This is a genomic window from Arthrobacter sp. MDT2-34-1 (genome assembly GCF_059091365.1).
In genome coordinates this window covers 283,002-338,852 of the sequence record NZ_JBNHGO010000001.1, presented here as the reverse complement: position 1 = coordinate 338,852, position 55,851 = coordinate 283,002, and the positions used below count along the sequence as shown (strand labels likewise).

The 55,851-nt window shown below is 67.7% G+C and carries 53 protein-coding genes, 1 pseudogene and 1 riboswitch (2 of these 55 running past the window's edge); of the genes and pseudogenes, 28 read left to right on the top strand and 26 right to left on the bottom strand.

Annotation, left to right across the window (positions count from 1 at the left end):
• From AC5RVV_RS01575 to AC5RVV_RS01550, 6 genes are all read left to right on the top strand, one after another.
• Positions 1–74, top strand: partial view of a TetR/AcrR family transcriptional regulator gene (locus AC5RVV_RS01575; protein WP_493999693.1) — the 3' end only. It extends 724 nt beyond the left edge of the window; the window shows 74 of its 798 coding nt (coding positions 725–798); its start codon lies off the left edge, out of view; its stop codon occupies positions 72–74.
• A gap of 78 nt (positions 75–152) precedes the next feature.
• Complete coding sequence (locus AC5RVV_RS01570) at positions 153–2,261, top strand: acyl-CoA dehydrogenase family protein (RefSeq protein ID WP_493999692.1); 2,109 nt, start codon at positions 153–155, stop codon at positions 2,259–2,261.
• A gap of 184 nt (positions 2,262–2,445) precedes the next feature.
• Positions 2,446–3,906, top strand: coding sequence for a DUF3375 domain-containing protein (locus AC5RVV_RS01565; RefSeq protein ID WP_493999691.1), 1,461 nt, complete (start codon positions 2,446–2,448; stop codon positions 3,904–3,906).
• Positions 3,906–4,751, top strand: coding sequence for a DUF4194 domain-containing protein (locus AC5RVV_RS01560; protein ID WP_493999690.1), 846 nt, complete (start codon positions 3,906–3,908; stop codon positions 4,749–4,751). Before AC5RVV_RS01565 ends, AC5RVV_RS01560 begins: the two co-directional genes overlap by 1 nt.
• 1 nt (position 4,752) lies before the next feature.
• Positions 4,753–8,079, top strand: coding sequence for an ATP-binding protein (locus tag AC5RVV_RS01555; protein ID WP_493999689.1), 3,327 nt, complete (start codon positions 4,753–4,755; stop codon positions 8,077–8,079).
• Between the two features lie 171 nt (positions 8,080–8,250).
• Positions 8,251–9,273 carry a DUF808 domain-containing protein gene (locus AC5RVV_RS01550; RefSeq protein ID WP_493999688.1) on the top strand — a complete coding sequence of 341 codons (1,023 nt, stop codon included), beginning with the start codon at positions 8,251–8,253 and terminating at the stop codon, positions 9,271–9,273.
• Between the two features lie 230 nt (positions 9,274–9,503).
• On the opposite strand, the gene AC5RVV_RS01545 is transcribed toward AC5RVV_RS01550, so the two are convergent.
• Positions 9,504–9,974: a hypothetical protein gene (locus AC5RVV_RS01545; RefSeq protein ID WP_493999687.1), complete on the bottom strand. Its 471-nt coding sequence runs from the start codon at positions 9,972–9,974 to the stop codon at positions 9,504–9,506.
• A gap of 457 nt (positions 9,975–10,431) precedes the next feature.
• Between AC5RVV_RS01545 and AC5RVV_RS01540 the strand changes: the two are divergent.
• A pseudogene (locus AC5RVV_RS01540) lies at positions 10,432–10,551 on the top strand (aldehyde dehydrogenase family protein); the annotation flags it as partial.
• A 160-nt stretch (positions 10,552–10,711) separates the two neighbouring features.
• A complete protein-coding gene (locus AC5RVV_RS01535; protein WP_493999686.1) occupies positions 10,712–11,149 on the top strand; it encodes a protein-tyrosine phosphatase family protein in 438 nt (145 codons plus the stop codon).
• Positions 11,150–11,169: 20 nt separating this feature from the next.
• Here the strand turns inward: AC5RVV_RS01535 and glgA are convergent, their stop codons facing one another.
• Positions 11,170–12,366, bottom strand: coding sequence for a glycogen synthase (gene glgA, locus AC5RVV_RS01530; protein ID WP_493999685.1), 1,197 nt, complete (start codon positions 12,364–12,366; stop codon positions 11,170–11,172).
• An 89-nt stretch (positions 12,367–12,455) separates the two neighbouring features.
• Here glgA and glgC point away from each other — a divergent pair, with 89 nt between their 5' ends.
• From glgC to AC5RVV_RS01510, 4 genes are all read left to right on the top strand, one after another.
• Positions 12,456–13,748 (top strand): glucose-1-phosphate adenylyltransferase, encoded by a 1,293-nt coding sequence (gene glgC, locus AC5RVV_RS01525; RefSeq protein WP_493999684.1) that lies wholly within the window; start codon positions 12,456–12,458, stop codon positions 13,746–13,748.
• A 104-nt stretch (positions 13,749–13,852) separates the two neighbouring features.
• Positions 13,853–14,956, top strand: a complete 1,104-nt coding sequence (locus AC5RVV_RS01520; RefSeq protein WP_493999683.1) for a YeiH family protein — start codon at positions 13,853–13,855, stop codon at positions 14,954–14,956.
• Positions 14,957–14,996: 40 nt separating this feature from the next.
• Complete coding sequence (gene pepN, locus AC5RVV_RS01515) at positions 14,997–17,612, top strand: aminopeptidase N (RefSeq protein ID WP_493999682.1); 2,616 nt, start codon at positions 14,997–14,999, stop codon at positions 17,610–17,612.
• Positions 17,613–17,791: 179 nt separating this feature from the next.
• Positions 17,792–18,445 carry a dihydrofolate reductase family protein gene (locus AC5RVV_RS01510; RefSeq protein WP_493999681.1) on the top strand — a complete coding sequence of 218 codons (654 nt, stop codon included), beginning with the start codon at positions 17,792–17,794 and terminating at the stop codon, positions 18,443–18,445.
• A 29-nt stretch (positions 18,446–18,474) separates the two neighbouring features.
• Here the strand turns inward: AC5RVV_RS01510 and lplAB are convergent, their stop codons facing one another.
• The 4 genes from lplAB to AC5RVV_RS01490 all read right to left on the bottom strand — a co-directional run bounded on the left by lplAB (position 18,475) and on the right by AC5RVV_RS01490 (position 20,940).
• A complete protein-coding gene (gene lplAB / locus AC5RVV_RS01505) occupies positions 18,475–19,536 on the bottom strand; it encodes a lipoate-protein ligase LplAB (protein WP_493999680.1) in 1,062 nt (353 codons plus the stop codon).
• Between the two features lie 284 nt (positions 19,537–19,820).
• Entirely contained in the window at positions 19,821–20,156 is a 336-nt protein-coding gene (locus tag AC5RVV_RS01500) for a DMT family transporter (RefSeq protein ID WP_493999679.1), read from the bottom strand.
• 10 nt (positions 20,157–20,166) lie between these two features.
• The gene (locus tag AC5RVV_RS01495; protein WP_493999678.1) at positions 20,167–20,481 is read right to left on the bottom strand and encodes a DMT family transporter; all 315 of its coding nucleotides are present in this window, start codon (positions 20,479–20,481) and stop codon (positions 20,167–20,169) included.
• 10 nt (positions 20,482–20,491) lie between these two features.
• A riboswitch (guanidine-III (ykkC-III) riboswitch) is annotated at positions 20,492–20,557 on the bottom strand.
• Between the two features lie 89 nt (positions 20,558–20,646).
• Positions 20,647–20,940 carry a hypothetical protein gene (locus AC5RVV_RS01490; RefSeq protein ID WP_493999677.1) on the bottom strand — a complete coding sequence of 98 codons (294 nt, stop codon included), beginning with the start codon at positions 20,938–20,940 and terminating at the stop codon, positions 20,647–20,649.
• Positions 20,941–21,062: 122 nt separating this feature from the next.
• Here AC5RVV_RS01490 and AC5RVV_RS01485 point away from each other — a divergent pair, with 122 nt between their 5' ends.
• Complete coding sequence (locus tag AC5RVV_RS01485) at positions 21,063–21,443, top strand: hypothetical protein (RefSeq protein ID WP_493999676.1); 381 nt, start codon at positions 21,063–21,065, stop codon at positions 21,441–21,443.
• Between the two features lie 292 nt (positions 21,444–21,735).
• Complete coding sequence (locus AC5RVV_RS01480) at positions 21,736–22,581, top strand: HNH endonuclease family protein (protein ID WP_493999675.1); 846 nt, start codon at positions 21,736–21,738, stop codon at positions 22,579–22,581.
• 7 nt (positions 22,582–22,588) lie between these two features.
• Here AC5RVV_RS01480 and AC5RVV_RS01475 read toward each other — a convergent pair whose 3' ends face one another.
• From AC5RVV_RS01475 to AC5RVV_RS01465, 3 genes are all read right to left on the bottom strand, one after another.
• Positions 22,589–23,158, bottom strand: coding sequence for a DapH/DapD/GlmU-related protein (locus tag AC5RVV_RS01475; RefSeq protein WP_493999674.1), 570 nt, complete (start codon positions 23,156–23,158; stop codon positions 22,589–22,591).
• 536 nt (positions 23,159–23,694) lie between these two features.
• A complete protein-coding gene (locus tag AC5RVV_RS01470; RefSeq protein ID WP_493999673.1) occupies positions 23,695–23,832 on the bottom strand; it encodes a hypothetical protein in 138 nt (45 codons plus the stop codon).
• A 519-nt stretch (positions 23,833–24,351) separates the two neighbouring features.
• Positions 24,352–24,837: a hypothetical protein gene (locus tag AC5RVV_RS01465; RefSeq protein ID WP_493999672.1), complete on the bottom strand. Its 486-nt coding sequence runs from the start codon at positions 24,835–24,837 to the stop codon at positions 24,352–24,354.
• Positions 24,838–25,394: 557 nt separating this feature from the next.
• Here AC5RVV_RS01465 and AC5RVV_RS01460 point away from each other — a divergent pair.
• Positions 25,395–26,189 (top strand): hypothetical protein, encoded by a 795-nt coding sequence (locus tag AC5RVV_RS01460; protein WP_493999671.1) that lies wholly within the window; start codon positions 25,395–25,397, stop codon positions 26,187–26,189.
• A gap of 66 nt (positions 26,190–26,255) precedes the next feature.
• Here AC5RVV_RS01460 and AC5RVV_RS01455 read toward each other — a convergent pair whose 3' ends face one another.
• The 5 genes from AC5RVV_RS01455 to AC5RVV_RS01435 form a co-directional block, all read right to left on the bottom strand.
• A complete protein-coding gene (locus AC5RVV_RS01455) occupies positions 26,256–26,750 on the bottom strand; it encodes a hypothetical protein (protein ID WP_493999670.1) in 495 nt (164 codons plus the stop codon).
• A 149-nt stretch (positions 26,751–26,899) separates the two neighbouring features.
• Complete coding sequence (locus AC5RVV_RS01450; protein ID WP_493978504.1) at positions 26,900–27,157, bottom strand: type B 50S ribosomal protein L31; 258 nt, start codon at positions 27,155–27,157, stop codon at positions 26,900–26,902.
• A 105-nt stretch (positions 27,158–27,262) separates the two neighbouring features.
• Positions 27,263–28,075 (bottom strand): TrmH family RNA methyltransferase, encoded by an 813-nt coding sequence (locus AC5RVV_RS01445; RefSeq protein ID WP_493999669.1) that lies wholly within the window; start codon positions 28,073–28,075, stop codon positions 27,263–27,265.
• Positions 28,072–28,848 (bottom strand): sulfite exporter TauE/SafE family protein, encoded by a 777-nt coding sequence (locus AC5RVV_RS01440; protein WP_493999668.1) that lies wholly within the window; start codon positions 28,846–28,848, stop codon positions 28,072–28,074. Before AC5RVV_RS01440 ends, AC5RVV_RS01445 begins: the two co-directional genes overlap by 4 nt.
• Positions 28,849–28,862: 14 nt before the next feature.
• Positions 28,863–29,651 carry an ABC transporter ATP-binding protein gene (locus AC5RVV_RS01435; RefSeq protein ID WP_493999667.1) on the bottom strand — a complete coding sequence of 263 codons (789 nt, stop codon included), beginning with the start codon at positions 29,649–29,651 and terminating at the stop codon, positions 28,863–28,865.
• Positions 29,652–29,757: 106 nt separating this feature from the next.
• On the opposite strand from AC5RVV_RS01435, the gene serB reads away from it, so the two are divergent.
• The gene (gene serB, locus AC5RVV_RS01430) at positions 29,758–30,651 is read left to right on the top strand and encodes a phosphoserine phosphatase SerB (protein WP_493999666.1); all 894 of its coding nucleotides are present in this window, start codon (positions 29,758–29,760) and stop codon (positions 30,649–30,651) included.
• Positions 30,652–30,844: 193 nt separating this feature from the next.
• Complete coding sequence (locus tag AC5RVV_RS01425) at positions 30,845–32,734, top strand: transketolase (RefSeq protein ID WP_493999665.1); 1,890 nt, start codon at positions 30,845–30,847, stop codon at positions 32,732–32,734.
• An 18-nt stretch (positions 32,735–32,752) separates the two neighbouring features.
• On the opposite strand, the gene AC5RVV_RS01420 is transcribed toward AC5RVV_RS01425, so the two are convergent.
• Positions 32,753–33,505 carry an SDR family oxidoreductase gene (locus tag AC5RVV_RS01420; protein WP_493999664.1) on the bottom strand — a complete coding sequence of 251 codons (753 nt, stop codon included), beginning with the start codon at positions 33,503–33,505 and terminating at the stop codon, positions 32,753–32,755.
• Between the two features lie 153 nt (positions 33,506–33,658).
• The gene (locus AC5RVV_RS01415; protein WP_494001253.1) at positions 33,659–34,393 is read right to left on the bottom strand and encodes a beta-ketoacyl-ACP reductase; all 735 of its coding nucleotides are present in this window, start codon (positions 34,391–34,393) and stop codon (positions 33,659–33,661) included.
• 117 nt (positions 34,394–34,510) lie between these two features.
• Here AC5RVV_RS01415 and AC5RVV_RS01410 point away from each other — a divergent pair, with 117 nt between their 5' ends.
• The 3 genes from AC5RVV_RS01410 to AC5RVV_RS01400 are packed head-to-tail and all read left to right on the top strand — an operon-like array spanning position 34,511 to position 36,222.
• A complete protein-coding gene (locus AC5RVV_RS01410; protein ID WP_493999663.1) occupies positions 34,511–35,095 on the top strand; it encodes a DUF3099 domain-containing protein in 585 nt (194 codons plus the stop codon).
• Positions 35,092–35,322, top strand: a complete 231-nt coding sequence (locus AC5RVV_RS01405; RefSeq protein ID WP_493999662.1) for a hypothetical protein — start codon at positions 35,092–35,094, stop codon at positions 35,320–35,322. The genes AC5RVV_RS01410 and AC5RVV_RS01405 overlap by 4 nt, the downstream gene beginning before the upstream one ends.
• The gene (locus AC5RVV_RS01400) at positions 35,323–36,222 is read left to right on the top strand and encodes an SURF1 family cytochrome oxidase biogenesis protein (protein ID WP_493999661.1); all 900 of its coding nucleotides are present in this window, start codon (positions 35,323–35,325) and stop codon (positions 36,220–36,222) included.
• Positions 36,223–36,333: 111 nt separating this feature from the next.
• Here the strand turns inward: AC5RVV_RS01400 and abc-f are convergent, their stop codons facing one another.
• Complete coding sequence (gene abc-f / locus AC5RVV_RS01395) at positions 36,334–37,932, bottom strand: ribosomal protection-like ABC-F family protein (RefSeq protein ID WP_493999660.1); 1,599 nt, start codon at positions 37,930–37,932, stop codon at positions 36,334–36,336.
• 145 nt (positions 37,933–38,077) lie between these two features.
• Here abc-f and ypfJ point away from each other — a divergent pair, with 145 nt between their 5' ends.
• On the top strand, positions 38,078–38,977 hold the full coding sequence (gene ypfJ, locus AC5RVV_RS01390) for a KPN_02809 family neutral zinc metallopeptidase (RefSeq protein ID WP_493999659.1): 900 nt from the start codon (positions 38,078–38,080) through the stop codon (positions 38,975–38,977).
• Between the two features lie 43 nt (positions 38,978–39,020).
• Here the strand turns inward: ypfJ and AC5RVV_RS01385 are convergent, their stop codons facing one another.
• The 7 genes from AC5RVV_RS01385 to AC5RVV_RS01355 all read right to left on the bottom strand — a co-directional run bounded on the left by AC5RVV_RS01385 (position 39,021) and on the right by AC5RVV_RS01355 (position 44,980).
• Complete coding sequence (locus tag AC5RVV_RS01385; RefSeq protein WP_493999658.1) at positions 39,021–39,845, bottom strand: Pr6Pr family membrane protein; 825 nt, start codon at positions 39,843–39,845, stop codon at positions 39,021–39,023.
• Positions 39,846–39,930: 85 nt separating this feature from the next.
• Complete coding sequence (locus AC5RVV_RS01380) at positions 39,931–40,260, bottom strand: metal-sulfur cluster assembly factor (protein ID WP_493999657.1); 330 nt, start codon at positions 40,258–40,260, stop codon at positions 39,931–39,933.
• A 2-nt stretch (positions 40,261–40,262) separates the two neighbouring features.
• Positions 40,263–41,024, bottom strand: a complete 762-nt coding sequence (sufC, locus tag AC5RVV_RS01375; RefSeq protein ID WP_493999656.1) for a Fe-S cluster assembly ATPase SufC — start codon at positions 41,022–41,024, stop codon at positions 40,263–40,265.
• Between the two features lie 59 nt (positions 41,025–41,083).
• Positions 41,084–41,443, bottom strand: coding sequence for a non-heme iron oxygenase ferredoxin subunit (locus tag AC5RVV_RS01370; RefSeq protein WP_493999655.1), 360 nt, complete (start codon positions 41,441–41,443; stop codon positions 41,084–41,086).
• The gene (gene sufD / locus AC5RVV_RS01365) at positions 41,443–42,726 is read right to left on the bottom strand and encodes a Fe-S cluster assembly protein SufD (protein WP_493999654.1); all 1,284 of its coding nucleotides are present in this window, start codon (positions 42,724–42,726) and stop codon (positions 41,443–41,445) included. Before sufD ends, AC5RVV_RS01370 begins: the two co-directional genes overlap by 1 nt.
• On the bottom strand, positions 42,726–44,210 hold the full coding sequence (sufB, locus tag AC5RVV_RS01360; RefSeq protein ID WP_493999653.1) for a Fe-S cluster assembly protein SufB: 1,485 nt from the start codon (positions 44,208–44,210) through the stop codon (positions 42,726–42,728). Before sufB ends, sufD begins: the two co-directional genes overlap by 1 nt.
• On the bottom strand, positions 44,210–44,980 hold the full coding sequence (locus tag AC5RVV_RS01355; protein WP_493999652.1) for a helix-turn-helix transcriptional regulator: 771 nt from the start codon (positions 44,978–44,980) through the stop codon (positions 44,210–44,212). The genes sufB and AC5RVV_RS01355 overlap by 1 nt, the downstream gene beginning before the upstream one ends.
• Positions 44,981–45,087: 107 nt before the next feature.
• On the opposite strand from AC5RVV_RS01355, the gene AC5RVV_RS01350 reads away from it, so the two are divergent.
• The 3 genes from AC5RVV_RS01350 to AC5RVV_RS01340 are packed head-to-tail and all read left to right on the top strand — an operon-like array spanning position 45,088 to position 47,721.
• Complete coding sequence (locus AC5RVV_RS01350) at positions 45,088–46,038, top strand: ABC transporter ATP-binding protein (protein WP_493999651.1); 951 nt, start codon at positions 45,088–45,090, stop codon at positions 46,036–46,038.
• Positions 46,035–46,781 (top strand): ABC transporter permease, encoded by a 747-nt coding sequence (locus AC5RVV_RS01345; protein WP_493999650.1) that lies wholly within the window; start codon positions 46,035–46,037, stop codon positions 46,779–46,781. The genes AC5RVV_RS01350 and AC5RVV_RS01345 overlap by 4 nt, the downstream gene beginning before the upstream one ends.
• A gap of 4 nt (positions 46,782–46,785) precedes the next feature.
• Positions 46,786–47,721 (top strand): COX15/CtaA family protein, encoded by a 936-nt coding sequence (locus tag AC5RVV_RS01340; RefSeq protein ID WP_493999649.1) that lies wholly within the window; start codon positions 46,786–46,788, stop codon positions 47,719–47,721.
• 59 nt (positions 47,722–47,780) lie between these two features.
• Here AC5RVV_RS01340 and AC5RVV_RS01335 read toward each other — a convergent pair whose 3' ends face one another.
• Positions 47,781–48,719, bottom strand: a complete 939-nt coding sequence (locus AC5RVV_RS01335; protein ID WP_493999648.1) for a dihydrodipicolinate synthase family protein — start codon at positions 48,717–48,719, stop codon at positions 47,781–47,783.
• A 139-nt stretch (positions 48,720–48,858) separates the two neighbouring features.
• Positions 48,859–49,818, bottom strand: a complete 960-nt coding sequence (locus tag AC5RVV_RS01330) for a heme o synthase (protein WP_493999647.1) — start codon at positions 49,816–49,818, stop codon at positions 48,859–48,861.
• 406 nt (positions 49,819–50,224) lie between these two features.
• On the opposite strand from AC5RVV_RS01330, the gene tkt reads away from it, so the two are divergent.
• The 4 genes in view from tkt to zwf are tightly spaced (at most 10 nt apart) and all read left to right on the top strand, a layout consistent with a single transcriptional unit that may run on beyond the window.
• Positions 50,225–52,330: a transketolase gene (gene tkt, locus AC5RVV_RS01325; protein ID WP_493999646.1), complete on the top strand. Its 2,106-nt coding sequence runs from the start codon at positions 50,225–50,227 to the stop codon at positions 52,328–52,330.
• 10 nt (positions 52,331–52,340) lie between these two features.
• The gene (gene tal, locus AC5RVV_RS01320; protein WP_493999645.1) at positions 52,341–53,465 is read left to right on the top strand and encodes a transaldolase; all 1,125 of its coding nucleotides are present in this window, start codon (positions 52,341–52,343) and stop codon (positions 53,463–53,465) included.
• Positions 53,462–55,075, top strand: coding sequence for a phosphoglucose isomerase-related protein (locus AC5RVV_RS01315; protein WP_493999644.1), 1,614 nt, complete (start codon positions 53,462–53,464; stop codon positions 55,073–55,075). The genes tal and AC5RVV_RS01315 overlap by 4 nt, the downstream gene beginning before the upstream one ends.
• Positions 55,075–55,851, top strand: partial view of a glucose-6-phosphate dehydrogenase gene (zwf, locus tag AC5RVV_RS01310; RefSeq protein WP_493999643.1) — the 5' end (the start) only. Its footprint extends 783 nt past the window's final position; the window shows 777 of its 1,560 coding nt (coding positions 1–777); the start codon lies at positions 55,075–55,077; the stop codon falls past the right edge of the window. Before AC5RVV_RS01315 ends, zwf begins: the two co-directional genes overlap by 1 nt.

The following is a 55,851-nucleotide window of genomic DNA, read 5'->3' as shown; positions in this document are numbered from 1 at the left end:
CACCGGACAACGGAGCTCCCGCAGCGGGCTCCGGGCCACCCGGCCGTTCCCACAACACTCCGGGCATGGACTGACCGCCCGCACCCGGCCGCCCCGCCCCGCCGCCTTCCCCGGCCCCACCGACACACACCTGACGACCGAAGGAACATCCGATGACGTATACGCCCGCCCTGGAAACCCCGGAACCGGTTGAAGACAACGGAGCCACCGTGGATGTGGCCGAACTCGGCCGGCTCCTGCTGGGCCGCTGGGCCGACATCCGCCAGGCGGCACGCGACCTGGCCGGCCGCCCGGAACTCCACCGCATCGACGGGCTGACGATGGAGGAGCACCGGCAGCGAGTCTTCGGGCAGCTGAAGTACCTGGTGGACACCGGCGCCGTGCACCGTGCCTTCCCCGCACGGCTCGGCGGCGAAGACAATCACGGCGGCAACGTGGCCGGTTTCGAGGAACTCGTCACCGCCGACCCCTCGCTGCAGATCAAGGCCGGTGTGCAGTGGGGCCTGTTCGGCGCGGCGGTGCTGCACCTGGGCACCCGGGAACACCATGACCAGTGGCTGCCGGACATCATGAGCCTCAAGACGCCGGGCGCCTTCGCCATGACCGAAACCGGTCACGGATCCGACGTGGCCAGCATCGCCACCACCGCCACCTACGAACCGGCCACGCGGGAATTCGTCATCCACACACCCTTCCGGGCCGCGTGGAAGGACTACCTGGGAAACGCCGCCAACGACGGCCTGGCCGCGGTGGTGTTCGCGCATCTCATCACCCGGGGCGTCGACCACGGCGTCCACGCCTTCTATGTGCCCATCCGGGACGAACAGCACAACTTCGTGCCCGGCATCGGCGGCGAAGACGACGGTTACAAGGGCGGGCTCAACGGCATCGACAACGGCCGCCTGCACTTCGACCATGTCCGCATCCCGCGGACCAACCTGTTGAACAGGTACGGCGACGTGGCCGAGGACGGCACCTACACCTCCCCCATCGCCAGCCCGGGCCGCCGCTTCTTCACCATGCTGGGAACCCTGGTGCAGGGCCGCGTTTCGCTCGACGGCGCCGCGGTGGCCGCCAGCAAGGTAGCCCTGGCCATCGCGGTGCGCTACGGCACCGAGCGCCGGCAGTTCAATGCGTCCTCGGACACCTCCGAAGAGGTCCTGCTGGACTACCAGCGCCACCAGCGGCGCCTGCTGCCGCGGCTGGCCACCACCTACGCGGCGTCCTTCGCGCACGAACAACTGCTGGAGAAGTTCGACGACGTGTTCTCCGGCGCCCACGACACCGACGAGGACCGGCAGGACCTGGAAACCCTGGCCGCCGCCCTGAAGTCGCTCAGCACGTGGCACGCGCTGGACACCCTGCAGGAGTGCCGGGAGGCCACCGGCGGGGCAGGTTTCCTGGCCGAAAACCGCTTCGCCGCGCTGCGCGCCGACCTGGACATCTACGCGACCTTCGAGGGCGACAACACGGTGCTGCTGCAGCTGGTCGCCAAGCGGCTGCTCGCGGACTACGCCAAGGAGTTCCGCCACGCAGACTTCGGCGTGATGGCCCGGTGGGTTGCCCACCAGGCGGCCGACGCCACCTTCCACCGCACCGGCCTGCGCCAGGTGGCCCAGACGTTCGCGGACAGCGGTTCGGAGCGCAAGAGCGCCAACTACCTGAAGGATCCGGAGTCGCAGCGCCAGCTGCTCACCGACCGGGTCTCCACCATGATCGCCGGCATCGGCGGCGCGCTCCGCAATGCCACGAGGCTGCCGCAAGCGGAGGCCGCGGCGCTGTTCAACGAACACCAGCACGAGCTGATTGAGGCCGCCCGCGCACACGCGGAACTGCTGCAGTGGGAGGCCTTTACCGCCGCACTCGGGCAGATCGACGACGACGGTACCCGCCAAGTGCTGACGTGGTTGCGGGACCTGTTCGGCCTGTCGCTGGTGGAGAAAAACCTGGGCTGGTACCTCATGCACGGGCGGCTCTCCGCCCAGCGCGCCCGCATCCTTGGGGGGTACATCAACCGTCTGCTGTCCCGGCTCCGCCCGCATGCCCGCGACCTCGTGGACGCCTTTGGCTACGGGCCGGAGCATCTGCGCGCGAAGATTGCCACCGGCGCCGAGCAGGAACGCCAGGACGAAGCCATGGCCTATGCCCGCTCGCGGCGGGCCAGCGGCGACGCCCCGGTGGACGAGAAGGTGCTCGTCGCCCGCCGGAAGGCCGCCGAAAAGCTCGCCGCGCGACGCCAGAAGCTGCCGGCAAGCAGCTGAGCGAACGACGGCGGGGCCCAGGCCGGAGGCGATCCGTTTCGCCACGGCGGGCACACCGCCGTCGTCAGCGGGTTAAGTCCGGGCGACACGGCCCACCCGTGGCGGCTGCCGCCGTCGTCAGCCCAGTTGGAGCGGCTAAGATCTTCTGGGCCCGCTTTTCCCTTCCGCGGGCGGAAAGCACAGCATGTCCTTCACCCAGAACGCCCTTGCCCGCTGGCAGGAGCTGCAGGCCTTGTCCGCGTCGCCGGGCCTCAAGCTCGCCGCCGCCAGCCCGTGGGTGCCCGCGCTGTTCCGGACCGCTTTCACGCGCTCCCGGCCGCAGCTGCCGCTGGAGGAGTTCCACCGCAACACCGACGCCATCCTGGCCGAGCTGCGGCGCGCCGGGGTGCCGCTGCGGGAGGATTGGTCCGCCCGCCAGTACGCCGACGACTGGGTGGCCCGCAGGTTCCTCTCCCGCCTGCGCGAGGGCGGGCGGTTCGTTTACGAGCCCACCGAAGCGACAGTGCGCTTTTTGGAGTATCTGGACGGCCTGACCGGGGCTTCCTCCTCCCTGAACAGCTCCCGCCTGGCCACGCTGCTTACCCGGGTCGAGGCCCTGGCCCATGAGACCGATCCCGACCCCGAGGCGCGCATTGCCGTGCTCCGGGCCGAAATCGCCGAACGGCAGGAAAAGATTCGCGCGCTGGAAGCAGGCGACGCGCCGGCGGCGGTGCCCGCAGCCGCGGCGGCGGAGGCAGCACGCGACATCCTGGCGCTGGCGGCCGGGTTGCCGGCCGACTTCAAGCGGATGCGCGACGGCTTGGAGCGCATGCTGCACACGCTGCGCGCCGAAATCGTCGAGTCGAATGCCACCAAGGGCATCACCATGGGCGAGGTGCTCGACGCTGACAAACGGCTGCGTGGCACCAGCGAAGGCCGGACGTACGAGAGCTTCACGGCGTTCCTGAACGACGAGGACCAGCAGCAGCGCTTCCGACAGGCCATCGCCGACGTGCTCGAGCGGGACTTCGCCGACGGCCTGGAGCCGGAGGACCGGAGGGCCCTGCAGCAGCTCATGCCCCAGTTGCGGGCGCAGGCGGCCGAGATCCACCGCATCTACGGGCGGCTCTCGGAGAGCATGCACACCTTCGTGCAGTCGGACGACTACCGCGAATCGGTCCAGCTGCGCCAGGCGATTCGGGCTGCCGAGGCCGCGATCTTCAAGTCGCGGCACAGCCTGCCGGGCCGGCGTGCGGTGGTACCGGCGCCGCAGTTGTACGGCTCCGGCTTCGAATCGGTGAGCATGATCCGGCTCTACGACCCGCAGGATCACCAGGCGCCGGCGAAGTTGCCGCCGCCGCCCGAGTTCACCGAAGCGGACATCCGCCGCGCGGTACGCACGCCGCAGGCTGACGCCGAGGTGCTCTCCCGGGCGGTGCGCACCGCCGTCGAAGCACGCGGGCCGGCGCCGTTGTCGGCGGTCTACGACCAGCTGGAACCGGAACACCGGCACCTGAACAGCCTGCGCTGGCTGCTGCACCGGGCCTTGAATACCGGCGGCGTGCTCGATCCGGACGCGACCGACAGCGTGACCCTGATCCAAATCGACGGCAGCGAACGAACCGCGGTGCTGCCCGCCGTCACTTTCACGAAAGCTGCAGACTAATGAACGAGTTGACCGAGGACGAGTTGACCGGGGTTTCCGCCCATCCGTCCGCAGGGCCCGAGGACGCGGCCGCACCGGAGGAAGCGGATCCCGCCCAGGCTGCCGGGCCGGAGGAGGCGGATCCCGCCCAGGCTGCCGGGCCGGAGGAGGCGGATTCCGCCGAGGCTGTAGAGGCGCCCGCCCGCAACGAGATTGTGGACGGGCCCGAACTCTTCGACGGCGATACCGGCAAGCTGCCCCTGAAGCTGCGCCAGGCCCTGGTCCGGCTGCTGCGCGGCCCCTACCTGCACGCCGGCTCCACGGACCGGGTCTACGACACCGTGGTGGAACACCGCCGCGTCCTCGCCTCCCGGCTCAGCGAGCTGTTCCTGCAACTGGTCATCGATGAAGACCGCAAGGTCGCCATGCTGCGGCCGGTCCCCATGGCCGAACCGCACACCAACGCCCTGCAGCGGCAACGGGAGATGACGCGTGAGGAGACGCTGCTGCTCCTGCGCATGCGGCTCATCCAGGATCGCCACGCCGGCACCGGGACGGAGCCGCTGATCAGCCGGGCGGACGTGATCGACGTGCTGCAGGACTACGTGGACCCCGAACAGCACGACGCCAAACACGTCGAGGACCTGGCCGATGCCTCCATCCGCAAGCTGTCCAACGAGCGCCGGCTGCTGGAAGCCACCGAACTTTCGGACGTGTGGGTCATTTCCCCGGCCCTGCCGCTGGCCTTGCCCTTCGAGAACATCGGCGACATTCCGGCGGTGATCGGCTCGCTGGCCGGTACTCTCCCGCCGGCCGGCGAGGCACCGGAGACCGACCAGTTGGCTGTCGACGGCGAGGAGGCCTGACATGAGCATCGAGACGATCCTGCCCCTGGACGGGCTGCTCAATCCCGGCCAGCACCGCCTCAGCCGCGTGCAGCTGGTCAATTGGGGCACCTTCGACGGCTCCCACACCATCCGCGTGGACCGCGCCGGAACGTTGCTGACCGGCGGCTCTGGGGTGGGCAAGTCCACCATCTTCGACGGCATGCTGCAGGTGCTGGACGCGCGGCCGAAGATGAACGAGGCCGCCCAAACCAGCGCCGGCAGCGCCGCCGAGGAACGGCGCACCGCGTTCAGCTACATGCGCGGACGGCTGGGCGCCACCCCGGCGGACGGCGACGGTTCCCGGAACGCCACGTTCTACCAGCGTCCCGGTGCCACCTGGTCGGCGGTCTGCCTGACCTTCGACAACGCCCTGGGGCAGACCACCAGCCTGTCCGTGCTGCTAGACCTGCCGGCCAACGGGACCGAACATAATGTGGGCCGTTTCTATGTGCTGCACAACAAGGCCCTGGACATTCCCGCCCTGGAGGCCCGCATGCTGGGCCGGTTCAGCAAGACCTCGCTGGAGGCCCTGTTGCCGGGCAGCCAGGTCTTCGATTCGCACAAGGCTTTTGCCGAGCGATTCCGGCAAGCGCTGGGCATCGACCAGGAAAAGGCCTTCGGCCTGCTGCGGACGCTGCAGACGGGCAGGGGCCTGGGCGGCACCGTGAACGACTTCTTCCGCAACCATGTGCTGGACACGCCCCGGACGCTGGCCGCCGCGGAGGAGGCCGTGGAAGACTTCAGCCACCTCAGCAGCATCAGGCGGCAGCTGGAACGCGCCCGGCAGCAGCGGGACCTGCTGGCCCCCGTGCCCCGACTGCATCGGGAGCTGCAGCAGGCGCAGGCCGGGCTGGAGCGCAACCAGGTGTTGGCGGACGAGGCCCTGCCGCTCTACCGGCGACGTTTGGCGCTGGACTGCCATAGCCGGCAGATCGACCGGCTGGAAGCGGAAGCAACGGCGGCGACGGCCGCGCTGGCAACCGCCGAAGCGGCACGCGACGGGCTCCGGGAGAAGGCGGCGTCGCTCAGGGCGCGCTACGGCAGCGAAGGAGGCTCCGCCGTCGCCACCCTGGAACGGGAGCTGGCGGCGGCCCAGGCCGAGCTGCGGGGCCGCCAGTCCGTCGAAGATGCCCTCCGGGGCGAGCTGGCGGCCGCCGGGATTGAAGCAGATTTCAGTCCCGCCGGCCTCGCTGCCGCGCGCAGCCGTGCCGCCGTGCTGGCCAAGGACCTGGCCAAGGAGGCCGAGTCGGCCCGCGAACGGAGCAACGATGCCCAGGGCGAGGCTTGGACCCTCAAGGGCCGGATCCGTGCGCTGGAGGAAGAAATCGAGTCCTTCCGGCGCCGCACCAGCAACATCCGTCCCGACAGCCTGGAGCGCCGCCGGCAGATCTGTGCCGCCACCGGCATCGCGGAAGAGGAACTTCCGTTCGCCGGCGAGCTGATCGACATGGCCGCCGCCGAGGCCCGCTGGCGCCCGGCCGCCGAACGCGCACTGCGGTCGCTGGCCGCCGCAATGCTGGTCCCGGGCGACCGGATGAAGGCCGTCACCCGCTACCTGAACGAGCACAATATCCGTGGCTTCCTGCGGATCATCGACGTCAGCGCCCCGCTGGACGGAAAGGCCGACGCCGGCGACGATGACTTGGTCACCAAACTGGTCACCAAGGACACCGCCATGGGGCACTGGGTCCGGCGCAAGATCACGGCGCACTACGACTACGTCTGCGTCGACGACCCGGACGAACTGGCACACGTCGCCCGCGGCGTCACCCTGGGCGGCGCGGTAAAGCGCAGCAGCAGCACCACGGAAAAGGACGACCGGCACACCGGGGCGTCCGATTATCTGCTCGGCTTCGACAACCAGGACAAGATTGCCGCCCTCGCCGCGCGGTTGTTGGAACTGCGCGAGACGTACGGCACTGCGGATGCCGAATCCGCCGAACGCGCCCGCGAGCAGCAGGATCTGGGCCGCCGGCTGGCCGCAGCGAAGGCCGTGGCGGCCGACACGCGCGACTGGGAGGAGGTTTCCGCCGAAGCACACGCCGCCGCCGTGGAAGCGGCGGCGGAACGCCTGGAGCAGGCCCGGGATGCCAACGCGGACCTGGAGCAGCTGCGGTTCGAGCTGGAAACGGCGGAACTGGACCTCACGGCCGCCACGGAGAAGATCGGTGTGCTCAAGGGCGACGCCGCCCGGTTGACCGCCGAACTGGACGCCGCGCGCAGTCGCCGGGACACCCTGGCCGCCACCGGTGAGACCGCCGGGCAACTGACGGACGAACTGGCCTCCGAGCTGGATGCCCTCTTTGCCCCGCACGGGGAGATCACCGACCTGGCCTTCCTGGGGGACGTCTGCACCCGGATCGAGCGCGCGCTGCTGGAATCCCGCGGCCTGCTGGAGCGGACCAGGCTGGAGGCCGGCAACCAGCTGGTGAAGATCTTCGAGTCCTACGGCAGGCAGTGGGGCTCAGACCACGGCACGTCGCTGGAGGCCGCCGCCGACTACGAGGCGCGCTACCACGACATCGTGGGCGAAGGGCTGCCGCAGCGGGAGGCGGAATTCCGCGAGTACTTCAACAACCGCACCTACGAACGCTTCAGCGACCTGCTCCAGTTGCTGGACGAAGAACGCCGCAGCATTGCGTCCCGCCTGCAGCCGCTGAACCAAATCCTACGGCGCGTGAAGTACCACGAGGACAGCCACCTGCAGATTGAGATCGCCAACGCGGTGCCGGACGCGTCGCACAAGTTCCGCACCGACCTGAAGAACGCGCTGCCGGTCATGGGCAGGCGGCAGACCGCCGAGGACATGGACGCCCGCTACCTCGCCCTGGAGCGGATTGTGGAGAGGCTGGCCTCCGAGGACGAGCGCCGCTGGCGCGCCGAGGTCCTGGACGTGCGGTCGCACGTGGACATCACCTGCACCAATCTCCTGGCGGACGGCCGCGCCTACACCAACCTGCAGGCCAGCCTGATGTCCGGCGGCGAGGGCCAGCGCTTCACCGCATTCATCATGGCGTCGGCGCTGGCCTACCAACTGGGCATCGCCGGGCAGGGCTTCAGCACCTTCGGCACGGTGATGATGGACGAGGCCTTCGTGAAATCATCGCTGGCGTTCGCCGAGGCCAGCATCAACGCTCTGCACGAATTCGGTTTCCAGCTGCTGTTGGCCGCCCCCGAGGACAAGGTGGACCTGGCCCGTTTCCTCGGTTCGGTCACCGAAGTCCTGCGCGATGAATCCGCCAACCGGTCGGGCATTCTGGAACGGGGCCACTCCCTGGCGCGGCCGGTGGACATCGTGTTGCGCTGATGGGTTGTCCCCGGCCGACCTCGATGAACGCCTCCCGTCTGGCCTCCATCAACGCACTCCCCCGGGCCGCCGGGCGTCGCGCCGCCGTATACTTTTGAGCATGCCGATCACGCACCTCAACCGTGGCCTCTACGTCCAGCAGTCCGCCGTCGAGCAATGCGGAGGCGATCTGTGAGCGGCGGTCTCGTCGCCCTGCTCGACGACGTCGCAGCCCTGGCCCGCATCGCGGCCGCCTCAGTGGACGACGTCGCGGCAGGCGCCGCCAAGGCCGGGGCCAAGGCCGCCGGCGTGGTGATCGACGACGCCGCCGTCACCCCGCAGTACGTGTCCGGGGCGGATCCTTCCCGCGAACTGCCGATGATTAAGCGCATCTTCTGGGGCTCGCTCCGGAACAAGCTGCTGATCATCCTGCCGGCGCTGCTGCTGGTCAGCGCCTTCATCCCGGGCGCGATCCCGTTCATCCTCATGTTGGGCGGCACCTACCTCTGCTACGAGGGCGCCGAGAAGGTCTGGCACAAGGTTCGCGGCCACCACGAGGCCGACAAGGCGCCGGCGGTCGAGCGGGGTCCGGAGGCGGAGTCCAAGGTCGTCAAGGGCGCCATCACCACCGACTTCATCCTGTCCTGCGAGATCATGGTGATCTCGATGAACGAGGTGGGCGACGCCTCCCTGTGGGTCCGGGCGCTCATCCTGGTTGTCGTGGCGATTGCGATCACGGTGCTCGTGTACGGCGCCGTCGGACTCATCGTCAAGATGGACGACATCGGCCTGCACCTGACCACCAAGGACTCCGCGGGCTCGCAGCGCTTCGGCGCGCTGCTCGTCAAGGGCATGCCCGCCGTGCTGGCCGCGATCACCTTCGTCGGCACGATCGCGATGCTCTGGGTCGGCGGCCACATCATGCTCCAGGGGGCATACGACCTCGGCTGGCACGCTCCCTATGACCTGGTCCACGTCCTCGAGGGCCCGTTCGCCGGGATCCCGGTGGCCGGCGGCTTCCTGGCCTGGCTCGTGAACACCCTGTGCTCGGCCGTCCTCGGACTCGCCTGGGGCCTGGTTGTCATGGCAATCCTGCACCCGCTGCTCAAGGTGCTGCCGTTCGGCAAGAAGAAGGACGGGCACGAAGAGGGCGACGCCCGCGCCGCCACAGCCGGCCATCGGCCGCCGGGACGCGATGCCGATCCCACCGCCTGACTTATCCCCGCGGGGTAACCTGTTTCCCGGCCAAATCGCAGCCCTACCCCGCGCATCGGCTCCTCCAGAAGCGGTCCCACTCATGAGAAGTGGGACCGCTTCCGCATTCAGCATTCTTGACGCTCCACCGTAAGCGGATCGCACGTGACCAGTTCAGTGTCCAGCGGTCAACTAAATACACGGGATGCACTCGGCAGGCCTGGAAGGACATCGGGATCTCGTGGAGGAATTTAGCGGCCGGGGTCAAGATCACCTGACCCGACTCGTTCCCCCAGAAGATCGGTCAGTAGGCTCAAGTCGCGGGCGCCCTGCCCATAGTCGAGCACCGTGGTTTGCAGCCGCGGCCGGCAAGATGCGTAGACTCTGGTGCCTGCGCTTGTCTCATAGTTCTTGATTTCGATGATCTCGCCCCAGCTCCAGAAATTGATCCGTGTGTGGATGATCATTCCGCCGGGGATTGCCTTGATCCGTGAGAATCTCTTATGGCTGCGCACTATAGAACGCAGTTCTTCGTGCAACGCCTCCAGCCCGATAGGCACCGTGAACTCTTTAGATGCCCTCACGCCTTCTACGAGGACTTCCTGGGACGCAGCAGTCGCCCTGGATCTCCGGCCGCGGACTGCAACTGCCGCGATCAGTACGACAGAACCCAGGAGCCACGCCGGAAGCAACCAGATCGGAAGGCCGTAGTCTCCACCCAAGAATTCCTCCTTTACCGTAGCTGCTTACGGTCTGGACTCTTTAGCCGCCAACCGCGATGGGTTAGGTAGGGCAAAGCGTAGTGTTTCCAGGGCTGTGCGGGTAGCTTGAAAGCCCATTCTCCATCTCTCCCACGGCCACTATCATGAGCCCGTGCAGACGGCTTTGATACTCATAAGCTTTGGCGTCTTGCTTGGCATGCCCACGGCCATATATGCCTACAGAAATCCGCGGCGGGAAGGTGAACCTCTAGGCTCACAGCGGACAGGACTTCTCGGCCTAAGCGCCCTTGGCATGGCCTGCCTCATTGTCGGTTCCTCTGTCCTCTTGTTAGTCCGGCGGTAGTGAAAAGTCCGACTTTCTGGTGACCTACTCGGCAAGGGACCCCTTTTTCTGTATCCCCGCGGTCTGCACAAAGCTGTCCAGCTCCCATCCGTGGCCAGGCCGTCTTCCCGGCCGGAACACGGTGCCATCGACCCGCGCTTACCCTGCGGCGGCGCCAAGCAGTCCGGCTACGGCCTGGAATTTGGCATCGAAGGCCTCAAACAGCTCGGCGCACCGCAGGTCGTTGCAGAATAGATCCATCACTATGTGGGCGGCGGCAGGGAACACGTCCTGTCGCCGCCCGTTCCATGCTGTGGCACCGACGCCCCAGCGCTGCCCCTTCGTATGCACTGTTCGCGTGGACCCAGGCATTCAATGCGTTGAGACGAAGCGCGCCGGGGCTATCCTCGCTGCCATGGGATCAGCGTGGGATCCCGGGCTGCCGGGTGTGCTGCGGCTGCCGTCTGGGAGGCTGCTGCGCGGGCGGGCGCTGCGTTTTCCGCTGCCGCCGGGTCCCGCGCCGGAATTCGCGCTGTACCTGAAGCACCGCCCGCCGGCCTCCACCCTGTGGGAGCAGCGGTGGGTGCGCTGGCGGGATCTCCGGCTGCCGGAAGACCTGTCGGACGCCGAGGCGGCCTTCCGCGAAGCCTGGCTGCGCGCCGGGGACGAACGGGTGGAGGTCGCCTGCTACGGAGGCCGGGGGCGGACCGGCACGGCGCTGGCCTGCATTGCGATTCTCGACGGCGTTCCCGCCGCCGACGCCACCGGCTATGTCCGTGAGCACTACCACCCCGGCGCCGTCGAAACCCCGTGGCAGCGACGGTTTGTGCGTCGGTTCCCCGGATACCCGTAGCAGTCCCGGTCGTGCAGGTCTTATGCCAGCACGCTGCGGTAGACGCCCAGGGTCTTGTCGGCGATGGAGTCCCAGGAGAAGTGTTCCTCCGCCCGCCGGCGGCCCGCCTCGCCCTGGCGGCGGGCGGCGGCGGGGTCATCCAGCGTCTTGTTGAGCGCGGCGGCGAAGTCGCGGACGAACTGTTCCTCGTCCAGCGGGGTTCCCGTCCCGTCGCTCGCCTGCTCCAACGGCACCAAAGTGCCGGTGACGCCGTCCTCGACCACCTCCGGAATGCCGCCGGTGGCGCTGGCCACCACCGGGGCACCGCAGGCCATGGCTTCAAGGTTCACGATGCCCAGCGGTTCGTAGATCGACGGGCACGCGAAGACGGTGGCATGGCTGAGCACCTGGATCAGTTCCGGCCGCGGAAGCATCCGCTCGATCACCACGACGCCGTCGCGCGTCCCGCGCAGCCCGGCCACCAGGGCATTCACCGCGGCCGCCAGTTCAGGGGTGTCGGCGGCTCCGGCACACAGCACCAGCTGCACTTCCGGCGGCAGCAACGACGCTGCACGCAGCAGGTACGGCACGCCCTTCTGCCGGGTAATCCGTCCCACGAAGACCACGCTGGGCCGGTCCGGGTCGATTCCCAAGGCGCGCACCGCGTCGTCGTCGTAATCCGGTTTCCATTCCTGCACGTCCACGCCGTTGTGGACCACGTGCACCCGGTCCGGATTCACGTCGGGGTAGCTGCGCAGAATGTCCCTGCGCATCCCGGCGGAAACGGCCACGACGGCGGCGGCCGCCTCGTAGGCGGTGCGCTCCGCCCAGGACGAGAGCCGATAGCCCCCACCCAACTGCTCCGCCTTCCACGGCCGCAACGGCTCCAGCGAATGCGCGCTGAGCACGTGCGGCACATCGTGCAGCAGCGACCCCAAATGCCCGGCCATATTGGCATACCAGGTGTGGGAATGAATCAGGTCCGCGCCGGCGAAGCCGTCAAGCATCTCAAGGTCGACGCCGAGGGTCTGCACCGCGGCATTGGCTTTCCGCAGTCCGGCCGGGACCCCGTAGCTGCGCACCGTCGCGCCATGGAAGTCGGACGGCCGGTCGGCCCCGAAGGCATGCACGTGCAGATCCACCCTGCCGGCCAGCACCCGGCTGAGTTCGGCCACGTGTACGCCGGCTCCGCCGTAGATTTCCGGCGGGAATTCTTTTGTCACAATGTCTACACGCACGACACCTAACGTAGTGCACGCCCGGCCCTTCCTCTACTGTGTGTTGACAAGGGGGACGTGTGTCGGTCCGGCACTGGACCGCGAATGCGATGGGATGGACGATGCCACAGAAGAAGGTTTTGGCCGTTGTGCTAGCCGGCGGCGAGGGAAAGCGCCTGATGCCGCTCACAGCCGACCGGGCCAAACCGGCCGTGCCCTTTGCGGGCAGCTACCGGCTGATCGATTTCGCGTTGTCCAACCTGGTCAATTCCGGATACCGGGAGATCGTGGTGCTGACGCAGTACAAATCGCACAGTCTGGACCGGCACATTTCCGAAACCTGGCGCATGGCCGCGCAGCTGGGCAACTACGTTGCCTCGGTACCGGCGCAGCAACGGCGGGGCAAAAGCTGGTTCCTGGGCAGCGCCAATGCCATCTACCAGTCCCTGAACCTGATCCATGACGCCCGGCCGGACATCGTGGTGGTGGTCGGCGCGGACCACGTCTACCGGATGGACTTCTCCCAGATGGTGGAGGAGCACATAGCGTCCGGTGCGGCCGCCAGCGTGGCCGCGGTGCGCCAGCCGCTCGCGCTGGCCAATCAGTTTGGCGTGATCGAGTCCGAGCCCGATGCGCCCACCAAGATCCGCGCCTTCGTGGAGAAGCCCGCGACCACTCCCGGCCTGGCGGATGACCCGGACAGTTTCCTGGCGTCCATGGGAAACTACGTCTTCAACACGGACGCCCTGCTGCAGGCCCTGGAAGCCGACGCCGAGCGCCTGGACACCAACCACGACATGGGCGGGGACATCATCCCCTATTTCGTGGAACGCGGCGAAGCAGCCGTCTACGATTTCACCGCGAATGACATTCCCGGCTCCACCGGGGCCGACCAGCAGTACTGGCGCGACGTCGGCACGCTGGATTCCTACTACGAGGCCCACATGGACCTGATCAGCCCGCTGCCCGCCTTCAACCTCTACAACCTGCGGTGGCCGATCTATACGCGCCAGTCGGTGTCTCCCCCGGCCAAGCTGGTGCGCGGAGTCAGCGGCACCGCCGGCACGGCGCACGACTCCCTCCTGTCCCAGGGCGTGGTGGTTTCGGGAGCAGAAGTCACCGAGTCGGTGCTCTCCACCGACGTCTTCGTCGCCGAAGGCGCCCAGATCCACGGGAGCGTGCTGTTGGACAAGGTGACGGTGGGTGAGGGAGCCGTGGTCCGGAGGGCGATAGTGGACAAGAACGTCCGCATCCCGGCCGGTGCCACCATCGGCGTCGATCCGGAACTGGACCGCGCGCGGGGCTTCACGGTCACCGAGTCCGGGCTGACCGTCCTGAGCAAGGACCAGAAGGTCATCCTCGGCCCCACGGCGAGCGCCGAGCACAAGGCAGCTTCTTTGTAACAGCGGGCACAAGTTCATGTCTTTGTCCCGTCGCCCACCCATTCTGGTAAAGGGAGGGTGCCGATTGCGCCGGGACCGCGGACTGCAGGCGGTACGGTAGCGAAGTGCCTCAACCTCAGTCACCGGAGTCCCGCCCCGCCCGGCCCGGTTCGCCGGCCGGGCCGCAGGATCCGGGGCCGCGCGCCACACCTTGGCTGCTCCGCTTCGGACCGGGGCTGCTCTTTGCGGCGGCCGCCGTAGTTGCCGCCCACGGACTGCACTGGCTCGCGCCGGCCGTCCCGGTGATGAGCTTCGCCGTGGTCCTGGGTATCCTGGCGGCGAACCTGCCGCCTACTGCTTCGTGGACGCGTGGAACGGCGCTTCCCGGGCTGGCCTTCTGCGGACGGACGTTGATGCGGGCTGGGATTGTGCTGCTGGGCGCCCGGCTGGCGCTCTCGGACCTGGCCGAACTGGGCTGGTTCGCCCTGGTGCTGGTGGTCCTGGTGCTGTTGCTGGCGTTCGGCGGAACCTACCTGTTGGCGCGCTGGCATCGTTTGCCCGGCGACCAGCCCGTGCTGCTGGCCGCCGGATTCTCCATCTGCGGGGCCTCGGCCATCGGCGCCGTCGCCGCGGCCCGGGGCAGCCGGAGCCAGGACACGCTGATGCCCGTCGCCCTGGTGACGCTGTGCGGCACGCTGGCCATCGGCGTCCTGCCGGCCGTCATGGCGGTCACCGGCATGACCCCGGAAGTGTTCGGCTTCTGGGCCGGGGCCTCCGTGCACGACGTCGGACAGGTGGTCGCCACCGCCCAGAGCGCCGGCACGGCGGCCCTGACCATCGCCGTCGTCGTCAAGCTCGCCCGCGTGGTGATGCTGGGACCCGTCACGGCCGCCGCGGCCTTGCACAGCCGGCGGAGGGCCAAGGCCGGAGCCGTCTACGCGGACGGGACCGCCGGGCCCGGCAAGCAGCCGCCGCTGGTGCCGCTCTTCGTGCTCGGTTTCCTCGCCCTGATGATGCTGCGCAGCGCGGGGTGGTTGCCGCAGCCGGTCCTGGACGGCATGGCGTCCGTGCAGGAACTATTGCTGGCCGCAGCACTGTTCGGGCTGGGCGCTGCCGTCCGCCTGCGGGAACTGCTCCGCTCCTCGCTGCCGGCCGTCTCCACGGCCCTGCTCTCCTGGCTGCTGATTGCCGGACTGGGGATCGGCGCCGCCTGGCTGGCGATGGGTTGACGCTGAGGCGCCGCAACCGGTCCATGGTTAAATGGGCCGGATGACGAACCAGAACCTCAGCCGCGACGAAGCGGCCCAGCGGTCAAACATCCTGCAGGTGGAGAGCTATGAGGTCTCGCTGGACCTGCGCAACGCCGAGGACCCCGACGCGCCGGGTTTCGTCTCCAGCACCGTCATCACCTTCAGTTGCAGCGAACCGGGCGCCACGGTGTTTGCCGACTTCATCCACGGCGGCGTCCACTCCGTCACGCTCAACGGCCGGCCCCTGGACCTCGACGACGTGGTGGACGGTTCCCGGATCACGCTGCCCGGCCTCGAGGCCGAGAACCAGGCCACGATCACGGGCACCGCTCTGTACAGCAGCAGCGGCGAAGGGCTCCACCGGTTCGTTGATCCGGTGGACGCGCGAACGTACCTCTACACCCAATACGAACCGGCCGACGCGCGCCGCGTCTTCGCCAATTTCGAGCAGCCGGACCTGAAGGCCAGCTTCAGCTTCCACGTCGCCGCCCCCGCCCACTGGCTGGTGGCCTCGAACGCCGCGGTGGCCGTGACCGAGCCGATGGGCTCCACGCCCGGCTACTCCGTGCGCCGCTTCGAGCCGACGCCACGCATCTCCACCTACATCACCACCGTCCTGGCCGGGCCCTACCACGCGGCCACGGACACCTGGCAGGGCACCCTGCCCGACGGCGGACAACTGAGTGTGCCGCTTGGCGCCTACTGCCGGGCCTCGCTGGCCGACTCCTTCGATCCGGAGCAGATCTTCGCCGTCACCAAGGCCGGCCTGGATTTTTTCCACGAACTCTTCGACTACCCCTACCCGTTCGGCAAGTACGAGCAGGCGTTCGTGCCCGAATACAACCTGGGCGCCATGGAGAACCCCGGCCTGGTCACCTTCACCGAGGCCTACGTGTTCTCCTCCCGGGCCACCGACGCCCAGTACCAGGCCCGCGCCAACACCATCCTGCACGAGATGGCGCACATGTGGTTCGGCGACCTGGTCACCATGAAGTGGTGGGACGACCTCTGGCTGAAGGAATCGTTCGCCGACTACATGGGGTCCCTGGCGTCCGCCGAGGCTACGCAATGGACCAACGCCTGGATCACCTTCGCCAACCGGCGCAAGGGGTGGGCGTACGTGCAGGACCAGCTGCCCACCACCCACCCCATCGTCGCCGACATCCCTGACCTGGAAGCGGCCAAGCAGAACTTCGACGGCATCACGTATGCCAAGGGCGCCTCGGTGCTCAAACAGCTGGTGGCCTATGCCGGTTTCGACTCCTTCGTCGGCGCCTCGCGCCGGTATTTCCGCGAACATGCCTACGGCAATACCTCGCTGGCCGATTTCCTCACCGCTCTCAGCGCGGCTTCCGGCCGGGACATGGAGCAGTGGGCGCGGCAGTGGCTGCAGACCGCCGGCATCTCCACCCTGGGCGTGGACCTCGAGTACGACGGCGGTGCGATCGCCTCCGCGGCCGTCGTCCAGGAGGCGGTGGATCCGGTGACGCAGGAGCCGTCCTTCCGGCCGCACCGGTTGCGGCTGGGCCTGTACAACCCGGACGCCTCCGGCCGGTTGGTCCGCACGGACCAGCTGGAGCTGGACGTGGCGGGCCCGCGGACCGAGGTTCCGGAACTGGCGGGCCGCGAGGTTCCCGCCCTGCTGCTGCTCAACGACGAGGACTTGAGCTACGCCAAGGTCGTCTTCGACGCCCGCTCCCTGGAGACGGTGCTTTCCGGCCTGGACAAGGTCACCGATCCGCTGGCTCGCGCCCTGTGCTGGTCGACCCTGTGGGACATGGCCCGCGACGGGCGCCTCCCCGCCGCCGACTACGTGGAGGCTGTGCAGCGGTTCGCGCCGGCAGAAACCGAGAACAGCGTGCTGCAGGTGGTCCTGGACTGCGCCAAGACGGCGATGGACCGCTACGCGCCGGCGGAACTCCGGACAGGCCTGCGGGAAGCCTTTCTGGCCGCCGCCCGCCGGGAGGCGGAAGCGGCGGAGCCGGGCAGCGACCGGCAGCTGACCTGGGCGCGGTCGCTGGCGGCGGTCGCGCGCGCCGATGACGGCCAGGCGCCTTTCCTGCGCGGCCTGCTGGACAAGACCACGGTGCTGGAGGGGCTGAAGCTGGACACCGATTTACGCTGGCGTTTCTGGCAGGCGCTGGCGGCCACCGGCCACGCCTCGGCGGCGGAGCTGGATGCGGCCCTGGAAGCCGACCGCAACGCGGCGGCTCGTGCCGGCCACCTGGCCGCGATGACGGCACGGCCCGTTCCGGAGGTGAAGGCCGAGGCCTGGCACACCGCGGTGCATACCGATTCGCTGTCCAACGAGCTGCTGGACGCCACCATCGATGGTTTCTGCCAGGGCCCGCCCGGGCTTCACGCCGGGTATGTGGAACCGTACTTTGAGGAACTCGATCGAATCTGGTCGGTGAAGAGCATCGAGATAGCGGGCAGGCTGGTTCGGGGGCTCTACCCCATCACACAGGACCTGGTCTCCGGACAGGCACCTGCTGAACACCCCGTCGTCGTACGCACCGATGTCTGGCTCGACAGCCACGCCGGGGTGCCGGCCGCGCTGCGCCGCATCGTCATTGAACAGCGCGACCATCTGCTCCGGGCACTGCGCGCGCAGCAGGCCGGCGCCCGGGGCTGAGCGCAGGGCGGCCGAGCGGACGACGGCTGCGGACGGCGGGCGAGCGGCTGCAGGTGTATCGGCGGCCTTTGGCGCGCCGGTAGCCGCTGCACGGTTCCCTGCGCAGCCTCCGTGGAATAGGCTGTCGTCTTCCAGGGACCCGGCCCCTTGGACGCCGGGGTTCAGGAGCAGGAGGATTCGTGCCGAGACTGCGAGTGCACAATTTTTCCGTATCGCTCGACGGCTACGCAGCCGGCCCGAACCAGAGCGTTGAGGACCCGTTGGGAGTGGGCGGCGAACAGCTGCACGAGTGGGTGTTCCGGACCGCGGCCGGCAAGCGGATGGGCGGCGAGGGCGGGGGTTCCACCGGGCTGGACAACGACTTTGTCGAGGCCGGGCAGGAGGGCATCGGGGCCACCATCATGGGCCGGAACATGTTCGGGCCGGTGCGCGGTGAGTGGCCCTCCGTGGAGTGGCGGGGCTGGTGGGGCGAAGACCCGCCGTTCCATCATCCGGTCTTCGTGCTGACGAACTACCCGCGGCCGCCCATCACCATGGCCGGCGGAACCGTCTTCCACTTTGTCGACGACGGGATCGAGTCCGCCCTGCACCAGGCCTTCGACTCCGCCGCCGGGCAGGACGTCCGGCTCGGCGGCGGCGCATCTGCAGTCCGTCAATACGTGCGAGCGCGGCTCGTGGACGAACTGCACCTGGCCATGGTGCCCGTTCTGCTCGGCTCCGGCGAGCGCGTGTTCGAGGATCTGGACGCCGCGGCTCTCGGCTACGAATGCGTCGAATTCGCCGCCTCGCCGGCCGCGGCTCACGCCCGCCTGGTCAGGAGCAGGGACCGGTAGCCCGGCCGCTTTGGCTACCGCCGCTCACGCTACGGTACGCGGTGCAGCCATTCTTCCGTGCCGAACTTGGTCTCCACGAGTTCCCGGGCCATGGCCAGCTCTTCCTCGGAAAAACCGCTGTCCTCGGCGGCATAGCGGTCCTTGAAGGTTCGGATCATCACGTCGATGATTTCCTCGCGGGTCAGGCCGGTCTGCCGGCGCAGCGGATCCACCCGCTTCTTGGCGCTGGCGATGCCCTTGTCGGAAATTTTTTCCTTGCCGATCCGAAGGACATCGGTCATCTTGTCCGCGTCGATGTCGTAGGACATGGTCACGTGGTGCAGCATCCCGCCATTGGCCAACCGCTTCTGCGCCGCGCCGCCGATCTTGCCCTCCGGCGTGGCGATGTCGTTGAGCGGCTGGTAGAACGCCTTGATGCCCACCTTCTCCAGCGACGCCATGACCCAGGCGTCGAGGTACGCGTAGGACGCTTCAAAGCTCTGCCCGTCCACCAGCGTCTGCGGCAGGTACAGCGAGTAGGTAATCGCGTTACCGCGTTCCATGAACATGGCGCCGCCGCCGCTGATCCGGCGCACCACGGTGATGCCGTGGCGTTCCACCCCGTCCGGGTCCACTTCGTTGCGGACCGATTGGAAGCTGCCGATCACCACCGACGGCGCCTCCCATTCCCAGAACCTCAGCGTCGGCGGGCGCTTCCCGGCCCCCACCTGGCGGGTCAGGACCTCGTCCATCGCGACGTGCAGGTGCGTCGGCAGCGGGGTGGGTGGAATAACCTGCCAGTGATGGTCAAGCCAACCGGTGGCCTTGTTGAGCGCGCGGCGCACGGCCACGGCAACCGCATCGGCCGAGAAGCCAAACATTTGCGCGTCCGGCCGCAGCGCGGCGTTAATCGCGCTGGCATAGTGGCCGTGGGGGCTTTCGATGCTCATCCCGTCAAGCGCTGCGTTGATGTCCGCCAGTGCTTCATCCGGTTCCAAAAAGAAGTCGCCGCTGACGGACGGCCGGGTGATCTGTCCGTCCGCCACCTCGAAGTCCACGACCACGAGCTTGCCGCCCTGGACCTTGTACTCTCCATGGCGGTGGTCGGTCATGTGCGCTCCTTGGCAGTCTTCGGGCTATCGTGGCGGGGACGGTACCGGCAGCCAGGCGGCTGCGGTCGACGGTTTTCCCAGTCTAATCAAGGCCCGCGGACAGCCCGTCCGCGCGGGACTCAGGTTCCTCCCAGCTGCTGCCGGGGCTGTGCCCAGAACCCCCTCGTAGTGTCATAGACACCTCATCACGGTGCGAGTGAAAGAGGGGCCGGACGTGCCCGGTCCAAGCGCCGGCGGGTATTGGAGTAACTCCCCCAACCTCTCCACTACCCGCCGGCGCTTTTTCATGCCTTCTTCCCGTCGCCCGTATCGGCAAGCTTCAGCCCGATCACGCAGCCGATGATCCCGGCAACGAAGAGCAGTTTGAGCACGCTCGCGGGTTCTCCGCCGAACAGCATGGCGTAGCCGACGGTCAATGCTGCCCCGGCGCCGGTCCACACTGCATACGCCGTACCAATGGGGATGCCGCGCATGGCATAGCCCAGACCCACCATGCTCAGGGTCAGGGCCACGAAGAACACCACGGCGGGCCCCGTGCGGCTCAGTCCGTCCGACATCCCCAGCGCTGTTGCCCACACGGCTTCCAGGACGGCACTGATCAACAAAACAGTCCAATGCATGCCAGCCCCCTTAACCGATCGCCTTGAGGCCGACGACGCAGCCGATGATGCCCAGCAGCAGGAGTACGCGTATCAAGGTCGCCTTCTCGGCGCCGGTGACCATGGCAACCGCCGCGGTCAGCACCGCACCGATGCCGACCCAGACCGCATAGGCGGTCCCCACCGGTATGGCAGTCATGGCGTAGGCCAGGCCGGCCATGCTCAGGGCCATGGATACTACGAAAATGACGGTGGGCCAGAGCCGGCGGAAATTCTTTGATGCGCCCAGCGCCGTGGCCCAGACGGCTTCCAGGACGCCGGACAGAACAAGTATCAGCCATTCCATGTGTGATTCCTTTGGCCAGTCTTGTCGCACACCGGGTACTGAACCGTCGTCCGGAGACCCAAGGAACAGGTCTTGGACTTGAAAATAGCAAAGTACGACGCCGGTGCGCAGCTTTGGTGGCCAACCTCACCAGCCTGTGGCCTGGCCCCGGTCGTTGATGGCCCTCTAATCGTTTGTTGCTTTCCTGCGTTTCGCCAGGTGCCACGCAGCTCGAAGGGCCGATACAACTGCCATCACGAAGCCGAGCGCGCCTAGCCCGAGGAAAACCAGAACGAAACCGATCCTGAGAGGGGCAGGAGCCAGTCCTTGATCGGCCTCGCTGATTCCCCCGAAACCAATCCACGTAAACAAGGCCAACACGAGGCCAAGGAACACCATGGAGATGCCGGATGCGAAGGCTGCCGCAACGGGGATTTTTTTCATGAACTGCCCGCCCCTTTCGCTGCGTTTTAGGTGCATGCTGCGGACTCCTTGGGACATTGAACGGACGGCCACTCCTCGAACTATCGAATGATACGTCCTGTGGGGATACCCTGATCAGAAAAGCCTGGGCGCTGGAAGGCCGAAATTGGAAGAGGGCAATGCGTAGAACATTCAAGATCGCGGTTGCCTTAGTAATCGGCATGATCCTGGTCAGCGCCGGGTTATTCTTCATTGGATATCCGAAATGGGGAGGATATGCCATCGAGGGTTTGATGCTCATCGCCGTGGTGGTATTTGTAGCCCGGCTTGCGCTTGGAGGTAAAAAGAGCATGTCTCAACCGATGGCGGAGCCCGGAGAGACGCTCAACGATCTATACCTGGGCGCCACCTACACAGGCCCAAGACTCCTCGCCCCTCCCCGAGGAACGCCTGCAGAGTTGGTCATCGATGATGATGAGCGGTTGCAGTTCCTTGAGGCTGTCAAGAACGCAGACGAACGCTCACCACGTGACGTCCCTGGGGAACCGCACCGCCCCTAGGCTTTCCCGCAGCGCGTTCCCGGGAATTCCAATAACCAGCGCTCAGCCAAGCGAAACCACTTTCCTACTCGCCCTGCCTCGTTTTATCGATAGTTGGATTTGGGCCTGCATCACTCCACCATTCCGTCTGCGTAGTCGATGAGCTCCGGATCTTCGACGTGGGAAACGAAGGCCTGCCGCACAAAGGCAGGCCTTTTGTATGGCAGGATAATTCCCAGGCAATCGCACTGAATCCGTGCGTGACTGTTGCCGGACATATTTGGGGGAATACTTGCGCAAGACTCCGGGCCGAATGCTGGCCTCCATCCTTACCGCCGGAGCCCTGCTGCTTGGCGGGTTCACGTCCGCAGCCCCGGCTGAGGCCCTCGGGCCGAAAGCCACGGGGCCGAACGCCTCCTCGGTGCTGAACACCCTGCCGGTCAAGGGCAAGGCCGCCAAGACCGGCTATTCCCGGGACAAGTTCGGACCCTCATGGAAGGACACCGATCGCAACGGCTGTGATACCCGGAACGATATCCTCAAGCGCGACCTCACCAGGGACAGGTTTAAGCCCGGCACGAATAACTGCGTCATCGCTTCCGGGACCCTGAAGGATCCCTACACCGGCAAGACCATCAGCTACGTCCGCGGCGGCAACAAGGTCGACATCGACCACGTCGTGGCTCTGGGCCAGGCCTGGGTGTCCGGTGCCCAGAAGCTCTCCAGCGCCCAGCGCACCGCGCTGGCCAACGACCCGCTGAACCTGCTGGCCGTGGATTCCTCCGCGAATCGGGCCAAGGGCGACCGCGAGGCCAGTGCGTGGCTGCCCAAGAACAAGTCCTTCCGTTGTCCCCTCGTCGCCACCCAAATCGCGGTCAAGAAGAAGTACGCCCTGTCGGTCACTCCCGCAGAGAAGGCCGCTATGAAGCGGGTCCTCACCTCCTGCCCCGGGCAGAAGACGGTGAAGGTCACCGCCATCAAGCCGGCCAGCAAGGCAACGCCGACGAAGGCCGCCAAGCCCTCCACTGCATTGGAGGTCTCCCCCGGTGCTTTCTGCGCCTCGTCTATGAAGGGCAAGCGGGGCATCGGCAAGACCAATGGCAAGACCTACACCTGCAAGGCGTCCTCCACGGACAGCCGCCTCCGGTGGCGGGCCTGAACGGGGTTCAGGAGGAAAGGAAGCGCACGACGCGTGCGGGTGAACCTACAACGATGGAATTTTTGGGCACGTCCTTCGTAACTACGGAGGCAGCCGCCACGACAGCATTTTCGCCAATGGTCACGCCGGGCAGGATGGTGGCGTTCGATCCGATCCAGACATTGCGGTTGATGACGATGGGAGCCGGGTGCATGTCCCCGCGGCGGCTCGGCGCAAGGTCGTGGTTGAGTGTGGCCAAAACGGAGTTGTGCCCGATAAGACAGTCGTCACCAATCACCACGCCGCCCTGGTCCTGAAATTTGCAGCCTGAGTTGATGAAAATCCTCTTCCCGAGCGTGATGTTCTTCCCAAAGTCGGCGTAGAAAGGCGGGAAAACCGTCACGGATTCGTCAATCGGCTTGCCGGTCAGCTGAGTCAACAGCTCCCTCACCCGCGCAGGTTCCTGGTAGGCGCCATTAAGCTCGCCGGTAATACGCAGCGCATCCTGGCTGACCCGGTGCATGACGGCATGGAACGGCGAGCCCCCCGTGATGGTTTGGCGGGCGTTCAGGGCTTCAAGGAGATCTTCGAGTTCCATGGTGTCCTTCATGTTCATCCCGGAAGAGCTCGCCCAGACGTGGCCATGCATCCAGCGTATGTTGCAGCCGGCAGATGGCGACACCTCTCGGGGCATTACAATCCCCGGATTCGAAGGAACGCCGCGGCCTACAGCAGATCACTCGCCAGAGTCGTGTGCACATGCCGCTGTTGGTGGTGCTAACGAACCACCCACACATTGCGGCGAAAGCTGCCAACCATACGCCCATACCGTCCTAACGGGTGCGGTTATTGACTCTGTCCCTGTACCGTCCCGACCTGTTTCGGGGCCTACAGGCACAGCTCTGCCCTCCACCTCCCGAGCCTTCTAATGCGGTGTCCGATTCTCCAGAAACGTTCCTAAGCCCAGGCGCTCATGGAGAGACAGACAAACCCTACGGGCAGTACCCCAGACAGGGGACCACGACGGCAGGGGCTGGCAAATGCGTAGATGATTTTGGAAGGTTGTTCCGCTGGCGCTGCGCAACCCCAGCAGAAGTTAGAGGCCGAGGACAAGCGGGTTCCCGGCGGAGCCGCTTAGTTGATGTGCGGGGTGATGAGAGGCATGACATAGAGGGGTAGGACAAGGTTCACCAGGAGGCCGACGAAGCCGGTGGCGCCGATGCCGACAGCGGCACCCGACAGTGCCGGCCCGTTGCGCTGCCGCAAGCACATGGCCCGATGATGACCGCCGCAAGATCCAGGGCAATAACGACGCCCAAGCCGATGTACATCACGGTGAAGATGTTGTCGTAGTCCTCATGGTCGAGAGCCTATGCTGCCGGGCCTGCAGCCGTTGGAGGATGGCGTCACAGGCTCGACCCGCGTGGCACAAGTCGCCCCTACTCGGGGGCGCTGCGCTAGGCATCACATGGCTTAGCCATGGCCACTCCGCTGGAGCTATGCGGCCAAACCATGCATGCTGTGCGTCCGACCGGACCACCTCATGCCAATGACACTGTTGAGCGAACACTCGGAAGGAACGCGACGGACGACATCGCCCGAGTGCTCTTGCTAATTCCTGAGATGCCGATGAACATCACTGCGTGGGCTGTGCTGAAGGGCCTCCCAATCGGCCAGACGCAGTCAGTGAAGCCGTTCGGGGTCAGGCTCGATGGCCAGCCCGTGCACCGGTATCCCGGAACAACTTCCTACCCTTCGGCTGTGAGGCTGGCGCGAGCTTGAAGCCCTGTCCTAGCGAAGCTGTAGCTCGCACTCCCTGCCCGTCGGTATTCCGTCCAAGGTGAACCGTATCCTGAGGCTTCGTGCTGCTTCCGGGGGGTTGGGGAGATAAACCCAGGAGGCATCCCATTCGGTTCCGTCCCCGGCCACCTGCCCCTGTACGCACCGATACTCGGTGCCGCGGCCGTCATCCAAGAGCGCATTCACCCGTTCCAAGACCGGTACTCCAGGCATTGTGGGAGAAGGGCCCGCAGCTTCCATGCCCTGAGCCTTCATTCGCCTGATCCACGCGTCCCGTGTGTCTAGGAAGAGCACATCACGCCGCTGTGTCTCTTCGCCCCGGACGCCCGCCAGCCTGAGCCGTATACCCTTGCCACCCTCCGGGTGCTGAGGGCCGGGTGGCACATCGGTGTCGAGTTCGATGCCTCCAAAGCGCACATCAATACCGTCGCTGGTGGCAATGACGAGGTCGGCTGGGGCAAACACGATCGATGTCATAGCCCCCAGCATAGGAAAGTTCCCCCACGCGACGTATGGCCAGTGCAGAGGACCGACGAACTCCCTCTGACCGCCCCAGCGCAAACACCAAACTTTTGGAGCCACCGTCTGGGTGTTGGCCTATCCGGGCAAGAGTCGATTCCGATGTCTCCGGGCAAGAGTCGATTCCGATGTCGAGCATGCGACCAGGGCCTATCACCGGTGCGAGCATCCAGAGACTCTGGCTAGCCGCGCCGCCGTCTGAAATTAACCCGCACGGCCTCTCCAGGTGCGACGATGATCGAATGCAGAACAGGGCCGACTTGCTCCTTGAGGGACCGCGCGGGCGACGCCTATGCCTCGAGCTGGCGAAGGCGCTCAGCCCGGACGTCAGAACGGCCGCATCCAGGCTGGCATACGAACTCGATTCTGGAAGGGGCTCCTCAACAGTCCTGCTGACCGCCGGTCAAGGTGTTGCTCTCCCTCCTGCATCACCGAAAGAGTTTGCGGCAGCGATTGCTTCCCTGGATCCGGGTGCCCTGAAGGGTGTACTCATTCAATCGGCGCTGCAACTAGCCGTGGCGTCGGCCAGGTACTGGCAGGAGCCGGAGGGTGAAGACGTGCTCGCCGGGCAGCCCGACGTCGTCGGCGCCCTCTACCCCGTGGCCGAACAGGTCATGGATTCGTCGACGGGGCGGCAATGGGGTCTGCCTCGCCGGATCGAGCAGTGGGCAATTGACTGGCGATCGGCGGAGGATCCGTCGCCGCTGCCCAAAGACCCCCAGCGAACCTTGGCTGAGTGGGGACGTGGAGAGCGAGCCGAAGAAGCTCGGGCTGCGAAAGACCGGCCCGATGACCCCGGGGCACCTTGGTCCGGCACGTGGTGGTCTATCCCGCAGGGGTTGCTCCAGACCGTCGGGCAGATTCCGTCAGGGTTGGACCTCGTCGAAGACAGCCTTGGCGGGGAAGATGCCACCACCATCCCGGTCCGTGGAGTGGGGCGAACCTATGAGATCCGCACGGGGGATGACTGGATCCGCCTGTGCCGCGCCTTCCCCCTGGAGGTTACCGCCTCCCGCCGGCACGACTGGTACCGCACTACCGGACGGACCGGCCGATGGGTGATTCCCGACTGGGCACAAGTTGCGCAGGAATGGGATGCCGTCCACCTGACTGTTGTCGCATATCTCAACGGCGCCACGCGCCCGCTCCGGATTGATTCAGCCACGGCAAGTGTCGTCGCCGGGTGGAACCCCGATACCACGATCTGGCTCACCGACGTCGCACGCGAATGGGAAGGGCCCCGGCAAACGTGGCATCGTACGCCGCAGGGCGGCTGCTGGTCTCCGGGGTCACCGCAGACCGAGCCATGAACCAGCTGGCGCAGCACGGACTGAGCTGCGCCTCTTTGGTCACGCGATCAGCTCCCGCCCGGCAACCTACCCGTCGGCGGCGCAGAACAGCTGCAGTTCGGCTTCTCCGTCGCGGATGTAGTGCAGACCTGTGAACCCGTGTCCCCCGGCGAAGCGGGACTGTAGGGAGGCGCCGTCCTCCAGCTGGTACAGCATGATCGCCAGCGCTTTGCCGGCCTCGTCGGTGATGGCCAGCGAGACTGCGCGTCCGTCCGGGGCCTCCCCTGTGTAGCTTCCGGACAGCCGGAACGAGCCGGCCGTCAGCTCCTGCCGGTCCCCCGTCGTGCCGTCGACCCTGGGCAGGACCAACTGGCCGGCCTCCTGTCCGAGGCTGTTGCCATAGTCCGGACGGTACTGCGTGGTGCAGGTGATCTCGGGTGGCAACTGCTGGGGCCCCGCTGCACATCCCGTGAGCAGCAGGGCGGAAACGGCCAGCGCGGTCGGAGCCCATGCCGCCCCAGAGCGCCCATGGTCGCGCCGCCGCCCCGGGCGGACCACTTCATGGTGTGGTGTTGATGCCATGCGAGCAGCCTAACCTCGCGGCCGGCTCGGGAACGCCAGGGACAGGCGCGCCGGGCCCCCTCCCGCCGATCCAATTCGCCGGCGCGTTAAACGGCGAAGCCCGCACCGGGCGGTGCGGGCTTCGCTGAAAGCCTGGCGGGGCGAAGTGGTTACTTCTTGCCGCCGAAGCCCTTGAAGCGTGCGTTGAAGCGCTCCACGCGGCCGGCGCTGTCCATGATGCGCTGCTTGCCGGTGTAGAACGGGTGGGACTCCGAGGAGATTTCAACCTCGATCAGCGGGTAGCTGTTGCCGTCTTCCCACTCCACCGTCCGCTTGGACGTCGCGGTGGACTTGGTCAGGAAGGAAACGCCGGAGGCCAGGTCGCGGAACACGACCGGGGCGTATGCCGGATGGATATCAGACTTCATAGTTGTACCTTTTCTACGCGCCCCTGGATTTTGCCAGCGGCTAGAAGGATGGAAAGATGGCAGCCCCATCAGGGCCAGCACACAACTCTACCGCATTCTGCGGGCTCACGTCGAAGTGACACGGCAGGCCCAGAACGCGACCGCGCTGGCGGCCGCAACGTTCAGGGAGTCCACTCCCGCACGCATGGGGATCATCACGGTCAGATCCACCCGGTCGAGCGTTTGCTCCCTCACGCCGGCGCCCTCGGTGCCCAGCACCAGCGCCAGCTTGTCGTAGCTGCGCCGTTCCAGCTCATCCAGGGCGATGGCGTCCTCGGTCAGCTCCAACGCCGCCGTTATGAACCCGGCGTCGCGGAGCGCGGCAACACCCTCCGGCCACTCCGGCAGCCGGGCCCACGGAATCTGGAAGACCGTGCCCATGGAGACCCGGATGCTGCGCCGGTACAACGGGTCGGCGCACTGTGGACTGAGCAGCACCGCGTCCATGCCCATGGCGGCGGCGGATCGGAAGATCGCGCCCACGTTGGTGTGGTCCACGATGTCCTCCAGCACTGCCACCCGGCGGGCACCGGCCAGCACGTCCTCGACGGGCAGCGGCGCGGGCCGGTGCATGGCGGCCATCGCGCCGCGGTGCAGGTGGAATCCGGTGATCGCCTCCAGCACCTCGGGCGTCCCGACGAACACGGGCACCTCGGGGAACCTGTCGATCACATCGCGCAGGTCGTCCAGCCACTTGTCGGTCAGGAAGAAAGACCGCGGGGCGTGGCCGGCGGCGATGGCGCGGCGCAGCACCTTGGAGCTTTCGGCGATGTACATCCCCTCGGCGGGCTCGCGGCGGCGGCGCAGCGCGGTGTCCGTCAGCTGCGCGTAGTCGGCCACCCGCGGATCGGCGGCGGAGTCCAGGCGCACCAGGTTCATGCGAAGAGGTTCCTGACCAGCACGAACAGCGCCACCAGGCCAAGGGTGACAATGATGCTGCGCAACACCACCGGCTTCAGCCGGCGTCCCACGGCGGAGCCAATCAGCGCACCGATCAGCGAACTGATGGCGATGACCAGCACCACCGGCCAGTCGATCCGGTCGAACGCGAAGAGCATGTAGGAGATGGCGGCGATGATGTTCACGCCCAGCACCAGCACGTTCTTCACCGCGTTGGCCTGCTGCAGGGTGCCGTGCAGGAAGACCCCGAGGATTCCCACCAGCAGCACGCCCTGCGCGGCCACGAAGTAGCCGCCGTAGACACCGGCGAAATAGACCAGCCCCAGCAGCAGCCACGGCCGCGGCCGGGTCCGGGCCTGCGCGGCCTGGCGGTCCCGCACCCAGGCCTGGAGCTTCGGTTGGAACACCACGAACAGCAGCGCCACCACGATCAGGAACGGGGCCGCCACGCCGAAGACTTCCTCCGGCAGGTGCAGCAGCAGCCAAGCGCCGGTGATCCCGCCCAGCAGTGAGGCCGGAAGCAGGATGGCCAGGGTGCGGCGCAGCCCGGCCAGTTCCCTCCGGTAGCCGTAGACGCCGCCCACATTGCCGGCGATCAGGCCCATCGCGTTCGAAATGGTCGCGGTCACCGGCGCATAGCCCAGCGCCACGAGAATGGGGAACGTGACCAGCGTGCCGGAGCCGACAATGCTGTTGATGGTGCCGGCCCACAGCCCGCCCAGCCCGATCAGGGCAGCGTTCAGCACATCCATGAGGCGGGCGCCGCCTAGGCGCGCTTGGCTACGGCAGTGTAGCGGCCGCCGTCGTGCTTCACGCTCAGCGGCATGTCGAAGGCGGTGCTCAGGTTCTCTTCGGTCAGCACCTCCGCGATGGGCCCCTGGGCCACCACCCCGCCCTCGCGCAGCAGCATGGCGTGGGTGAAGCCCGGCGGCACTTCCTCCAGGTGGTGGGTGACCAGCACCAGCGCCGGCGCGTCCTCGTCCCGGGCCAGTTCGCTCAGCCGCCGCACCAGATCCTCGCGGCCGGCCAGGTCCAGGCCGGCACCCGGCTCGTCCAGCAGCAGCAGTTCGGGATCGGACATCAGGGCCCGGGCAATCTGCACGCGCTTGCGTTCGCCCTCGCTCAGGGTGGCGAAGGTGCGGTTCATGAAGGTGGACATGCCCCAGGCGTCCAGCAGCCGGAAGGCCCGGCGCTCGTCCATCTTGTCGTACTGTTCGCGCCAGCGGCCGGTCACCCCGTAGGCGGCGGTGACCACCACATTGAGCACCTGCTCGTGCTCGGGGATCTGGCCCGCCAGCGCGGCGGAGGCCAGGCCGATCCGCGGCCGCAGCTCGAACACGTCGACCTTGCCCATGGTCTCGTCCAGGATCCCGGCGATCCCGCGGGTGGGATGCAGGCGTGCGCCGGCGATCTGCAGCAGCGTGGTCTTGCCCGCCCCGTTGGGGCCGAGCACTACCCAGCGCTCCCCCTCCTTGACCTGCCAGTCAATGCCGTCGAGCAGGGTTTTCCGCCCGCGGACAACAGTGACCCCGGCAAATTCAAGTACATCGCTCATATCAGTAGACAGTAGGCTAAAACGCGTAGTATTCGCCAAACGCGGCGCCGGAGCCTGCCATGATGGACCCGGCCCTCCCCCAAGCTTTGCGTAGAACGGAATCATCATGCCCTCGCTCCTCCGTGTCGTCTCCTACGGCCGGGAACTCCCCGACGCCTACCTCGCTGCCGTGCAGGCAGCGGTCACCGGAGCCGGCGGGAGCATCAGGGAGCTGGAGAACGCGGCCAACGACCGTTTCCAGGTCACCGTCCTGACGGTGGAGTACGACGGCGGTGCCTCCGACGGCGTCGCAGCCTTGCGGGCGGCGCTGGCCCCCGTCCTCACAGACGAGCTGGGCACGGCCGTGATGGACGCGTCGCTGGCCGGGCCGCAGCGCAAGCTGCTGCTCATGGACGTGGACTCCACGCTCATCCAGCAGGAGGTCATCGAACTGCTGGCCGAGCATGCGGGCAAGCGCGAGGAGGTGGCCGCCGTGACCGAGGCGGCGATGCGCGGTGAACTGGACTTCGCCCAGAGCCTGCACGCCCGGGTGGCCACCCTGAAGGACCTACCGCTCGACGTGATCGACCGTGTCCGTGCCGCGGTGCGGCTGACGGACGGCGCCCGGGAACTCGTGGAGGCCTTCCTGGCCGCCGGCCACGCGGTGGCCGTGGTCTCCGGCGGCTTCAGCCAGATCCTGGATCCGCTGGCCGCCGAGCTCAAGCTGACCTACCACCGGGCCAACCTGCTGGGCATCGACGCGGAGCTGCTGACCGGCACGGTGGACGGTGACGTGGTGGACCGGGCGGTGAAAGAGGCAGTGCTGCGCGAATGGGCCGCGGCTGAGGCGATCGACCTGGCCCAGACCATTGCCATCGGCGACGGCGCCAATGACCTGGACATGCTCGCGGCCGCCGGTCTCGGCGTGGCGTTCAACGCCAAGCCGGCGGTCCGGGCGGCCGCCGACGCCGCCATCAACATTCCCTACCTGGATGTGGCCCGCTACTTCGCCGGCGTCTGACACCGCCCGCGGAGTCTGACAACCGCCCGCGACGGGCGGACCCGCCATCCCGTGCCGGCCGGTTTCCGTGGGACGCGGACCCTACCGCAGGGCCACGTGCCGGAGTAGGGTCGGTTGAACCTTCCCGGACCGCGCCCGTGCTGCCGGCCTCCGGGCGGGGGTTCCCGGAACCTGCCGTGAAGGAGAACCAGCGATGGTCACGCATTCCACACCAACCGCCACCCTGGATCCGGACGCGGCCGAGACGTGCCGGCGTCTGGCGGCGCAGCTGCGGGTCGACTCCATCCGGGCCACCACCCGCGCCGGCTCCGGCCACGCCACCTCGTCGCTCTCGGCGGCCGACCTCATGGCGGTGCTCCTGGCGAACCACCTGCGCTATGACTGGCAGCGGCCGGAGCTCGCCGCGAACGACCACTTGGTGTTCTCCAAGGGGCATGCCTCGCCGCTGCTCTATGCCATGTTCCGGGCCGCCGGAGTGATCGATGAAACGGAGCTGCTCGATTCCTACCGACAGTTCGGCGGCCGGCTGCAGGGACATCCCACGCCGGCCCTGCCCTGGGTGGATGTGGCAACCGGCTCACTCGGCCAGGGGCTGCCCGTGGCCGTCGGCATCGCCCTGGCCGGCAAGTACCTGGACCGGCTTCCCTACCGGACATGGGTCCTCTGCGGGGACAGCGAGATGACCGAAGGATCCATGTGGGAGGCGCTGGACAAGGCCGCCTACTACCGGCTGGGAAACCTGACGGCGATCGTGGATGTGAACCGGCTGGGCCAGAACGGGCCGACCGCACTGGGCTGGGACCTGGACCGGTACTCCGCAAGGATCAGGGCTTTCGGCGCGCAGCCGCTGCCGATCGACGGCCATGACCTGGCCGCTATCGACGAAGCCTTCGCCACCGCGCGCGAGACCACCGACCGGCCCAGCGTCATCCTGGCCCGCACTGTCAAGGGCAAGGGCGTTCCCGCGGTGGAGGACAGGGACGGCTGGCACGGCAAGGCGCTGCCGGAGGACGTCGCCGCGACCGCCATCGAGGCACTGGGCGGCCCGACCAGGCTGCGGATCGCCCCGCTGCCGCCGGAACCCGGTGACCCGGCCATCACACCCAACCCCGCGGCCGCCGTCGCGCTGCCCGCCTACACGGCGGGCGATTCCGTCGCCACCCGGACCGCCTTCGGCGAGGCTCTGGCTGCCCTCGCCGCCCGGCCCGAGGTGGTGGTCCTGGACGGCGAGGTGGGCAACTCCACCAAGGCCGGGGAGTTCAGCAAAGCGGCGCCCGAGCGTTTCTTCGAGATGTTCATCTCCGAACAGCAGATGGTGGCGGCGGCGGCCGGACTCTCCGTGCGCGGGTATGTGCCGTTTGCCGCCAGTTTTGCAGCGTTCCTCGTCTCCCGCGGTTACGACTTCATCCGGATGGCCGGGGTATCCGAGGTGGACATCCGCCTGGTCGGCACCCATGCCGGCGTCGAAATCGGCCAGGACGGGCCGTCGCAGATGGCGCTCGAGGACCTGGCCGCGATGCGGGCGATCCACACCTCGACCGTCCTCTACCCCGCCGACGCGCCCTCGACCGCCGGTCTGGTCCGCGTCATGGCGGACACTTCCGGCATCTGCTACCTCCGGGCCACGCGGGGCGACTACCCCGTGCTGTACGGGGAGGGCGAAGAATTCCCCATCGGCGGGGCGAAGGTGCACCGGGCTACGGACCACGACGACGTCACCCTCGTCGGAGCGGGCGTCACCCTGCACGAATGCCTGGCCGCGGCCGCCCGGCTCGCCGACGACGGCATCGGCGCGCGGGTGGTCGATCTCTATTCGATCAAGCCCATCGACCACCAGACGCTGCTGGCGGCGTGCCGGGCCACGGGCGGCCGGATCATCACGGTGGAGGACCACTATCCCGAAGGCGGGCTCGGTTCGGCCGTGGCCGATTCCCTGACCCAGGCGCGGGTACCGGACCTCAAACTGGTCCGGCTGGCCGTCGACGGCTTGCCGACGTCCGGTGCGCCACAGGACCTGCTGGACCGGGCGGGCATCTCGGCGCGGCACATAGCCGCCGCGGCGCGCCGACTGGTCCGGGAGTAGTCGGGATCCTGCGGGCCCTTAGCCCTGCGCCTGCAGGAAGGACTCGGCCCCGCCCACGTATTCCGTGTGACCGGAGGGGACATCGGCGGTAACCATCTTGGCCACTTCCGCGCCGAACTCTTCCACCGAGTAGAGCTTGCCGGCCTCTGCGCGGCGGGCCTCGATCGCGCCGGGGCGGGCACGGTCCAGCAGCGTCGCGGTCACCGTGCCTTCGATCATGTCGCCGGACACGACCACCAGCGAGATGCCCTTGGCCTCCAGCTCCGGCAGCAGTTCGCGCAGCGCGTCTTCGCCGGCGCGCTTGCTCAGGGCCACCGGCTCATACTCCGGCATGGTCGGCACGGTACGGATGAAGTGGGCCTGATGGCTGGTGACGAACACCACCCGGGAGCCGGCCGGCATCGCCTCGGCCGCGGCCTTGAGCATGTTCACCTGCGCGTCGCGGTTCAGGCGCAGGGCATAGTCCTCGCCCATGCTGGACTCCATGCCGCCCGACGCGTTGAGCACCAGCACATCGACGCCGCCGAAGTTCTGCCTGGCGGCCTCGACCAGCGCCTCGGCCCCCTCTGCCGCGGTGAGGTCGGCGGCAACGGCGACGGCGCGGCCGCCGGCTTCCTCGATCTGCGCCACTACCTTGTTCGCGCGGGGTGCCTTCTGGCGGTAGTTGACCACCACCGACGCTCCCTCGGCGGCCAGGAGCTTGGCCACCTCCGCGCCGATGCCGCGCGATGATCCCGTTACGATTGCTGCTTTGCCGTCCAGTGCGCCCATGGCTGCTCCTCGAGGTTCTCAGTGGTGGTCCGGCCGGCGCGTTGTAGGAAACGCCCAACCGGAAAAGGCTTCGGGTTCCATCTTGCCAGTCCCCGAAGCCTTATCCGTTGTCGAGAGCCGACAAAACGCGGCCCGAACACCTGCCTGGGTTGCCTAGTGGCCCATTCCCAATCCGCCGTCCACCGGGATGACCGCGCCGGAGATGTAGGCGGCTTCGTCGCTGGCAATCCAGCGGACCACGTTCGCAACTTCTTCGGGTTCGGCGAAGCGGCCGGCCGGGATGGACGCCAGGTAGTTCTTCTGGGTGTCTTCCGGCAGGACGGCCGTCATTTCCGTGTTGACGAAGCCCGGGGCCACCACGTTGGCGGTGATGTTGCGCGATCCGAGCTCGCGGGTCAGCGACCGGGCGATGCCCACCAGGCCGGCCTTGGACGCGGCATAGTTGATCTGGCCGGGCGACCCGTAGAGGCCCACCACCGAGGAGATCAGCACCACGCGGCCCTTCCGCAGCCTGATCATGCCCTTGGAGGCCCGCTTGATCACCCGGAACGCACCGGACAGGTTGGTATCCACCACGCTGGTGAAGTCTTCTTCGCTCATCCGCAGCAGCAGCATGTCGCGCGTGACGCCCGCATTCGCGACCAGGACCTCCACGGGACCGTGGGCAGCCTCGACCTCGGTGAAGGCAGCGTCCACGGACCCGGCATCGGTCACATCGGCCTTCACACCCAGGAGTCCGTCGGGAACCTCGCCGCTGCGGTAGGTGATCGCCACCTTGTCCCCGTTCGCTTCGAAGGCCCGGGCAATCGCCAGCCCGATTCCCCTGTTGCCGCCGGTGACCAGCACGCTGCGGCCGGGCTGCTGTTCGTTGCTCACTCTTACCTCCATCACGCTGCTGTTTTCCTATGGAATCCTAGCCCGGGATATCCGCCGCCCGGTCATCGTCGCGCGGCTTTAGACATTCCGGCCATCGTGGGAGAATTGATACAGCCCTGATGGAGTGTGATGAGCAAGCAGCCTGACGAGAAGCCGGAAGTCCTGAGCATTACGGACGTCCCCGAAAGCCATACCGATGAGATGCACCGGCGCATGGTCCAGTACACGCTCGCCATGGGTATCCGGCTGGCCTGTTTGCTGCTCTTCTTCTTCATCGACAGCTGGTTCCGCTGGTTCTTCGTGGGCGGCGCCGTTTTCCTGCCGTGGATCGCCGTGATCATCGCCAATGGCGGCAGCGACAAATCGAACCTGCAGCACAGCACCGCCCTGCTGGACCAGGCGCCGCAGCCGGAGTTGGAGGCCCCCTCCGCCCGGGCGGGAGACGCAGGGGCCGACCCGGACGAAGTCCTCACCGGCGAACTGATCGACGACGCCGGGCAGGGACCGGACGGCAGCCCCGGCCCGTCCTCCCCGCCCGTCCGCCCCGCCTCCGACTGGTCGGAGCCGCAGGGCCCGGCCGCGACGGCGGCCGACGCTCCCGCCCCAGAGAACGTTCCTGCGCCCGACGGCAACCAGGTTGACGACCAGCCATCCGCGTTTCTCGGAAACCTGAGCCCCGTCACCAAGCGGCGCCGGCGGAAGGCGGCCGCGTGAACCTCCTAGACCAACTCGGCGGCGGGCTGGCGGCCGACTCCCCCGTCTGCTCGCGCAAGGGCTGCCGTCAGGCCGCGCAGTGGCAGCTGCTGTGGAACAACCCGAAAATCCATACCCCCGAGCGCCGCAAGATCTGGCTGGCGTGCGGCGGACACCGGGAGTGGCTGCAGGACTATCTCATCCAGCGCAGCCTCTGGCGCGAAACGCTCCCCTTGGAAGGTGCCTGAATGTCCTACCGATTCCTGCTCAGCGGCAAGTGGCTGGGCTGGCTGCTGATCGTTGCCCTGCTGGCCGCGGTGTGCGTGCTGCTGGGCAACTGGCAGATGGACCGCCGGGACCAGGCCCGCAACGTCATCGCAGCGGTGGAGAACAATTACGACGCCGATCCGGTGCCGTTCAGCGAGGTGCCGGACATCTTCGCCAGCGCCGATGACGCGGTGGAATGGACGCCGGTGGTCCTCGCCGGCGAGTACGACGACGCCGGGCAGCGGATCGTGCGCAACCGCCCGCTGAACGGCCGGCCTGGCTACGAGGTACTTGTCCCGCTGCGCCTCGAGGACGGCAGCGCCGTGGTGATCAACCGGGGCTGGCTCCCGATCGGCAACCACCAGGCCGGCCATCCGGACACCATTCCCGCCGCCCCGGAAGGCGACGTCACCGTCGTCGCGCGGGTCAAGCCAGGCGAAGGCCCGGTCAGCCGCGGGGCCCCGGACGGCCAGCTCGCGTCCATTAACCTGGACGCCTATGCGGCCGAGCTGGGGTACCCGGTGCATACGGGCAGCTACGGCCTGATGGCGGCGGAATCCCCCGCCGCGGCCGTACAGCCCGTGCAGATCCCCAAACCGGCCATCGACGAAGGACCGCACCTGTCGTACTCGATGCAGTGGTACGCCTTCGGTGTGCTCTTGTTTGTCGGCTACGGCTATGCCGCCCGCCAGCAGGCGCACCACAGCCGGTACGCGGAGGAAGAGGAGGCGCTGAGCGGATACCACCAGGCCAATCCGGCGCCGCGCGCCGCTGCCCCGAAACGCCGGAGCAAGCGGCCGACGGCCGAAGAAGAGGAAGACGCCCTGCTGGACGCCCAGGGGTTCCGCACCGACGGCACCCTGCTCAGCCGCGACGACTGAACTGCAGCGCCGTCTATAACCGAAATTGCACGGCGCTTAGACACCTCGCTCGTTCCTCGCTCGGCGATGCGCGCCTAGGCAATTTCGATTGCGACGGCGCTGTGCCCGGCATCAGGCCAGCGTCACCAGGTCCAGGTAGTCCTCATTCCAGAGGTCCTCGACGCCGTCCGGCAGCAACACGACGCGCTCCGGGTTCAGTGCCGCCACCGCCCCTTCGTCGTGGCTCACCATAACGACGGCGCCGCTGTAGTTGCGCAGTGCGCCCAGGATTTCCGCCCGGCTGGCGGGGTCCAGGTTGTTGGTCGGCTCATCCAGCAGCAGCACATTGGCCGACGACGCCACGATGGTGGCCAGGGCGAGCCTGGTCTTTTCGCCGCCGGACAACACGCCCGCGGGCTTGTTCACGTCGTCCCCGGAGAACAAGAAGGAACCGAGGATGTTCCGCACCTCGGCATCCTGCAGGTCGGGGGCGGCCGAGCGCATGTTCTCCAGCACGGTCCGGTCCACGTCCAGGGTTTCGTGTTCCTGGGCGTAGTAGCCGATCTTCAGTCCGTGGCCGGGCAGCACATCGCCGGTGTCGGGGGTGTCCACCCCGGCCAGCATGCGCAGCAGCGTGGTCTTGCCGGCGCCGTTCAGGCCCAAAATCACCACGCGGGAGCCGCGGTCGATGGCCAGGTCCACATCCGTGAAGATCTCCAACGAGCCGTAGGACTTGCTCAGGCCTTCGGCGGTGAGCGGAGTCTTGCCGCAGGGTGCGGGATCGGGGAAGCGCAGCGCCGCCACCTTGTCCTGTGCGCGCACCTCGTCCAGGCCGCTGAGCAGGCGTTCGGCGCGCTTGGCCATGTTTTGGGCCGCCACCGCCTTGGTGGCCTTGGCGCGCATCTTGTTCGCCTGGTCCATGAGGACCTGGGCCTTTTTTTCGGCGTTGGCGCGCTCACGCTTGCGGGCCCGCTCGTCGGTCTCGCGCTGGGACAGGTAGCGCTTCCAGTTCATGTTGTAGATGTCGATGGTGGCGCGGTTGGCGTCCAGGTGGAAGACCTTGTTGACGGTCGCTTCCAGCAGCCCGGTGTCGTGGCTGATCACGATGAGGCCGCCCTGGTGGTTTTTCAGGAACTCGCGCAGCCAGCTGATCGAGTCGGCGTCGAGGTGGTTGGTCGGCTCGTCGAGGAGCATGGTGTCGGCACCCGAATACAGAATCCGGGCCAGCTCGACGCGGCGGCGCTGGCCGCCGGACAGCGTCCGCAGGGGCTGGTTCAGGATCCGCTCCGGCAGGGCCAGGTTGGAGGAGATGGCGGCCGCCTCGGCCTCGGCGGCGTAACCGCCGCCGGAGATGAACTCGGCCTCCAGCCGGTCGTAGCGGCGCATCGCCTTGGCCTGGACGTCGGCGTCGGTGCTGGCCATGTCCGACTGCGTTTCCCGCAGCTTGCGGGTCACCACGTCGAGGCCCCGCACCGAGAGGATCCGGTCGCGGGCCAGCTGTTCCATGTCGGGGGTGCGCGGGTCCTGGGGCAGGTAACCGATTTCACCAGTGCGCACCACGGTCCCGGCGGCAGGCATGCCTTCTCCGGCGAGGACGCGGGTCAGCGTGGTCTTGCCGGCGCCGTTGCGGCCCACCAGCCCCACCTTGTCGCCCTTGTCCACACGGAAGGACACCGCCTCCATGAGCAGACGGGCCCCGGCACGCAGCTCAAGATCGTTGACGGTAATCACAGTGGAAGCCTTTCGAAGGGGTGCGGGAGGGATGCCCGGGCGCCGTCCAGACGGGACGGGCGGAAATCAACCTTTCCAGTCTACCGGCAACCCAAGCCGTCCCCACCCCTCCGCCCCGCTCTGATCGGACGGTTATCCTTGGCGAATGAGTTTCTCCCGCGGCTCCCAGTTGGATACGTCACAGGTTCAGGACCGCCGCGGCGGCCTGGGCGGCAAGATCGCCATCGGCGGCGGCGGCCTCCTCGTCCTCATTGCCAGCCTCCTGGGCGTTTCGCCCGAAGTGCTGGAAGGCTTCGGCCTGGGCGCCGGCCAGGAACAGCAGCAGCCGGGTGGTTCGGCCCTGCAGGAAGAATGCCGCACCGGCGCCGACGCCAACGAGCGCACCGACTGCCGCATCGTGGGGGCCGTCAACAGCCTCAACGATTTCTGGGCCGGCTATCTCCCCCGCTACAACATGCGGTACCCGGCCCCGCAGACCGTCCTGTTCGACGGCGGCGTCAGCACCGGCTGCGGCAGGGCCAGCAGCGCGGTGGGCCCGTTCTACTGTCCATCCGACCAGACCGCGTATTTCGACACCTCCTTCTTCACCGAACTGACCACCCGCTTCGGCGCCAGCGGCGGGCCGCTGGCCGAGGAATACGTGGTGGCGCACGAGTTCGGGCACCACATCCAGAACCTCACCGGTGCCATCGACTACGCCCGACAGGATCCCCAGGGACCCGAATCCGGCGCAGTCCGGGTGGAACCTCAGGCGGACTGCTATGCCGGGGTGTGGGCCGGCAACGCCACCGAGCAGATCGACGAACGGACCGGGGAACCCTTCATGCAGCCGCTGACCCAGCGGGACCTGCAGGACGCCCTCTCCGCCGCGGCCGCCGTCGGCGACGACCGCATCCAGCAAGCCGCCGCGGGGCAGGTCAACCCCCACACCTGGACGCACGGCTCCAGCGAGCAGCGGCAGCGCTGGTTCCTGCACGGCTACCGGACCGGCGACGCCGGCCGGTGCGATACGTTCTCGGCCCCGGACCTCGACCGACCCGCCTGACGCAGGTGCGAAGGCTGCAGGTCCCGGACGCAGCCCGCGAAGGCTACAGGTCCCGTGGATCCACGGGGTCCGCCTCCCGGATGCCCGCGGCAAACGGCGGTGCACCCCCGGAGACCCCGGCCGGCGGGGTGCCCCCGGAGGTCCCGGCCCTGCCCTCGGCGGGATCCCCGGGCCCGAATCCCGGAAGATATCCGTCGGGCTCGCGGCCCATCGTCGTGTCCAGCAGCAGGAACACCATGCCCGCCCCCAGCCAGACCAGGATCAGGCCGATGCCCGTCATCAGCAACTCCCCCGGCCCCGCCGTCCCGGGGCTGTACGGCAGCCAACCCGTCGCGGCACCCCTGATGCCCGTCCAGAGCAGCCAGAAACCGGGGAAGGCCAGCCCGACCGTCACGGCGCCGGCGCCGATGCGGGGCCGCGGACCAAAGATGAGCCAGCCGGTCACGACGACGACGGGCAGCACGTAATGCAGGAGCCGGTCCGCCATCACCCAGGCAGCGGTCAGCCCGGCGGCTTCGGGAAAGCCTCGGAACGGGGTGAACTGGGCCAGGAAGACCAGCAGCATGGCCGCCAGGGTGGCGGCCCGGGCTGCCCGCCAGAGCCGTCCCCCGGCCGTGGTCGAATCCATCAGCAGCGTCAGGCTCACCACAAAAACGAGCAGCGCGGCCTGCACCCCCGGGGCGCTGGCGTAGTTCCACCAGGCATGCGCGGCGTCGGCGCCATAGCCGGGCGCCGCCGGCACGGCTGTGATGCCGACGGCGAGGCCCACGACGGCCAGCAGGGCGGTCAGGCCGTGGTAGGCGGCGGCGACGTGGACCTCGTCATAGCGTCCCCGCCGCCGCTTCGTTGCCGCACTCGACGCACTCATGACCCGATCCTAGCCCGCGGGACGGCGTCAAGACAGGAGCGGACCGGCCACCCGAAGGTGACCGGCCCGCTGTCGATTCGTCGAATCAGATATTGAAGCCGAGGGCGCGCATCTGGTCGCGGCCGTCGTCGGTGATCCGCTCCGGACCCCACGGCGGCATCCATACCCAGTTGAGGCGCCACTCGTCCACCACGCCGTCCAGCGCCTGGCCGGTCTGCTCCTCGAGGACGTCGGTGAGCGGGCAGGCGGCGGTGGTCAGCGTCATGTCGATGAGCAGGGCACCGTCGTCGGCGTACTTCAGCCCGTACAGCAGGCCGAGGTCCACGATGTTGACGCCCAGCTCAGGGTCGATGACGTCCTTGAGCGCTTCCTCGACGTCCTCCAGGGACGTCTGCGGGGCATTGGCTTCTGTCATGATCAGGCCTTCGCTGCTGTCAGGTAGCGGTCGTAGCCCTCTTCTTCGAGACGGTCGGCCAGTTCGGGGCCGCCCTCTTCAGCGATGTGGCCATCCACGAAGACGTGCACGAAGTCGGGCTTGATGTAGCGCAGGATACGCGTGTAGTGGGTGATGAGCAGGGTGCCCATCGCGCCGCCGGCATGCACGCGGTTGTGGCCTTCGGAGACCACCTTGAGCGCATCCACGTCCAGGCCGGAGTCGGTTTCGTCCATGATGGCGAACTTGGGCTTGAACAGTTCGAGCTGGAGGATCTCCACGCGCTTCTTCTCGCCGCCGGAGAAGCCCTCGTTCACGTTGCGCTGGGCGAAGTCTGCGTCGATGCGCAGCTGGCTCATCGCTTCCTTGACGTCCTTGGTCCAGGTACGCAGCTTCGGGGCCTCGCCGTCGAGGGCGGTCTTGGCGGTCCGCAGGAAGTTGGTCATGGTCACGCCGGGCACCTCGACCGGGTACTGCATGGCCAGGAAAAGGCCGGCGCGGGCGCGCTCGTCAACGCTCATGGCCAGCACATCTTCGCCGTCCATGGTGATGGAGCCGGAGTCGACGTTGTAGCGCGGGTGTCCGGCGATGGTGGCCGCCAGGGTGGACTTGCCGGAACCGTTCGGGCCCATGATGGCGTGGATCTCGCCGGTGTTGATCGTCAGGGACACGCCCTTGAGGATCTGCTTGCTGCCCTGCTCGGTGTCGATGCTGACGTGCAGGTCCTTGATTTCAAGAGTAGACATCTGTCTGCTTTCTCCTTTGCGCCCGGTGCGGGCGGGCGCCGTTCACGTGATGGAAGTTTTTAGTTGAGGTCCGGGGCAGGCGCCCCGTTGAGGACGTTCGTGACGTCTACGTAGACACTGTCGCCATCGAGCGCCAGCGCGAACACCGGGACGGGTTCGAACGCCGGCAGGCTCAGCGGCTCGCCGGTGCGCAAATCGAACTGGGAACCGTGGCCCCAGCATTCGATCGCGCAGCCTTCGACGTCGCCTTCGGAGAGGGAGACGTCCGCGTGCGAACAGGTGTCCCCGATGGCGTGGAGCTCGCCCTCGGAGTCCCTGACGATGGCTACCGGGTAGTCATCGATCAGGATGCGCACTGCCTGGTTGACCTGTATGTCGGAGGCCTGGCACACCAGTTCGCCGCGCGGCGTCCCGCTCATCAGAGGTTGCCCGCCTCGAGTTCCCGCTCGAGCGCCGCATTGAGGCGCTCTTCGAGGGCGGGCACCCGGATCTGCTGAATGACCTCGTTGAGGAACCCGCGGACCACCAGGCGGCGGGCGACGTCCTGCGGGATGCCGCGCGCCATCAGGTAGAACAGGTGCTCGTCGTCGAAGCGGCCGGTGGTGCTGGCGTGGCCGGCGCCTTCGATCAGGCCGGTCTCGATTTCGAGGTTCGGCACCGAGTCGGCGCGCGCGCCGTCGGTCAGCACCAGGTTCCGGTTTGCCTCGTAGCTGTCGGTGCCCTCGGCTTCCTTGCGGATCAGCACGTCGCCCACCCAGACGGTGTGCGCGTTCTTGCCCTGCAGGGCGCCCTTGTACAGCACCCGCGACTTGCAGTTCGGCACCGCGTGGTCCACGAACAGGCGGTGTTCAAGGTGCTGTCCGGCGTCGGCGAAGTAGAGGCCGTACATTTCCACATCGCCGCCGGTGGCGGTGAACCGGGTGGACGGCGTGACGCGGACGAGGTCGCCGCCCAGGCTGACGGTCACGTGCTTGAACTTCGCGTCGCGGCCCACGCGGGCCTGCTGCGAGGAGGCGTGAACGGCGTCGTCGGCCCATTCCTGCACCGAGACGACGGTGAGGTCGGCGCCGTCCTGCACGTCGATCTCCACGTTCTGCGAGACCGTGGCGCTGCCCTTGTGATCCAGCACGACGACGGCCTTGGAGAACTTTTCGGCCACGATGACCAGGTGCTGCGCGGACAGCTCGGTGCTGTTGCCTTCCACCACCACGGCGACGCCGGAGTCCAGTTGGGCCTCGGCCGGGATGGTCACCACTGTCGCTTCGCGGAAGGCCTCCCAGGCGGCGGCCGAGACGCGGTCCTCGGGGATGCCGGCGACGCCGATGCGGGCATCGGCGCGGCCCACGGTCTCGACCAGGACGCCGGCCGGCAGCTCGGCGCCTTCGGGGCCGGTGACGGTGACCGCCGGGCCGGTACCGGTCAGCGCGTCGCTCTGCAGGCCGCGCAGGCGCTTGAGCGGGGTAAACCGCCAGTCTTCTTCGCGTCCGGTGAGCGGGCCGAAGTCTTCCGCCTTGTATGAGGTCAGGCGGCCGGCGCGGGAGCTGTCCGGAACACCGACGCCGCCTCCGTGGCTGTGGCTCTTGGCGCTGTCGCCGGCCAGCGGGCCTGCGGCAGCGTTGGCCGGGGAGAGATTTTCGCCTTCCTCCGTGAATCCGTCGATGGCCGGAGCACCGATGCGTGCCTTCTCAGTGATCTCAGTCATTAACCTACGGATCCTTCCATCTGCAGTTCAATCAAGCGGTTCAGCTCGAGGGCGTATTCCATCGGCAGCTCGCGGGCGATCGGTTCGATGAAACCGCGCACGATCATGGCCATTGCTTCGTCTTCGGCCAGGCCGCGCGTCATCAGGTAGAACAGCTGCTCTTCGCTGACCCGGGACACGGTCGCCTCGTGGCCCATGGTGACGTCGTCCTCGCGGACGTCGATGTACGGGTACGTGTCCGAGCGCGAGATGGTATCCACCAGCAGGGCGTCGCAGACCACGCTGTTCTTGGTGTTCTTCGCGCCCTCGCGCACCTGGACCAGGCCGCGGTAGGCCGAGCGGCCGCCGCCGCGGGCCACGGACTTGGCCACGATCGCGCTGGACGTGTTCGGCGCAATGTGGACCATTTTCGAGCCGGTGTCCTGGTGCTGGCCCGCACCGGCGAAGGCGATGGACAGCGTTTCGCCCTTGGCGTGCTCACCGGTGAGGTAGACCGCCGGGTACTTCATGGTGACCTTGGAGCCGATGTTGCCGTCGACCCACTCCATGGTGGCGCCCTCGTGGGCGATGGCCCGCTTGGTCACCAGGTTGTACACGTTGTTCGACCAGTTCTGAATCGTCGTGTACCGGACGCGCGCGCCCTTCTTCACGATGATCTCGACGACGGCGGAGTGCAGCGAGTCCGAGCTGTAGATCGGCGCCGTGCAGCCCTCGATGTAATGTACGTAGGAGTCTTCGTCGGCGATGATCAGCGTGCGCTCGAACTGGCCCATGTTCTCGGTGTTGATCCGGAAGTAGGCCTGCAGCGGGATATCGACGTGGACGCCCTTGGGGACGTAGACGAAGGAGCCGCCGGACCAGACGGCGGTGTTCAGCGAGGCGAACTTGTTGTCGCCCACCGGGATGACCGAGCCGAAGTACTCCTGGAAGATCTCCGGGTGTTCCTTCAGGCCGGTGTCGGTGTCCAGGAAGATGACGCCCTGGGCTTCCAGGTCTTCGCGCAGCTGGTGGTAGACGACCTCGGACTCGTACTGGGCCGCGACGCCGGAAACCAGGCGCTCACGCTCGGCCTCGGGGATGCCCAGCTTTTCGTAGGTGACCCGGATGTCCTCGGGCAGGTCCTCCCACGTCTTGGCCTGCTTCTCCGTGGACCGGACAAAGTACTTGATGTTGTCGAAGTCGATGCCGGACAGGTCGGCGCCCCAGGTGGGCATCGGCTTGCGGTCGAAGTACTTCAGGCCCTTCAAACGCAGGTCCAGCATCCACTGCGGCTCGCCCTTCTTGGCGGAGATGTCGCGGACCACTTCTTCATTCAGACCGCGGCGGGCGTTGGCGCCGGCGGTGTCGGCGTCGGCCCAGCCGTATTCGTAGGTCCCGATGCCATGCAGCTCGGGGTTCTTTTCCAGGATTTCGGAAATGGTGGTGTCGGCTACATCGGTCGTCCCGACCGCGTTCCTCATGCTCTGATCCACTTGGTCCGTCATCACGGCCTCTCTTGCAGATTGATGGATACTCGTCTCGTGCCTGTCGCCGGTTCGACGGGTCGAACCGCAGACCTTGTTCGACCCACCGGGATGTGGGTCGTACACACATGTCCCCCGCTGGCCAGCGTGGACAGTCGCCTGACATCCACCCCGAGCAGCCGGGAGAAAACTTCGGTTTCGCTGTCGCAGAAGTCCGGGAAATCTGCTGCCAGCTGCTGCACCGGGCAGTGCCCCTGGCACAGCTGAACGGCCAGCATGGTGCTGTGCGGCGCCTGGGTTCCCACCACGTTGGTGGACCCGACAAAGCCGTCGGCGCTCAGCGCCTCCGCCAGCGCCTTGGCCCGCTCTTCAATTCCGGGCCCTGCCGCCTCCACCACCGGGCGGTAGCGTTCTTCCATGTCCCGGTAGCGGTTCCGCGCGAACTCGGCGACCGCCTCGCGGCCGGCAGCCTCGCCCAGGGCCGCCAATGCGGTTCGCGCAATATCCAGGTAGTCGTTGCCGAGGCGCGTCTGGCCCTGCCGGCTCAGCACGTACTTGCGGGCCGGGCGACCGGCACCGGTGGCAGAATTCGCGGTGAGCTTGACCTCGATCAGGCCCTTGCGGGACAGGGCATCCAGATGGCGCCGCACGGCCGCGGGGGTGAAGCCCAGTATCTCGCCGAGCCCGGCGGCACTGACGGGTCCGTGTTCCAAAACGGCATTCAACACCCGGTCCCGGGTCCGCTCCTCGGACTCCGGTGCCTGGGCACGCAAAGAAGCACTACTGGTCATGGAATACACAACACAATCATGACGTATTCTATTCCGCGCTACCAGTAAGGCAGGCCTTAGCGGAGCGTGCTCTGCGTCGACCGCTCTACGTCCCGTAGAATGTTCGGGTGCCTACCTCCGAACCCTGCCTGGATATCCAGGGACTCGTGAAAGATCTGGGACCGGTGGAGGCCCTGGACAACAAGATGATCCGCGTGATCGACGGGGTCCACCTGCGCGCCTACCCCGGGCAGGTCACGGCCTTGCTCGGGCCCAACGGCGCGGGCAAGACCACCACCTTAGCCTGCGCGCAGGGCCTCATGCGCCCCAACGGCGGCACCGTTCGGCTGCTCGGCCAGGATCCCTACCAGGCGGGAGCGGAGCTGCGCAGCCGGGTGGGCGTCATGCTGCAGGAAGGCGGCCTGCCGCAGGCCATCCGGCCGCTGGCCCTGCTTCAGCATGTTGCCGGGATGTACCGGGACCCCCGCAGCGTGGACGAGCTGGCGGAGCGGCTGGGCATCAACGGCTTCGCCAACACACCCATCCGCAGGCTCTCCGGCGGTCAAAAGCAGCGGGTCGCGCTGGCCGCCGCCCTGGTCGGCGATCCGGAGGTCCTCTTCCTGGACGAACCGAGCGCGGGCCTGGATCCGCAGTCCCGGGCCGTGGTGTTCGACCTGATCCAGGAACTGCGGGCCGAGGGGCTGGGCATCATCCTCACCACGCACCTCATGGACGACGCCCAGCGGCTGGCCGACTACGTCTTCATCATCGATGCCGGCAGGACCGTGGTGCACGGCACGGTGGCCGAACTCACGGCGGCCACGGACGAGAGCGCCGGCGTCGAACGCCTGCTGACGTTCGATGCCGCCCCGGGCCTGTCCTTCGCCCTGCCCGAGCCGTTCGCCGCCGTCGAAAACGTTCCCGGCCGTTACATGGTGGCCGGCCACATAACCCCCGCGCTGCTGGCCGCCCTGGCGGCGGAGTGGGCGGCCCACAATGTCATGCCGGCCTCCATCCACATGGCACCGCGCTCACTGGAAGATGTCTTCCTCGATATTTCCGGGAAGGACCTGCGATGAGCGCGCCCGCCGCCTTGATCCGCCGGATCGCCCTGCAGGGCCGCTACGAGACGTTGGGCATGCTGCGCAACGGCGAGCAGTTGCTGATCGCCATCATCCTGCCGCTCCTGGCGCTCATCGGCCTGACCGTCACGCCGCTGCTGGACACCTTTACGGACGACAGGATCGCCATGGCCGCCCCGGGCGTCCTGGCCTTGTGCACGGTATCCACGGCCCTGACCGGCCAGGGAATCGCCACCGGCTTCGACCGCCGCTACGGGGTTCTCCGCTTTCTGTCCACCACGCCGTTGGGACAGAGCGGCCTGATCCTGGGAAAGATCCTCGCCGTGCTGGCCATCATGGTCATCCAGGTGGTGGTGGTGGGCGGGACAGCCCTCGTCTTCCTCGGATGGCAGCCCGCGCTCGGCGGCCTCCTGCCGGCGGCCGCGCAACTGGTGCTCGGTGCCGCGGCTTTCACCTCGCTGGGCCTTTTGATCGCCGGTACTGTCCGGCCGGAAGCCACGCTGGCGATCACCAACCTGCTGTGGGTGCTGTTGGCGGCGGCCGGGGGTATCCTCTTTCCGGTGGCCAGTTGGCCCGACGTTTTCGAGCCGGCCGCCCACGTGCTGCCCTCGACGGCCTTGGGCGACGCCCTGCGCAGCGCCCTGATCGACGCGCAGTTCAATCTCACCGCCTCAATCGTGCTGCTGGCCTGGACCGTAGTGGCCAGCCTTGCCGCCATCCGCTGGTTCAAATGGAGCTAAGTCAATGACCACCGCCACCCCGAAGTACCGCGACCTCAAGGATCGGCTGCCCGTCTCGGTCACTCGAACCGTGCACGGGCTGGCCATCGCCTCGCTGGCATCGCAGATGGGCATCATCATCACCGGCGGCGCCGTGCGGCTGACCAAGTCCGGCCTGGGCTGCTCCGAGTGGCCCAACTGCGTGCCCGGTTCGATGACGCCGACGCCGGAGATGGGCATCCACGGGCTGATCGAATTCGGCAACCGCACGCTGACGTTCATCCTGGTCATTATCGCCGTGGCCATGCTCGTGTCGCTGTGGCGGATGCGCCGTTCGCACCGCACCCTGTTCGGCCTGGCGGTGGCCCTGCTGTGCGTCATTCCGGTGCAGGCCCTGATCGGCGGCATCACCGTGTGGACCGACCTTAACCCGTGGGTGGTGAGCCTGCACTTCCTGGCCTCGGCGGCACTCGTGGCCGTGGCCACGCTGCTGGTGAACCGCACCGGCATGTACCTGCGCGGCCGCTCCGCCGTGGCCGTCGCTCCGGTCCCGCGCATCCAGGCAACCCTGGGCTGGACCATCGCCGCTACCTCCGCTGCCTCCATCGTGCTGGGCACGATCGTGACCGGCACCGGCCCGCATGCCGGCGACGCCAGTGCCCCGCGGCACGACTTCAGCGCCGACCTGGTCACGCGGATCCACGTGGTGCCGGTCTACCTGCTGGTCGCGGCGATAGTGCTGGCGCTGGTGCTCGCCTACCGCCGCGCCACCTCCCCGCAACTGCGCACCGCCCTTTGGTGGCTGGCCGCCGTGGTCGTGCTGCAAGGCGGCATCGGTTACCTCCAGCACTTCACCGGCCTGCCCGTCGGCCTCGTGCTGCTGCACATGCTCGGGTCGGCCCTGCTGACCGTCGCGGCCACGAACGTCTGGGACCGTTCGACGGGCAAGTTCCCGCTCTAGTCCGGCCGTTCCGGCGGGCAAGTTACCGCCCCAATCCGCCCGGTTCGGCGGGGCCGGCGCTACTGTCCTGCCGGCGCCCGGTCAGCCGGGCGGAACGCCTCGATATCCTCCAGGAGGCGCGCGAGTTCGCGGCGGCTGCTCCCGGGCAATGGGTGCAGCGGCAGCCGCGGATCGCCCGCATCGATCCCGGCGGCCCTCGCCAGCGAGTAGAGATTGCTGAGCGGGCGCAACGACGCGAAATAGGCCATGAGGGGAGCCAACGCGGCCCGTGCCGCGGCGGCGGTTTCCTTATCGCCGGCCACCACGGCGTCGCGCAACACCCGGTAATGCGCCGGCAACACGGCGATCGGCCCGCCGTGCCAGGCGTCGGCCGCGAAGCCGGCGTCGGCGATCAGCGCGTCGCCGCTCATGCCGTGGCTGAAGTCGCCGGCCCCGACCGGCAGCAGGCCGCGGAGTTCTTCATATCGGCCGCGGAATACTTCGGCGGAGGGTGCCGATTCTTTCACGGCCACGATGTTGGGTTCCGCGGCCAGCTCGGCCACGAGCTCCAGGCTGAAGCTGAACTGCGTGGTGCGGGGATTGCTGTACAGGCAAACGGGGAGACCGGACCGGCGGGCAGCCGCAACACACTGGGCCGCCACTTCCTCGTCCGTCAGGGGATAGTAGGACACTGTGGAGACCAGGAGGCCGTCGGCACCGGCCGCGTTGGCGTCGTCGATGTTCTGCAGGAGTTCACGGGTGCCCACCGCGCTCACGCCGACGCACACCGGCAGCCCAGGCCGGACCGCCTTAACCGCCTCCACCGCCGCCGTGACGACATCCCGTCGTTCCGCGCGGTCCAGATACGCGAAGTTGCCCGAACTGCCCAGCACCGTGATCGCGTCGACGGGCGCCTCGCTCACGGCCGCGATATGGCGGATCAGCTCCGGAAGGTTGACGCCGCCGTCGTGATGGAAGGGGGTCACCGGATAGGCAATCAGGCCGCGGAAGGGATTCATGCCGCAATCTTAGGGCAGCAGGGCCGCCCCCGCAGGGCCCGGCACGGGCAGCAGGGCCGCCCCCGCAGGGCCCGGCACGGGCAGCAGGGCCCCCGGCGCACCGCCGGGAGGCAGCAGGCTGGCGTCGGGCGGGTTGCGCCTAGCCGAAGACGGGACCGCCGATAAAGGGATCCAGGGCCAGGGCCAGGAACAGCACCGTGAGGTAGCTGATGGAACCATGGAACACACGCATGGCGCTCTTGTTCGTGACGGCGGTGCTTTCGGTTCCGCGCTTGGTCAGCGCGTAGAGCCGGTGCGATTCGTAGACGAACCAGGAACCGCTGACCAGTGCCACGATGGTGTAGACCCAGCCGGCGCCGCCGACCGGAGCCAGCAGCAGCGAGCAGACCAGGGTGGCCCAGGCGTAGAGGACAACCTGCACGGAGACCTGCCGTGCGCTGGCGATCGCGCCGAGCATCGGCACGTTGGCCGCGTTGTAGTCGTCGCTGTATTTCATGGACAGCGGCCAGTAGTGCGGAGGCGTCCACAGGAAGATGACCATGAACAGGATCACCGCCGGCCACGCCACCGTGTTGGTCACCGCGGCCCAGGCGATGAGCACGGGGAAACACCCGGCGGCGCCGCCCCAGACGATGTTCTGCGAGGTGCGGCGCTTGAGGATCAGCGTGTAGATCACGACGTAGAAGAAGATCGCGCCGACGCCCAGCATGCCGGCCAGCGGATTAGCCCCGAACCAGAGGAGCGCCACGGCCACGACGGCGAGCGCCCAGGAGAACACCAGCGCCTCGCGCGGAGTCAGTTCCCCGGTCACGAGCGGGCGGTTTTCGGTCCGGTGCATGAGCTTATCCATGTCCCGGTCGATGTAGCAGTTAAAGGACCCGGCCGCACCGGCGGCGAGGGCACCGCCGACCATCGTGGCAGCCATCAGCCAGAGGTCGGGGAAACCCCCCTGGGCGAAGATCATGGTGGGCAGGGTGGTCACCAGCAGAAGTTCCATCACGCGGGGCTTCGTGAGCGACAGGTAGGCCTTGGCCTTGCGCGAGAAGCCGGGCTTGGCCGGAACGGCCAACGCCTGGTCCGGAACGGTCTGGATATTCAAGGAAAAACCACTCAGTTCTGCTGGAGTTCGTCTGACACACGAAAGCGCCCAGCCGTTAAGGACGGGCCAAGGTGCACCTACATCATACTCCTTCTATGTCTCGTAGAAACCGGTTTCCTGCCCGTGGAAACCGGTGTCGCCTGCCCTCGCCGAAACCCGCGCGGGCCGGGGGCGGCCGCCGGCGTCAAACAGTGACCGCTGTGACTGCTGGCACTGCACCACGTCCTGCGCATTGCAGATGCAACGGATAGAGTGGGGAAGGAGCGCCAATCCGCGGTTATGGGCGCAACAAGCTTGAGGCAGCAACAACGGCGAATGGCCCAATCGGTCCGCGGCCACGGCTGTTTTCCGGACCGTCGGCTGCCGCTTAGACGTAGATCAGAAAGGGGCCCACCCGGTGCCACACATGGAAGATCAGGAATTGTCCTGGACATCGCTGGACCAGCGGGCGGTGGACACGGTGCGTGTCCTCGCTGCGGATGCAGTCGAGAAGGTCGGCAACGGCCACCCCGGCACCGCCATGAGCCTGGCCCCGGCCGCGTACCTGATCTTCCAGAAGTTCATGCGCCACGACCCCACCGATCCGCACTGGGTGGGCCGCGACCGGTTCGTCCTCTCCCCCGGCCACACCTCGCTGACGCTGTACATCCAGCTGTTCCTCTCCGGCTACGGCCTGGAACTGGAGGACCTGAAGGCGCTGCGGACCTGGGGATCGCTCACGCCGGGCCACCCGGAGTACAAGCACACCCCAGGTGTCGAAATCACCACCGGCCCGCTGGGCCAGGGGCTCGCCTCCGCCGTCGGCTTCGCCTATGCGCAGCGCCGCACCCGCGGCTTGTACGACGCCGATGCTGCCGCCGGCGAGAGCCCGTTCGACCACACGGTCTGGGTGATCGCGTCCGACGGCGACCTGCAGGAGGGCGTCACGTCGGAGGCATCCTCCCTGGCCGGCCACCAGGAGCTGGGCAACCTGGTGGTGCTCTACGACGACAACAAGATCTCGATCGAAGACGACACCGACATCGCCTTCAGCGAAGACGTGCTCAAGCGGTACGAGGCGTACGGCTGGCACACCCAGCGGGTCGACTGGACCGAGACCGGCGAATACGTCGAAGACGTCCCGGCCCTGTCCGAGGCTTTGAAGGCCGCGAAGGCCGAGACGTCCCGGCCCTCGATCATCTCGCTGCGCACCATCATCGGCTGGCCCGCCCCCAAGAAGCAGAACACCGGCAAGATCCACGGCTCCGCCCTGGGTGCCGAGGAGGTCGCCGCCGTCAAGGAGGTGCTCGGCTTCGATCCGGAGCAGCATTTCGCGGTCGAGCCGGAGGTCTTGGATCACGCCCGGCAGGTGGCCGCGCGCGGCAAGCAGGCCCGCGCGGACTGGGAGACCGGCTACCAGGCCTGGCGCGAGGCCAACCCGGAGAACGCCGCGCTGCTGGACCGTGTGCAGGCGTCCGAGTTGCCGGAAGGCTGGGAGGCGGCGCTGCCCGAATTCCCGGCCGGCAAGGACGTCTCGACCCGGGCCGCCTCCGGCAAGGTGCTCAACGCCATCGGCCCGGTGCTGCCGGAGCTGTGGGGCGGTTCGGCGGACCTGGCCGAGTCCAACAACACCACGATCGAAGGCTCCCCGTCGTTCGTTCCCGAGTCGCGGCAGACCGACATGTGGTCCGGCGGGCCGTACGGCAGGGTGCTGCACTTCGGCATCCGCGAGCATGCGGCCGCCTCCATCGTGAACGGCATTGTGCTCAGCTCCAACACCCGCGCCTTCTCGGGCACGTTCCTGATCTTCAGCGACTACCAGCGGCCGGCCATCCGGCTGGGCGCCCTGATGGGCGTTCCCTCCATCTACGTGTGGACGCACGATTCCATCGGGCTCGGTGAAGACGGACCGACCCACCAGCCGGTGGAGCAGCTGGCGAGCCTGCGTGCCATTCCGGGCCTCGACGTCGTCCGTCCGGCCGATGCCAACGAGGTGGCCCAGGCCTGGAAGGCGGTGCTGGAGAACCACAGCAACCCGGCCGGCATCGTGCTCACGCGGCAGAACCTGCCCGTCTACGAGCGCGGCGGGAACGGCTTCGCCTCCGCCGAGAACGTGGCGAAGGGCGCCTACGTGCTGGCCGAGGCGCAGTCCGACGGCACGGACACGACGCCGCAGGTGATCCTGCTCGCCACCGGTTCCGAGGTGCAACTGGCCGTCCAGGCCCGCGAAACGCTGCAGGCCGACGGCATCGCCACCCGCGTGGTCTCCGTTCCCTGCCTCGAGTGGTTCAACCGGCAGGACCCCGCCTACCGCGAGTCCGTGCTCCCGGCCGGCATCAAGGCCCGTGTGTCGGTGGAAGCCGGCATCGCGCAGTGCTGGGACGGCCTGGTCGGCGATGCCGGCCGCAGCGTGTCCCTGGAGCACTACGGCGCCTCGGCCGACTACAAGACCCTGTTCCGCGAGTTCGGACTCACGGCCGAGGCTGTTGTCGAGGCCGCCCGCGACTCGCTCTCCCAGACCACCGATTCCTAAGGAGGACGCAATGTCCAACCCGAACACCCAGGCACTCTCCGACGCGGGCGTTTCCATCTGGCTCGACGACCTTTCGCGGGAGCGGATCAACTCCGGGACCCTGAAGGCCCTGATCGACGAACGGAACGTGGTGGGCGTCACCACCAACCCCTCCATCTTCGCCGCCGCCCTGCAGGACGGCCGCAGCTACGAGGCGCAGGTCCAGCAACTGGCCGCCGACGGCGCGGACGTGGATACGGCGGTCTTCGCCATCACCACGTCAGACGTGGCCGAGGCCTGCGACCTGTTCTCCCCGCTCGCCGCCGATACGGAAGGCGTGGACGGCCGCGTGTCGATTGAGGTGGATCCGCGGCTGGCCCGTGACGCGCACGGCACGGCCGCCGAGGCGCAGCATCTGCACAAGGCCGTGGGCCGCACCAATGCCTTCATTAAGATCCCGGCGACCAGCGAAGGCCTGGAGGCCATCACCGAGACCCTCGCGCTCGGCATCAGCGTCAACGTGACGCTGATCTTCTCGCTGCAGCGCTACCGCGAAGTGATTAACGCCTTCATGCTGGGTCTGGAGCAGGCCAAGGAAAACGGCAAGGACCTGTCGACCATCCACTCGGTGGCTTCGTTCTTCGTCTCCCGCGTCGATACCGAGATCGACAAGCGCCTGGACGCCGCCGGGTCCGCGGAGGCGGCCGCGTTGAAGGGCAAGGCCGGCGTCGCCAACGCCCGCCTGGCGTACCAGATCTACGAGGAGCAATTCGCGACCGAGCGCTGGCAGGTGCTGGCCGCCGCCGGCGGCCGGCCGCAGCGGCCGCTGTGGGCCTCCACCGGCGTGAAGAACCCGGAGTACCCGGACACCCTGTACGTCACCGAACTGGTGGCCCCGAACGTGGTCAACACCATGCCGGAGCCGACGCTGGAAGCCCTCGCCGACCACGGGAAGGTCGAGGGAGACCGGGTCACCGGCACCTACGCGGAAGCGAACAAGGTGCTCGACGACATCGCGCAGGCCGGAATTTCCTACAACGAGGTGGTGGAACTGCTCGAGGAGGAGGGCCTGGAGAAGTTTGTGGCCAGCTGGCAGCAGTTGCGGGAGACCGTCCAGAACGCCCTCGACTCGGTGCACGGAGCCCGGCAGTCATGAGTTCGCTGGCTTTCGAAGCGTCGGGAGCCGCACTGGCCGCCGTCCGCCGTCATATCGGCACCCTGGTGGAGGACCGCGTCGCGTCCCGCATCGCGACGCAGGACAACACCCTGTGGGGCCCGGAGGCAGAAGCCGAGGCGGCCGTCCGCCTCGGCTGGGTCGATGCAGCGGCGCTGTCCCGGCCGCTGGTTCCGGAGATCCTGGAGCTGCGCAAGGAGCTTGCGGCCGAGGGCGTGACGCGCTTTGTGCTGGCCGGGATGGGCGGCTCCTCGCTGGCGCCCGAAGTGATCGCCAATACCGCCGGCGTGGAGCTCACCGTGCTCGACAGCACGGATCCCCAGCAGGTGGGTGCCGCGCTGGCCGAACGGCTGGCCGACAGCGCCATCATCGTGTCCTCCAAGTCCGGTTCCACGCTGGAAACCGATTCCCAGCGCCGTGTCTTCGAGCAGGCTTTCGCCGACGCCGGGCTGGACGCCGCCTCACGCATCATCGTGGTCACCGATCCCGGCTCCCCGCTGGATGAGGCGGCGCGGGAAGCCGGGTACCGTGCGGTGTTCAACGCCGACCCCAACGTCGGCGGACGGTACTCCGCACTGACCGCGTTCGGGCTGGTCCCTGCCGGACTGGCCGGCGTGGACATCGAGAGGCTGCTCGACGACGCCGAAGAGGCCGCCGAGGTGCTCTCCGAGGATTCCGCCGACAACATGGCCCTGGCCCTGGGCGCCGCGCTGGCCGGCACGGAGCCGCTGCGCAACAAGGTAGCCATCGCCGACGACGGTTCCGGAATCGTCGGCTTCGCGGACTGGGCCGAGCAGTTGATCGCCGAGTCCACCGGCAAGCTGGGAACCGGACTGCTGCCGGTGGTGGTCAACGCCGGCGACCCGGAGACCGTCTCGGGAGCCAAGGATGTGCTGGTGGTCCGGCTGGTCTCCCCCGATCACGAGGTGACGGTCGGAGCCGACGAGGTTGCCGTCGGCGGGAGCCTGGGCAGCCAACTGCTGCTGTGGGAATACGCCACGGCGGTGGCCGGCCGCCTGCTGGGCATCAACCCCTTCGACCAGCCGGACGTCGAGGCGGCGAAGGCCGCGGCACGCGGACTGCTGGACGAACGCCCGGCCGCGGCGCTGCCCGACTTCACCGACGGCTCCGTCCAGGTGCGCGGCAGCGGCCTGGCCATGGGTGCGTCGCTGGACGACGCGCTGCGCGGCCTGCTGAGCCAACTGGGGCCGGACGGCTACGTGAGCGTGCAGGCCTACCTTGACCGCTTCGGCCAGGCCGAGTTGGAACGCATCCGGCCCCTGCTGGCCGAGGCGACCGGACGGCCCGTCACCTTCGGCTGGGGCCCGCGGTTCCTGCACTCCACCGGGCAGTTCCACAAGGGCGGGCCGGGCATCGGGGTCTACCTGCAGCTGACCGGCGAGGCCGCGACGGACATCCCCATTCCGGGACGCGAGTTCAGCTTCGGCGAACTGATCGATGCCCAGGCCGCCGGCGACGCCAACGTGCTGCGAGAGGGCGGCCGCCCCGTCCTGCGCCTGCATTTGGCCGACCGGGCCGCCGGTGTGCGCCAGGTGATGGACGCGGTGTCCCGACTGGGTGGAAAGCAGTAATGGCCCCTTCCGAACGACGGCGGCGTCAGGTCAACCCGCTCCGGGACCCGCGCGACCGCCGGCTCGACCGCATTGCCGGCCCCTGTTCCCTGGTGCTGTTCGGGGTCACCGGAGACCTTGCCCGCAAGAAGCTCATGCCGGCGGTGTACGACCTGGCCAACCGCGGGCTGCTGCCGCCGAGCTTCGCGCTGGTCGGTTTTGCCCGCAGGCCGTGGGACGACGACGAGTTCGCGGCCCAGGTGAAGGAATCCGTGCAGCGGCATGCCCGCACCCCGTTCCGCGAGGACATCTGGACGCACCTGGCGGCGGGCATCCGGTTCGTCCAGGGCGCCTTCGACGACGAGGATGCCTTTGAGCAGCTCCGCGGCACCTTGGAAGAGCTGGACGAGCAGCGCGGGACGCAGGGCAACCACGCGTTCTACCTCTCGATTCCGCCCAAGGCCTTCGAGCAGGTGTGCAAGATGCTCTCCTCGCACGGCCTGGCCCAGGCGCCCGAGGAAGTTGACGGCATGCCCTGGCGGCGGGTTGTCATCGAGAAGCCCTTCGGGCATGACCTTCAGTCCGCACGCGAACTGAACAACATCGTCGAATCGGTCTTCCCGCCGGACGCGGTGTTCAGGATCGACCACTATCTGGGCAAGGAGACGGTCCAGAACATCCTGGCCCTGCGCTTCGCCAACCAGCTGTTCGAGCCGCTCTGGAACGCGAACTACGTGGACCACGTGCAGATCACCATGGCGGAAGACATCGGCATCGGTGGCCGCGCAGGCTATTAC

Excerpts from the sequence above, each read along its gene's own strand:
- AC5RVV_RS01570 (WP_493999692.1), top strand. The coding sequence starts at position 153 with ATGACGTATACGCCCGCCCTGGAAACCCCGGAACCGGTTGAAGACAAC.
- AC5RVV_RS01565 (WP_493999691.1), top strand. The coding sequence starts at position 2,446 with ATGTCCTTCACCCAGAACGCCCTTGCCCGCTGGCAGGAGCTGCAGGCC.
- AC5RVV_RS01560 (WP_493999690.1), top strand. The coding sequence starts at position 3,906 with ATGAACGAGTTGACCGAGGACGAGTTGACCGGGGTTTCCGCCCATCCG.
- AC5RVV_RS01555 (WP_493999689.1), top strand. The coding sequence starts at position 4,753 with ATGAGCATCGAGACGATCCTGCCCCTGGACGGGCTGCTCAATCCCGGC.
- AC5RVV_RS01535 (WP_493999686.1), top strand. The coding sequence starts at position 10,712 with ATGGGATCAGCGTGGGATCCCGGGCTGCCGGGTGTGCTGCGGCTGCCG.
- glgC (WP_493999684.1), top strand. The coding sequence starts at position 12,456 with ATGGGATGGACGATGCCACAGAAGAAGGTTTTGGCCGTTGTGCTAGCC.
- pepN (WP_493999682.1), top strand. The coding sequence starts at position 14,997 with ATGACGAACCAGAACCTCAGCCGCGACGAAGCGGCCCAGCGGTCAAAC.
- lplAB (WP_493999680.1), bottom strand. The coding sequence starts at position 19,536 with ATGACCGACCACCGCCATGGAGAGTACAAGGTCCAGGGCGGCAAGCTC.
- AC5RVV_RS01500 (WP_493999679.1), bottom strand. The coding sequence starts at position 20,156 with ATGCATTGGACTGTTTTGTTGATCAGTGCCGTCCTGGAAGCCGTGTGG.
- AC5RVV_RS01495 (WP_493999678.1), bottom strand. The coding sequence starts at position 20,481 with ATGGAATGGCTGATACTTGTTCTGTCCGGCGTCCTGGAAGCCGTCTGG.
- AC5RVV_RS01490 (WP_493999677.1), bottom strand. The coding sequence starts at position 20,940 with ATGCACCTAAAACGCAGCGAAAGGGGCGGGCAGTTCATGAAAAAAATC.
- AC5RVV_RS01485 (WP_493999676.1), top strand. The coding sequence starts at position 21,063 with ATGCGTAGAACATTCAAGATCGCGGTTGCCTTAGTAATCGGCATGATC.
- AC5RVV_RS01480 (WP_493999675.1), top strand. The coding sequence starts at position 21,736 with ATGCTGGCCTCCATCCTTACCGCCGGAGCCCTGCTGCTTGGCGGGTTC.
- AC5RVV_RS01475 (WP_493999674.1), bottom strand. The coding sequence starts at position 23,158 with ATGGAACTCGAAGATCTCCTTGAAGCCCTGAACGCCCGCCAAACCATC.
- AC5RVV_RS01470 (WP_493999673.1), bottom strand. The coding sequence starts at position 23,832 with ATGTGCTTGCGGCAGCGCAACGGGCCGGCACTGTCGGGTGCCGCTGTC.
- AC5RVV_RS01465 (WP_493999672.1), bottom strand. The coding sequence starts at position 24,837 with ATGACATCGATCGTGTTTGCCCCAGCCGACCTCGTCATTGCCACCAGC.
- AC5RVV_RS01455 (WP_493999670.1), bottom strand. The coding sequence starts at position 26,750 with ATGGCATCAACACCACACCATGAAGTGGTCCGCCCGGGGCGGCGGCGC.
- AC5RVV_RS01450 (WP_493978504.1), bottom strand. The coding sequence starts at position 27,157 with ATGAAGTCTGATATCCATCCGGCATACGCCCCGGTCGTGTTCCGCGAC.
- AC5RVV_RS01445 (WP_493999669.1), bottom strand. The coding sequence starts at position 28,075 with ATGAACCTGGTGCGCCTGGACTCCGCCGCCGATCCGCGGGTGGCCGAC.
- AC5RVV_RS01440 (WP_493999668.1), bottom strand. The coding sequence starts at position 28,848 with ATGGATGTGCTGAACGCTGCCCTGATCGGGCTGGGCGGGCTGTGGGCC.
- AC5RVV_RS01435 (WP_493999667.1), bottom strand. The coding sequence starts at position 29,651 with ATGAGCGATGTACTTGAATTTGCCGGGGTCACTGTTGTCCGCGGGCGG.
- serB (WP_493999666.1), top strand. The coding sequence starts at position 29,758 with ATGCCCTCGCTCCTCCGTGTCGTCTCCTACGGCCGGGAACTCCCCGAC.
- AC5RVV_RS01425 (WP_493999665.1), top strand. The coding sequence starts at position 30,845 with ATGGTCACGCATTCCACACCAACCGCCACCCTGGATCCGGACGCGGCC.
- AC5RVV_RS01420 (WP_493999664.1), bottom strand. The coding sequence starts at position 33,505 with ATGGGCGCACTGGACGGCAAAGCAGCAATCGTAACGGGATCATCGCGC.
- AC5RVV_RS01415 (WP_494001253.1), bottom strand. The coding sequence starts at position 34,393 with ATGGAGGTAAGAGTGAGCAACGAACAGCAGCCCGGCCGCAGCGTGCTG.
- AC5RVV_RS01410 (WP_493999663.1), top strand. The coding sequence starts at position 34,511 with ATGAGCAAGCAGCCTGACGAGAAGCCGGAAGTCCTGAGCATTACGGAC.
- AC5RVV_RS01400 (WP_493999661.1), top strand. The coding sequence starts at position 35,323 with ATGTCCTACCGATTCCTGCTCAGCGGCAAGTGGCTGGGCTGGCTGCTG.
- ypfJ (WP_493999659.1), top strand. The coding sequence starts at position 38,078 with ATGAGTTTCTCCCGCGGCTCCCAGTTGGATACGTCACAGGTTCAGGAC.
- AC5RVV_RS01385 (WP_493999658.1), bottom strand. The coding sequence starts at position 39,845 with ATGAGTGCGTCGAGTGCGGCAACGAAGCGGCGGCGGGGACGCTATGAC.
- AC5RVV_RS01380 (WP_493999657.1), bottom strand. The coding sequence starts at position 40,260 with ATGACAGAAGCCAATGCCCCGCAGACGTCCCTGGAGGACGTCGAGGAA.
- sufC (WP_493999656.1), bottom strand. The coding sequence starts at position 41,024 with ATGTCTACTCTTGAAATCAAGGACCTGCACGTCAGCATCGACACCGAG.
- AC5RVV_RS01370 (WP_493999655.1), bottom strand. The coding sequence starts at position 41,443 with ATGAGCGGGACGCCGCGCGGCGAACTGGTGTGCCAGGCCTCCGACATA.
- sufD (WP_493999654.1), bottom strand. The coding sequence starts at position 42,726 with ATGACTGAGATCACTGAGAAGGCACGCATCGGTGCTCCGGCCATCGAC.
- sufB (WP_493999653.1), bottom strand. The coding sequence starts at position 44,210 with ATGACGGACCAAGTGGATCAGAGCATGAGGAACGCGGTCGGGACGACC.
- AC5RVV_RS01355 (WP_493999652.1), bottom strand. The coding sequence starts at position 44,980 with ATGACCAGTAGTGCTTCTTTGCGTGCCCAGGCACCGGAGTCCGAGGAG.
- AC5RVV_RS01345 (WP_493999650.1), top strand. The coding sequence starts at position 46,035 with ATGAGCGCGCCCGCCGCCTTGATCCGCCGGATCGCCCTGCAGGGCCGC.
- AC5RVV_RS01340 (WP_493999649.1), top strand. The coding sequence starts at position 46,786 with ATGACCACCGCCACCCCGAAGTACCGCGACCTCAAGGATCGGCTGCCC.
- AC5RVV_RS01335 (WP_493999648.1), bottom strand. The coding sequence starts at position 48,719 with ATGAATCCCTTCCGCGGCCTGATTGCCTATCCGGTGACCCCCTTCCAT.
- tkt (WP_493999646.1), top strand. The coding sequence starts at position 50,225 with ATGGAAGATCAGGAATTGTCCTGGACATCGCTGGACCAGCGGGCGGTG.
- tal (WP_493999645.1), top strand. The coding sequence starts at position 52,341 with ATGTCCAACCCGAACACCCAGGCACTCTCCGACGCGGGCGTTTCCATC.
- AC5RVV_RS01315 (WP_493999644.1), top strand. The coding sequence starts at position 53,462 with ATGAGTTCGCTGGCTTTCGAAGCGTCGGGAGCCGCACTGGCCGCCGTC.